The sequence below is a fragment of the Phocaeicola sp. GP0067 genome, from assembly GCF_031119655.1.
Lineage (GTDB): Bacteria > Bacteroidota > Bacteroidia > Bacteroidales > Bacteroidaceae > Phocaeicola > Phocaeicola vulgatus.
This window is the reverse complement of the sequence record NZ_JAVHZY010000035.1, coordinates 1-42,206: the sequence shown is the minus strand read 5'-3', so window position 1 is coordinate 42,206 and position 42,206 is coordinate 1. Positions and strand designations below refer to the sequence as shown.

Below are 42,206 nucleotides of genomic sequence, written 5' to 3'. Positions count from 1 at the left end.
AAGAAGCAGATTGCCGGAGATGGTATGGTCACCGGTTACGGAAAGATAGACGGCCGTCCGGTGTTTGTCTATGCATATGATTTTACCGCACATGGCGGCTCGCTGAGCGAGACCAATGCTGCCAAGATTGTAAAGGTTCAGCAACTGGCTTTGAAGACGGGAGCTCCCGTTATCGCCCTGAACGACTCGGGAGGCGCACGCATCCAAGAAGGGGTGAACAGCCTTGCCGGATATGCCTCTATTTTCTATCAGAACACTATCGCCTCAGGTGTTATCCCGCAGATTTCCGCCATCTTGGGTCCTTGTGCCGGAGGAGCCTGCTACTCACCAGCACTAACCGATTTTATCTTTATGGTAAAAGAGAAGAGCCACATGTTCATCACCGGCCCGGATGTGGTGAAGACTGTGACTAACGAGGAGGTGGGCAAGGAGGAACTGGGCGGTGCCTATACCCACAGCAGCAAAAGCGGTGTGACCCATTTTATGTGCGACAATGAGGAGGAAACGCTGATGAGTATCCGCGAATTGCTGAGTTTCCTGCCTTCCAACAATATGGAGGATGCGCCGTTGGTTCCCTGCAACGATGACATCCATCGTCAGGTGGAGGCGTTGCAGACTGTCATTCCCGAAGATCCGAATATGCCTTATGATATAAAGGATATCATCGAACCGGTGCTGGATAACCAGTATTTCTTCGAGGTGATGCCTCACTTTGCTAAAAATGTGGTGGTGGGGTTTGGTCGCCTGGGAGGTCGTTCCGTAGGTATTGTTGCCAATCAGCCCGCCTGGCTGGCCGGCGTCCTTGACATTGACGCCAGTGACAAGGCTGCCCGTTTTATCCGTTTCTGCGACTGCTTTAACATTCCTCTGATCACTTTCGAGGATGTTCCCGGCTTCCTGCCCGGAACAATACAGGAACACAACGGCATCATCCGCCACGGTGCGAAGATAGTTTATGCATACGCCGAAGCTACAGTGCCCAAGGTAACTTTAATTACCCGTAAAGCTTACGGAGGTGCCTACATTGTCATGTCCAGCAAACCGACGGGAGCCGATGTGAACCTGGCTTATCCACAGGCGGAAATAGCCGTTATGGGAGCTGCGGGAGCTGTAAATATCCTCTATCGGAAATCCACTCCTGAAGAAAAACAAGAAATAATCAAAGATTACGAAGATAAATTCTCTAACCCTTATTGTGCGGCAGAACGCGGCTTGATTGATGAAGTGATTATGCCCCGTGACACCCGCTATAAACTCATTCAGGCTTTGGAAATGTGTCACAACAAAAACCAAAGCAATCCGCCTAAAAAGCACGGCAATATGCCGTTGTAATTGTTCAATGTGTGTGTATCCCCGCAGAAGTGATTTTTCCGGGGATACTTTTACCAACCCACATGATGGGAAATTTTAAATATAAAATGATGACTTAGTTAAAAATAAATATATTTCTTAATACTATGGAACTTCTTAAAAACCTCTTTGAAGGATATCCCAATCTTTGGGGCGGAGGTGTAGCACACTCCGTACTCATTCTGTCACTAGTTATCGCCTTTGGAATTATGCTGGGTAAAATAAAAATATCCGGCATCTCACTTGGTGTCACATGGATTCTTTTTGTCGGTATCGTATTCGGCCATTTCAATCTGAATCTGAATGAACACCTGCTACATTTTCTAAAAGAATTCGGTCTTATTTTGTTCGTCTATTCCATTGGTTTGCAGGTGGGTCCCGGTTTCTTCTCAGCCTTTAAGAAAGGAGGATTTACGCTGAACATGTTGGCTATGGGGGCTATTTTTATCAGTGTAGTCATTACTATCATTTTACATTTTACTACCGGAACTCCCATAACCACCATGGTCGGCATTCTCTCTGGTGCTGTTACCAATACTCCCGGCCTTGGTGCCGCCCAACAGGCAAATAGTGATTTAAATGGCATAGATGCACCGGAGATTGCGATGGGATATGCTGTTGCCTATCCCTTGGGGGTGGTTGGTGCCATTCTCTCATTGCTTGCACTGAAATACATTCTTAATATCAAAACATCACAAGAAGAAGCCGATGCCGAAAAAGGATTGGGACATTTACAGGAACTGACCGTACGCCCCGTTACATTAGAGATAAAAAATGAAGCAATACATGGGAAGACCATTAAGGAAATACGTCCTTTGGTAAACCGCAACTTCGTCATTTCGCGCATACGCCATCATGACGGACAGCAGGAAGTGGAACTAGTAAATTCAGAAACGATATTACATATTGATGACAAGATTCTGGTTATCTCGAACCCTATTGACATTGAAGCGATTACAGTATTTTTTGGCAAACAGGTAGAAATGGAATGGGAACAGTTAAACAAGAAACTTATCTCACGCCGCATTTTGATAACAAAGCCTGAGTTAAATGGAAAAATGCTCTCACAACTTAAGATACGAAATAACTTCGGTGCGAGCATCACCCGTATCAACCGTTCAGGAGTAGACTTGGTAGCCTCCCCACATTTACAGTTGCAAATGGGCGACCGTGTAACTATAGTTGGTAGTGAACTTGCTGTCACTCATGCCGAAAAGGTTTTGGGAAACTCCATGAAGAGACTGAATCATCCCAATCTTATCCCCATTTTTTTCGGCATCGCATTAGGATGTATCTTGGGAAGTATTCCATTTATGTTTCCAGGTATTCCACAACCAGTAAAACTTGGTCTAGCAGGTGGACCGCTTATTGTATCCATTCTTATCAGTCGTTTCGGTCCTCAATATAAAATGATTACATACACCACGATGAGTGCTAACTTGATGATAAGAGAAATCGGGATTTCCTTATTCCTAGCTTGTGTAGGGTTGGGAGCCGGGAAAGATTTTATAGAGACAATTGTAAATGAAGGTGGATATATTTGGATTATGTATGGAGCTATTATTACGACCGTACCATTAATCATAACGGGGCTCATTGGGCGTTATGCCTGTAAATTAAACTATTATACCCTTATTGGTGTATTATCAGGAGCAAATACTAATCCGCCTGCCCTCGCCTATTCCAATGATCTGACTTCATGTGACGCTCCGGCCGTGGGATATGCCACCGTATATCCGCTTGCTATGTTCCTACGCGTACTTACGGCTCAATTATTGATACTCTCATTAGGTTAAACTTTAAAATTCTTTAAATATGTACCAACAAGAAACGATTACCAAAGAACTACATTTACAGTTAAGTGATGAAGATTTGGCACAGTTCGAACTTGATGCCAAAGAAACGGAACGTCTCGGACACATCGGCACCCACATGGATTGCTATATGGAAGCTCCCCGCTATAAAGAATATGTAACAGATGCCGTCGTGGTAGATTGTCGGAACGGACTACCAGCCGACGAATACTTTAATAACTTGGACATAGAAGGTAAAGCATTGGTTTTATATACCGGCAATATGGCAACCAACGACTATGCAACCAAAGACTTCTTTATGTTTGACATGAAGCTTAATTGGGACTCTCTGGCTGCATTACTTTATAACCATCCAAAGTTTATTCTTATTGACTCACATGGGTTAGGCATGTTTTCACAACACCGGTTATTCGATATGGAATGTGAGAAAAACGGTTGTTTTCTTATTATGTGCCTGATGCTTGAAGGAGAAGAAATATTGAATATAAAAAAATTAAAGATTGAAATTGACAAGGAAATGCCTTCCACTGGAAAGCCATGTCGTGTCTATGGATTCTAAAAAAAGAAAAACATAACTTCATTTAAATGGATAAGACAGCCGAAACTTTGATAGATGTCAGTGGATTTATTTCTGAATATTCCGCTCACATGATGGGATGTGGTGTACATACTTCACGAGTGATACGCAGTGCCAATCGCATTGGGGAATCATTCGGTTATATGGTAAAAATCAGTGTCATTCAGAAAAAGAAAAGACGAGATCGAAAAGCAAGTATATCAATTGGTTACTCATAACAATAGTAGCTGTGCTGCTTGGAAGCATGGTAGTAGAACTTGTCCAAAATGTTTAATACCATCCAACTTTTATAAATCATTTCTGATTTTTAAACTAACTCAATGCTGTAATAATTCCAATTTCCATTATCTTTGTTCCCGAATCGGTTCCGAATAGATGTCCTCTATCCGGATTAAAAGGGAATCGGGTGTAAATCCCGGACAGTCCCGCTGCTGTGAAACTCCGATAAAATTTCCGATACGTACCTATTGCCACTGCCTGACTCCACATAACGAGAACGCGGGAAGGCATCGGAAATGAGGAGCCAGTCAGAAGACCTGCCATTCATCAAAGGCCGTTTCTACTCGTGGGGTTAGGGAAGCGGTACGAAAATATACAATAATTCATACCAACAGCATCTCATGCAAATAATTAAAAGGAATGGGACAACAGAATCCTACGACAGGGAAAAAATAGCCGTTGCCATACGGAAAAGTTTTATCAGTACCCAAAAAGAAATAACAGATGAAGCTGTCTACACCATAGTAGATGAAGTGGAACAATTTCTGCATCAAAACGAAGCAAATCGTAGTGTAGAACGCATTCAGGACGAAGTGGAACGTAGCTTGATGGAACATGGCTTTTACGCAGAAGCCAAAAACTATATACTTTACCGTTGGCAGCGCACAGAAAGAAGAAAAGTCCTCAGTCAAATCATTACCGGAACCGGTGATGATACTATAGCAAATATACTGAAAGAGATACAAAAAGACTTCTCCGGGAAGGAATATAGTCTAACCTTTCTCGCAGAGAAATTCACAAGTTTCTGTAAACCGGATATGACATCCGGGGAACGGTTGGCGGCACTTGTCAAAGCGGCTGTAGAACTGACAACACAAGAAACTCCCGACTGGGAATTCATTGCAGCGCGTCTGCTGAATTTCCGATTGACAAAGAAACTGACCGAACAGGCGGAAGCTGCCGGCATCTTTTCATTTTATGATAAATTACGCTACCTCACCGACGAGGGCTTGTATGGTAATTATATCTTGGCCTCCTATACTCCACAGGAGATAGAAACGGCAGCCGGCTTCATGTGTCCCGAACGTGACAAGCTTTTCAATTATTCAGGACTGGATCTGCTTGCCAAACGTTATCTGATCCGTACCCGTTCACACGAACCTATAGAGTCTGTGCAGGAAATGTATTTAGGGATTGCCCTTCATCTCGCTATGCCCGAAAAACAGAACAGACTGCAATGGGTAAAAAAGTTCTATGATATATTAAGTCGTCTGGAAGTCACAATGGCCACTCCTACCCTGGCAAATGCCCGAAAACCTTATCACCAGTTATCCAGTTGCTTCATTGATACAGTGCCCGATAGTCTGGAAGGCATTTACCGCAGCTTAGACAATTTTGCGATGGTAAGCAAATTTGGAGGAGGAATGGGAATGTACTTTGGCAAAGTTCGTGCCGCAGGTGGAAACATACGCGGATTCAAAGGTGTGGCCGGAGGTGTAATCCGATGGATGAAACTGGTGAATGACACTGCTGTAGCCGTTGACCAGTTAGGTATGCGTCAGGGAGCCGTAGCCGTCTATCTGGATGTATGGCACAAAGACTTGCCTGAGTTTCTGCAACTCCGGACCAATAATGGAGATGACCGGATGAAAGCGCACGACATCTTCCCCGCCGTATGCTATCCGGACTTATTCTGGCGTATGGCGAAACGGGATTTAAACCAGCAATGGCATTTATTCTGCCCCAATGAAATAATGACCGTCAAAGGATACTGTCTGGAAGACTACTACGGAGAGGAATGGGAACAAAGATACATGGATTGCGTAAATGACTCCCGACTCTCCAAGCGCAGCATGAGCATCAAAGATATCGTCAGACTGATACTGCGTTCGGCTGTAGAAACAGGTACTCCCTTTACATTCAATCGTGACACCGTGAACCGTGCCAATCCCAATGCGCACCGGGGAATCATTTATTGCTCCAATCTTTGCACGGAAATAGCACAAAACATGTCCTCCATTGAAACAGTTTCTACAGAGATATGTACGGAAGATGGTGATACAGTGGTAGTCAAAACAATCCGGCCCGGAGACTTTGTGGTATGTAATCTTGCCAGCCTTTCATTAGGACATTTGCCCTTGGAGGATGAAAAACAAATGAAAGAAAAGGTGGCAACTGTAGTACGGGCATTGGATAATGTGATTGAACTGAACTTTTATCCGATTCCTTTTGCTCAGATTACCAATCATCGCTACCGCAGTATCGGCTTGGGAGTCAGCGGCTATCATCATGCTCTTGCTGTTCGCGGCATTCGTTGGGAAAGCGAGGAACATCTCAGTTTTATGGATAAAGTTTTCGAACGTATCAACTATGCTGCCATAGCAGCAAGTAGCGAACTGGCAAAAGAAAAAGGGGCCTATCATTATTTTGAAGGCAGCGACTGGCAGACCGGAGCTTATTTTATAAAACGGGGTTACAATTCGCCAGAATGGAAAGCATTGGCTGTAAAGGTTTCCACACAAGGAATGAGAAATGCCTATCTTCTTGCCATTGCCCCCACCAGCAGCACCAGTATCATTGCCGGAACCACTGCCGGAACAGATCCGGTAATGAAACGTTTCTTCTTGGAAGAAAAGAAAGGAGCCATGCTGCCACGTGTTGCACCGGCATTGTCCGATAAGACCTATTGGATATATAAAAGTGCTTATCTGACAGATCAGACATGGAGTATCCGTGCCGCAGGGATCCGGCAGTTACATATAGACCAGGCGCAAAGTCTGAATCTATACATTACCAATGAATTTACCCTGAGACAAGTATTAAACCTGTATTTGCTGGCATGGGAATGTGGCGTAAAAACAGTATATTATGTCCGCAGCAAATCATTGGAAGTAGAAGAATGTGAAAGCTGTGCTTCCTGATCTTTTCGTAAACACTCCAGTACTGAATTGTCATGCTAAAACATTTCTTGTAGGGGCACCATGCTTGCGCCCCTACAAGAAATGAATAACAAATTTATTTTTAATATACAGCCTTGAGTTAGCAGTAAAACAAGAAGACAGAATATAAAACAACAATAAATCATGAATACAATAAAATTAAAAAAGAATGCCCTTTTCAATCCTGAGGGAGATACCGACCTCCGTCACAGAAGAATGATTGGAGGAAACACCACCAATTTGAATGATTTCAATAATATGCGCTACAAATGGGTTAGTGACTGGTATCGTCAGGCCATGAATAATTTTTGGATTCCCGAAGAAATCAATCTCACCCAAGACACCAAGGATTATCCTCACCTGGACCAGGCAGAACGCACCGCCTATGATAAAATCCTGAGTTTTTTAGTGTTCCTTGATTCTTTACAAAGCAATAATCTGCCCACCATCAGCGAATACATCACAGCCAATGAAGTTAATCTATGCCTCCATATCCAAGCCTTTCAGGAATGTGTACACAGCCAAAGCTACAGTTACATGCTGGATTCTATCTGTAGCCCCGAAAAGCGTAACGAGATCCTTTACCAATGGAAGACAGACGGACACCTGCTGAAAAGAAATACCTTTATAGGCAATTGCTATAACGAATTCCAGGAAAGTCAGGATGGATTCACATTGATGAAAACCCTTATCGCCAACTATATATTGGAAGGAATCTATTTCTATAGCGGATTCATGTTTTTCTATAACTTGAGCCGTAATGGAAAAATGTCAGGTTCCGCACAAGAAATCCGATATATCAATCGAGATGAAAACACGCATCTGTGGTTATTCCGCAACATTATTCTGGAATTAAAGAAAGAGAAACCGGATTTATTCACTCCCGATAAAGTAAAAATATATGAATACATGATGCGTGAGGGGGTCAAGCAGGAAATAGAATGGGGACAATATGTAATAGGAGACAATATACAGGGACTCAACCGGAAAATGATAGAAGATTATATTCAATATTTAGGCAATCTCCGTTGGAGTAGTTTAGGTTTTGGCCCTCTGTACGAAGAAAACCATAAAGAGCCGGAAAGCATGCACTGGGTATCTCAATATTCCAATGCCAATATGGTAAAGACTGATTTTTTTGAAGCAAAGAGTACGGCTTATGCCAAAAGCACAGCTTTGGAAGATGACTTATAACCCATTTACAAAATAATTTTGCTCCGCATCTTAAACCGTTAAGATACGGAGCAATAAATGACCTGACAGAAACATTTCCATTAAAGACTATCAATAAACAGCTGTCGCCACCTCTTTCACATTATCCACCGCACCCACTGTATAAAAATGTATCCCCGGAACCCCATATGCTATCAGCTCCCGGCATTGATTGATACACCACTCTATGCCTAATGCACGCGCTTCTTTATCATCCTTGCATTTCATTGCTTCCACAACCAATTCCTGTGGTAAATCCACATTGAATGTTTTAGGAATAACACTGAGTTGTGATAGCTTGGAAAAAGGTTTGATGCCCGGTACGATAGGAACATTAATCCCCTCTTTTCTTGCACGCTCCACAAAGTCAACGTATTTTCGGTTATCATAAAACATTTGTGTCACTACATAATCGGCTCCGGCTTCCACTTTCTTTTTTAACCAATATAAATCTTGTTCCATGTTGGGAGATTCCTCATGCTTCTCCGGATAGCCTGCCACCCCATAACGAAAAGGAGTTAAAGGAGCCTGAATCGGCGTTCCATCAATAAATTTGCCTTCATTAAAAGCATTGATCTGCTCTTCCAACTCCAAAGCATGGGCATAACCATCTTTCTCGGGAACAAAAGAAGATTCATCTTTTGCCTTGTCACCCCGGAGTACCAACAGATTAGTAATACCTAAGAATTGCAAATCAAGCAATATATATTCCGTATCTTCACGCGAGAAACCACTGCACAAAATATGCGGTACAACAGTAATATCATATTTATTATGTATAGCCGCAGCCACCGCTACCGTACCCGGACGCCGCCGATAACGATTACGTTCATATAAACCACCCCCCAACTCGCGATACACATATTCGCTGCGATGAGTGGTAATATTGACATAAAGAGGATCAAACTCCCGTAATGTATCTATTGTAGCATATAGTTTTTCAATTCCAGTACCTTTCAACGGTGGAAGAACCTCGAAAGAAAATGCTGTTTTCTTTTCCTTATTTATCAACTCAGCAATACCCATCTTTTTTGACCTTTTTACTTATTAATTCCGATAAATCCATATAACAGACAGCTATATAGAAGATTTATCTTTATATTAATCACATTTCAGATTTATTTCTTCACAAAGATAGGAATAGCAGATTTTACATCCAATAAATCATTTTATTTTAGATAATTATTCTAAATAAAGAGTATCAAAAGAATTATTATCTAAAATAACCTGTTCGAAAGTCCTATAACAGGTTATTTATTCTATGACGCAAATTGCCGGGAGAGGGCGGACAGCGCTCCTCTCCCGGCAATAATATATACAAATTAAAAACTCAATTTCACTCCGGCAAAGTAAGAACGCGGCATACCCGGTCCATAAATGTAACCGGAATCACGTTTTGCCCCCCGGTCAAAGTCACTTTGATACGCATTAAAGATATTATGTACTCCAGCATTGACCTGCATGGTTATGCCTTTATACAAATTGAAATCATAACCGGCTTTCAGATTCAATTCAAAGAAATCAGGTGTATTCACAGCAATGTCCTTATCAATAAAACCTGCTTTATGTTCTACCATCATACTACCGGTATAAGTACCGGATAATGCAATAGTCATCGGTACGAAAGGGTTGTATGACAAAGTGAAATATCCATAAGTATTCGGAGTACGGAACATTTTTTTCTCCATCGGAACCGTTTCATCATCACTCCATGCACGTGCCTGCTTGTATTCGGCCTTCTGCATGGTAACGCCGGCCTGCAATTGAAGTAAGGAACGGTAAGCAATCTTTCCTTCCAAAGTCAAACCATATACCTTAGCTCCTTTCTCGTTATACCGTTCATTGATAATAATACCGTCACGCTCTCCTTTCTGACGTAAGGCAAATACGTCTGAAAGCGAAGTATAAAAACCTTCTATAAGCAAGTTTCCCTGAAAATCTCCCCAACGATGATACAAATCTCCCGATATACTCAGACTTTGTGATTTTTCTTCTGTCAAGTCTTTTGCCAGTTCAATCATAGACACAGTTCCACCTACATTTTCTATATGCAAATCTTCATCAAAGGCCTGAGGTGCACGGAATCCGAAAGAATAGCTGGCACGCAGGTTCATATTTTCGGTCGGATTGTAACGAAGATTAGCACGCGGACTGAAGATTACATGATCCACCATATTATGTTTATCCAAACGCCCTCCAAGTAAAAAGCTCCACTGCTTGTTCTTCCATTCATTCTGGAAAAATGCACTGGCTATACGGACTTCTTGTTTGGTATAACGGTTATACCCCCACATATCATCCGTCAAGTTATCCTGATTATATTCCAGTCCTCCGGTAAAATCGGCAGGCATAAAGAAACATTTATCAAAACTATAGATATACTGCGATCCTGTGACCCAGGTAAAATCCGTGGTCGCGCCATACGCATTCACATCTTGTCCTCCACCATAATAACTGTCGCGTCCTGTATGCTGTGCAGAAGCATATACACTCAGCCGCTGTTTCTCATCCGGAGAGAAATAATCAAATTTTGCTCCCCCGCTATTGATAGTATGCTGCAATTGTTCGGCTATATCCGCTTCATGGGGAGGTCGGTTCAGTTTATTCCCGCCACGACGGAACTCACTGAGATGATGATATTCAAAAGTCAGTTTTGAATATGTACTTGTTTTGATAAAAGAACGAAAACCGACTGTCTGATTTTTCAGTTTTGGCAATTCGGTGTAGCCATCGCCATCATTGTCATAACCGCTTCTTTCTCTGTTCTGTCCAAAAATATACAATCCTGCCTTATGATTATCAGTCACTAACGAAGCATTCAGTGTCGTATTATTATCCCAAGAAGAAGTACCGCCTATGCCTGTCAGAGTATGTGTCAACTGCCCTGAGTTCCGTACAGGCTCCTTGGTGATTATATTAATGGTTCCCGCAATGGCTGAAGAACCGAACAAAGCCGAACCTCCTCCGCGCATCACCTCTACACGCTCAATCATATTGGCAGGTATCTGTTCCAATCCATATACACCGGCCAAGGCACTGAATATAGGACGCGAGTCAATCAATATCTGCGTATAAGGGCCATCCAACCCATTGATACGTACTTGCTGGAAACCACAGTTCTGACAATTATTCTCGACCCGCACTCCGGGCTGAAAATTCAGTCCTTGCGACAAGGTGGAGGAATTAGTGTTCTCAAACACTTTCACATCCATCACATTAACCAACGTAGGTGCCATGCGGCGGGTGGTCTCACTACGATTGGCAGACACCACCACTCCGTCCAATGCTATCAAATCCTCTTCTATCTCGAAGTTCTCCTCCAAAGTTTTCCCTTTTCTTAAAGTTACTTTCCGGCTGACCGTCTTGTAACCGACAGCACTTACCTCCATGGTAAATTCTCCTTCAGGCAGATTTTTAAGGAAATAGTGTCCACTGGCGTCAGTCATAGTTCCTATGGTAGTTCCTTTCAGCGATACGCTGATAAAAGAAAGATGCTCTTCCGTATTCTTATCCAATACATGACCTATGATATTGGCATCGGACTTATTCAATTCATTGGCGTGCACAGCCGATGATGAGAGTAGAAAACACACTGCTCCCATCAAGAAAAATATATATTTCTTCATGTGTTGTTATTCTGTTTATTAATAAATAAAAGGATAGCAGTCAGAAGAATGAATCCGCAAACAGATAATGTAACGGAAAATCACTCCACCAACATAAAAATATACTATTTAACAAACAGCGGGAGGCGCACGCAAATACATGCCACAACCGGTTCGTATCAGTTTGATGCGTTCTACAGCCGGCACAGCCAGCAAACACAGCAATGCCCAAAAGACCGTTGTGGAAGACGGAGTGAACAAACTACCGGAAGCAGCAAAAGAAGAAAGGAAAAAGATAGTTTCCAATTCCACTTCCGTATGTTGATGCTCCCCTTTAAACGGATGCGAGTGTACGATAATCACCCCATTTACCACATGCGAGTGAGTAAAAAGGGTAATACCTCCCAAATAGGCAATAAATATCAGTGGAAGGAAAAGCTTTAGAATATGAATCAAATGCTTCTTCATCGTAACGGGAGCAAAGATAGAACTATTTCCAATAGCAGTCAATACCTATTAATAGTAGTTATGGATTTAAAACCGGAAACAAGCCTCTCATCCTGCCAAAGAAAATGCCCATTCGTCCTTAGTTGTCCCTTCCTTATATATTAAGAAGCCTATAAATCAGTATCAAACATCACAAAATGTTTCTTTTATTTTCAGAATCCCAAAAGATTTTAAAATAAAACCCTACCTTTGCATCAGATTTGGTGATGTAAGTACTTTCCGTATTTGCATAAAAGGGAATTCGGTCATAGAATCCGAAGCAGTGCCCGCTACTGTGAAACCCGTCAATGAAAAGCAACTCTCGCCATGCCACTGTTTCCTTTGTAAGAAATGGGAAGGCGCTTTTCAGGGTGAAGCCAGGAAACCTGCCAGGTCTGAACATAGATAATTCACGCTTTCCCGGGGCCAGGAAAGCTAATTATTAATTCTTAAATTATTTCGATGAAAAAGAAATGTTTACTGACAGCCTTATTCGGCTGCATGGTGGTGTGTGCGTCCGCCCAGATATCGTTAAGTGGAAAAGTAGTGGATGCCCGTACAGGAAAGCCGGTGGAAGGCGCTAACGTACGTTTGGAACAAACTACAATAGGATGTGCTACCAATCCTAAAGGAGAATTTTTGTTGAAAGACATCAAAGAGGGAACGTATACCCTGCGTACCAGTTGCCTGAATTATGCTCCTGTCACTCAGAAAGTCAGTCAAAGTCAAAAAGAAATGGTGATAAGGCTGAAAAGTACCACTTTCAACATGGATCAGGTAGTGGTAACCGGAACCGGAACTCACCACAAGCTGAAAGACAGCCCTGTACCCGTAGAGGTCATTTCCCAACGTGATCTGCAAAATGCCAATCCATCCAGTTTCCAAGATGCCTTGGTGAAACTGGTTCCCTCTATCTCGGTGCAAACCACCGCTATGGGAACAACCCTATACGTAAACGGACTGCCTGATAAATACCTCCTCGTATTAATTAACGGTAAAAAAGTAGCCGGAGATATTTCGGGATCTATAGATTACGACCGGATCAATATGGATGTCGTAAAACGTATTGAAGTATTGAAAGGAGCATCTTCCGCCCTTTATGGCAGTGACGCCATCGCAGGAGTAATCAATATCATTACCGATGATCCTAAATCTGCATTGAATGTATCTTCCAATACCCGTGTAAGTTCTCACGGACGAATTTCAGAATCAGTCAACGCAGACGCCAATGATGGAAAATTATCCGCACACTTGAACTATAATTACCGCACTTCGGATGGATGGCAACTGAATCCGTATGAGGAAAGCAAGGGAGAACTGGTGGAAACCACAAAGAAACCGGTCTATAAGAATCATTCGCATAATGTGAGCCAAACCTTGAGCTACGCAGCCACAGAGCGTTTAAGCCTTCATTTGAACGGTAATCTTTTTATCAGCGAGAACGACCGTACCGGAGCCTACGATTACAACAACCGGCATCAGTCCTATACAGTGGGTGGAACAGCCAAATATCTGTTGGCTAAGCGGGCTTCATATATAGAAGGGAATATAAGCACCACCAATTTCCGTTCTTTTTATGACTATATAAATGATGCAAAAACGCATAAAACCGGTGACGAAGTCCTCAGTAAAGACCAGACTTACACCAATGCCAATCTAAAAGGTGTATTCAAGACTCACGAGAACAATACACTTTTTACCGGACTGGACTATGTATTCGAAGGCTTGGAGCCGACTGAAACCAGCAAGATGCTGAATAATGAATACCAAAGTGTTTATACACTGGCAGCATACGTACAGGACGAAGTAAAACTACTGGATGCAATCAGCGTAGTGGCAGGTATACGGTATGCCTATAATGAAAAGTTTAAAAGCCAGTTCACGCCCAAACTATCCTTGATGTACCAATATTCAGGACTGAATGTACGTGCATCCTACGCTGCCGGATTCCGTTCACCTACCTTGCAACAAATGTATGCCGTTTCTGAAAGCCGTGGACAAATCACGGTCGGAGACCCTGACCTGGACCCGGAAAAGAGCAATTTCTATAATTTGAATATAGAATACAATCATCGTTTGTTCTCCATTGCCGCGTCCATTTATCAGAATGACCTGAAAGACAAGATCGAAGCGGAAGATATAGGAACAACGCCCGAAGATATTGAAAACGGCATCACTCGCAGACGCCAGTACCGCAATATAGAAAAGGCACGTGTGAAAGGCTTTGACATAGGTTTTTCAGTCCGTCCCTTCACAGGCTTCATGTTCGGAGCAAACTATATTTACACGGACGGGCGCAACCGTACGGAAGACATCCGTTTGGAAAGAACAGTACATCACTCGGGTAATTTCAATGCCAGCTGGCGAAAAACATGGAATGATTATACATTCAATATTGCAATCAACGGACGCTATCAAGGTACACGCTGGTCTAAAACTTACGGTGACGCCCCCGCCCACCAGCTTTGGGATATCAACACACGCCATTCATTCAATTTAAAATCTGTTGCTCTGGAACCCGCCGTCGGAGTTGAAAACATTTTCAATTACACAGATGACCGTCCTTATAACAGTAATTATGCAACTCTGACACCGGGACGCTCTTTCTATGTCAGTCTGCTGGTTCGTTTCAAGCAATAAAACTATTTTTAGCATGACCTCTAAAACCAGACTTGTCTATCTGCTCATAACAACTTTCTGCCTGGCAGGTTGCGGCTATAAAAGCCGCAACCCGGTGAGTGAAAACGGGCTACCTTCCGCAGATACCATACAAACAGCCCTGGCCCCCCGTTATGCCAAAGGCTTCAAAATAACTGTTCGTCCGGATGGAGTAAAGCTTCTGTCCATCTCGGAGCCGAACAATAACCATGCAATACCCGAACTTTTCGCCTTAGTTCCTAAAGGAACAAAAGCCGAGATACCCGATGGCTATACCGTTATTCCGACTCCGACAGACAGAGTGATCTGCATGACCACGCCGCAACTGGCAGGTTTTACCGGTCTGAACGCTTATGACAAAGTGGTAGCGACAAGTACCACCCGCCGGATGCAGAATAAGGAATGGCTTGCCCGATTAAAAGACGGACGGGTGAAAAAGATAGGAATGGAAGGAAACTTTGATACGGAAATTATCATTGCATCCCAACCCGATATCATTTTCGTATCTCCCAACCGCCGGGGAGGGTATGAAGTGATGAAAGAGCTGAACATCCCTCTGGTTCCCTATTGGGCTTTCAAGGAAACATCACCATTGGGGCTGTCCGAATGGATCAAGGTAGCAGGTATGTTTATCGGTAAAGAGGAAGAGGCATGCCAATTATTTGCACAAATGGAACAACGCTATAACCTGTTGAAAGCCAAAGTTTCCAATGTAAAACAGCGTCCCAGTGTATTCAGTGGAGAAATGAGAAGAGATACCTGGTATGTACCCGGAGGACAAAGTTTCTATGCCCGCTTGTTCGCCGACGCAGGGGCCGATTACTTTATGAAGGATAATAGTGAAACAGGAGGTGTACTCATGGATTTTGAAACCGTATACGCCAAAGGATATAATGCCGGCTACTGGAGAGTGATGAATGGTTATAAAGGAGAATTCTCTTATGAAGCATTAAAAGCTTCCAATCCACAATATGCTGATTTCCGGGCTTTTAAAGAAAAGAAGGTTATTTATTGCAATCTGGAATGGATACCTTTGTATGAGAATCTTCCCCTCTCACCCGATGTTCTTCTGAGTGACATGATAAAAGCTTTTCACCCGGAACTACTTCCCGATTATCATCCTGTGTTTTATTCGCTTCTGGAAAAAGAATAAGTATTCCAGTTCTCATGCTTATGGTAACAAACAGTTTTAATCCGGTTTATCTATTTCACTATTACAAAAATGGCTGAAGTCTCGGACTTCAGCCATTCCGTAAAAGGTTATTCCAATATACCGGCAATATCCTCCGCCATCTGCTTGTCAGTCAACCGGTTGGCTTTCATCAGCTCATCCAGATTATAGCGGTCTGCAAATTCTTTACGAAGTCCGTAATTCAGCACCCGCATTTCAGAATTACCATAATAACGCGCTATCTTCTCGCCGAATCCTCCATCCAGCACCCCGTCTTCCAACGTTACGACAATACGATGCCCCACTTTCAACTCTTCCAGCATCAGTTCGTCAAGCCCTGTTATGTAACGGGGATTAATCAAAGTAGCCTCAACACCCGACTCTTCCCGAAGCTTATTCTTCAAAGCCTGTCCCAAATCATAGAAAGAACCCAATGCAAGAATAGCAACAGTTTCTCCCCTGGCTGTCATTTTGTAGCGGTTTAACTCGCTATAATCCGTGTCAAACTCTTCCTTACGATGCACCACTGCCACTCCCGGCACACGGATGGCAACGGGATATTCCGTCTGGCGGACAGCCCATTCCAACATAGCAAAATACTCTTCGGAACACGTAGGAGCCAGATAAACCATATTCGGGATATTGCTGATAAGCGGAATATCGAAGAAACCCAGATGAGTCACATCGTTCATTCCGGCTACTGTCCCCATAAACACAGTGATCACCGCCGGATTTCCATTGATACACAAATCCTGAGACAACTGGTCATAGCAACGCTGGATAAAAGTACTGTAAACCCCGTACACCGGACGTCCGCCACCGGCAGCGATACCCGATGCCAATGCCACGGCATGTTCCTCGGCAATACCTACATCCACAAACTGACGCCCTGCCTGTTTCCGGCGTTCAGGAGTAAAACCTATCACAGTAGGAGTACCCGAACTGATGGCAACAACCGTGTGGTCCTCCTTCATCTTCTCCAACAAAAACTTCCCGGTCAGGCTATGGTAATCCTCCATACCGCTGCAATCCACCTTCGGCTTACCCGTTTCCAGATCGAAAGGCATCTCCCAATGAAATTCCTCCCGGTCGGCTTCTGCCGGAGCGTATCCCTTTCCTTTCTGTGTGTGAATATGAACCACTGTGGGACGTGATGTATCTTTCACCTTGGCAAAAGCCGCAACCAAAGACGGAATATCATTCCCCTCTCCCACATAAAGATAATCCAACCCCAGAGAACGGAAGAAATTACAGGACGACCGTCCCTCCGTGTCGCGCAGTTCTTTCAGGTTCTGATAGAGCCCGCCGTGGTTTTCGGCAATGGACATTTCATTATCATTAACCACTATAATAAGGTTGGTTCCCATTTCTCCCGCATTGCTCAGACCTTCATAAGCTTCTCCGCCGCTGAGCGAGCCATCTCCTATCACGGCTATGATATTCTCGTGTCCGCCTTTCAGATCTCTGGCTTTGGCAAGACCGCAAGCCAGACTGACAGAGGTGGAAGTATGGCCGATAGTGAAAAAATCGTGCCCGCTTTCCCAGGGATTGGTGTATCCGGACACCACATCATAATCCTCCGGATTCAGGAAAGCATCCTTACGCCCGGTCAGCATCTTATGTGTATAACTTTGATGGGATACATCATATACCATCTTATCCGTCGGTGAATTGAATACATAGTGCAATGCTATTGTAGCCTCCACCATTCCCAGATTAGGTCCCACATGTCCTCCGTGGGCACTTAACTTGGTCAATAATGCATTGCGGATTTCACCTGCCAACTGTCTTAACTGTTCCGCAGAAAACTGTTTTATGTCTTGCGGAGAATTTACTTGTTCAATATACATCGTTCTACCTGTTTAAATGATTTCATCTGTTGTCTTGCTTCATTCCGATGCGGACAAAGCCGCTTTCATTTCACAATGCAAAGATAAGCCAGGCCCCATTCATTCTTTGTAGATAAATTACAGATAGAATTACCATTTTTACAGAAGGGAACTGTATCACAAAAACATGGTACTGCAACCCGGTTATCAATTCTGCGAGAGCCGGTAATCACTGGGGGCGACACCTGTTATTTTCTTGAAAAGCACACTGAAGCACTGCACATTAGGATAGCCTAACTTCCGTGCCACAGCAGCAGGCGTATGACCGTCCTGCAACAACATGTGCCTGGCTATATCCAGCCGCTTCAGTTGCAAATATTCCTCCAAAGTCTTGCCGGTTTCAAATTTCAGCAGATCATTGAAGTAAGCGACAGACAAATCAAGCTCTCCCGCCATATAGCCGGATGTGGGCAACTTGCCGCCTTGCAACCTTCCGGATGCGATATATTCCACAAACAAACGTTCCATGTTTTCCAAAAGAGCCTTGTTCTTATTCTCACGGGTAATAAACTGGCGCTCGTAATACCGGGTGCAATAATCCAACAGAAGTTCTATATGCCGGGAAAGAATAATACTGCTATGAGTATCAATGGGATGATGCAACTCATCCTCTATATTCGAGAGGCAACACGTCACTTTCTCTGTCTCACGCCGCGAAAGATGCAGCGCTTCTTCCTTGCGATAATGGAAAAAGGTATAATTTTTAATATGATTCTTCAGTGAGGTGCGGAACAACAGGTCAGGATGAAATGCCAAAAGATATCCTTTATCCGGCAACGTATTCTCCTTACTCATACGAAAGATCTCGCCGGGAGTGAGAAACACCATGGTAGCATTGGAGTAATCATAGTATTTCCGTCCGCAGCAGCAACAACCGCCCGGACAATCCTCAATCAGCAAGACAGCATAGAATTCAAACTTCACCGCATCCTCTTCCAATGAAGGATTCTCCAGATTGATGATGCCCACCTGCGGATGCAATGTCTTGCAACCCAGACAGCGGTTACATTCATATACAGTCCTCAAGTCCAACATAGTCTCTTGCATTGCTTGTTACGACAGAATACTATAAAAGAAGGTTTTGTGCCCGATATTCATTCGGTGTACAGCCCACACGCTTCTTGAACAACCGGCAGAAATGCTGCGGATATTGAAATCCCAGTGAATAGGCTACCCTGCTGACGGTTTCTCTCCTGTCGGACATCCGTTCCTTTGCCAGTTCTATCACTTTTTCCTGAATATATTCCTGTGGAGTCTTGCCGGTTTCCTTCTTGAACATATCCCCGAAGTAGTTGGATGAAAGGCACAGTTTGTCAGCAAAGTATTTCACGGTAGGCAATCCGTCACGCTCGGCAAGTTCGCCCTCAAAATAATCGTCAAGCAACCCTTCAAAGCGTGTCAACACATCACGGTTCGAATGACTGCGGGTGGCGAACTGACGTTCATAAAAACGCATACAGTAATTAAGAAGCAGTTCTATATAGTTTACCAGCAAGGTCTTACTGTGCTTGTCCACTCCCCGTTCCAGTTCCATACGGATAATCTTCAGGCAATCTGTCATAATATTGCACTCATCTTCCGAAAGGTGCAGCGCCTCGCTCACTTCATACGAAAAGAAGGTATATTTTTTTATTGTTTTTCCAAGCGTGGTCCCCCGTAACAAATCCGGATGAAAAAGAATGCCAAGCACATTCAACTGCACACGGTCGGTGGTCAATGTGGTTTCCGTTGTTTGTCCCGGAGCAAAACATACCACGGTTCCCTCCTGATAGTCATAACTCCGACGCCCGTATTTGATATCACAAGCTTTCTCCAATTTCAGATAAAGTGCATAAACGCCATAGTTCCAGTGCACATAGTCCATCTGCCGGGTAGCCTTGTTCAAATCAATGACACTGACCAACGGATTCAGCGTTTCAAGTCCGTATAGACTGTTATATTGGTCCACACTGTCTAAATTTAATATCTTATCCATCATTCTAACTTGTTTAATGTCTGCTAAAATACAGCTTTTTCAGTTATTTGAAATATTCCGGTCACAAAAATAAGAAGTTATCCGGACAAGGTTATAACCTCAATTACGGATTATCTTACCTTAGTTACCGAATCTTATCCCATCCGGGAATAAAAAGAAGAGCCGGAATGTTCCTGCCGGGCTACCCACTCCATATATATGGCAGCACATTCATACACTTGTTGAGCTAAAAGGACATTGCTTTTTCGATGACGATGTGGCAGGAACAAATTGATGCTAATCATCAATCAAAAAAATGTATCCGATTGGTTCAGGGAGCTGTTTAGCAAACTCTATCAAAGGATACAACTGAAAGAGGTGCAGAAAAGGAGCAAAGGTTTTAGCCTGTAAAGAAAGGTATTTTGCTGAAATACAGTAAAAAGTGCAATTCACAATGAATGATATACTGTACCTTTTGCTATATTTGCATATAATCCATTTAATATTAAAAGAATGAATGCGGATTTTGATTATTTAGAAATAAACCGGGGAACAACAGGGTAGATATCCATCTGAAATCTGACTTTTAAATATAGGATAAAACATTAAAGTAATCATATTCCGATGGTCTATTCCATAATAGCTACAAAATAAGAAAGACTGAAAAGAATTTACCATAAATATAATAGATATGAAAACAGACTTTACAATCAGGGAAGCTCAACAGACGGATACTATTGCGCTAAAAGAATTATTTCAAAACACTGTTCTTGCGGTAAATAGCAAGGATTATTCGCAGGCAGAAGTTGAGGATTGGGCATCCTGCGGAGATGACCTTTCTAACATTGAAGAGATGATAAAGACCCACTATTTTATTGTAGCTGTTAATCAACAGTCACAAATCGTTGGTTTTTCATCTATTACGTCTCAAGGCTATTTACATTCTATGTTTGTTCACAAGGACTTTCAAGGTAAAGGTATTGCTACGATGCTTTTGGAAGAAATAGAACGATATGCAATTACAGCCGGAATTATGCGGATTACATCCGAAGTGAGCTTGACTGCTCGCCCTTTCTTTGAAAAAAAAGGTTATATAGTAAAGGAAGAACAAAAGCGCAAAGCGAATCAGCTTTCTCTCACTAACTTTTGGATGGCAAGGGAAATGGCTAAAATCAAGCCTTATAATGGTCGTATTCCTGCTTGTGGTGTCTTTTGTGGGGGATGCCCCATATATACGAGAGAAAAAAGAGCTTGCAGAGGAGCCGAGTTAAATCATTCTCGTTGTGAAAAATGCAAAACATTTCATTTATGTTGTTTTGGGAAAAAGATAACACATTGTTTCCAATGCAGCAACTTCCCATGTACCAGATTTAAAGGATTTGCCAAACGTTGGCAAAAGCATGGACAGGATTTTATTGAAAATCAAAAACTGTTAAGTGAGATAGGTGAAGTGGCGTTTTTGGAGTATTATAATAAAAAGGTTACAGATTAAGTCAAGTTCGTTTTGGATATATAGACAAAGGAACAAACTAAACTTATTTATACTGACAGCAAAATATGTGCTGGCGAAAAGAAAACAAAGTTTTGTCGTTTCGCCAGCATTATTTTTGTACTTTTGTCACATATAACAAAATACAAATGGATATAAATCAGAATTATAGAGAAGCTGTAAAGAGCATAAAAGAAGCTATCCTACGCAGCCAGTACCGTGCAGCCGCATCGGTGAACAAGGAACAGCTATCTCTTTATTACGGCATCGGACGTTATGTGTCGGAAAATTCCCGTACTGGCTTTTGGGGAAAAGGTGCAATTGAACAGATATCTTCCCTATTGCAAAAAGAATTGCCGGGGCTAAGGGGATTTTCAGCTTCGAATATAAAGAACATGCGAATATTTTATGAAGCATGGGAATCTGTTTTAAATCGCCAGCCACTGGCTGACGATTTAGTATTGGATGAAAAATTACTTCTTGTAGAAATTCGCCAGCCACTGGCTGATGAATTTAACTGGTCAGACTTCCTTTCAATCGGCTTTAGTCATCATACTGAAATAATATCCAAAGCTAAGACTTTGGAAGCAAGGCTGTTCTATATACATGAGTGCGCCACTCGCTATTGGAGTAAATACACTTTAAGGGATTACTTAAAAACAGACCTGTACAGCCATCGGGGCACTTTTCCTAACAATTTCGCACAAGCATTGCCTGATACCAAGCAAGCTCTAAAAGCTGTTTGCTCATTCAAAGATGAATACTTGCTTGATTTCATTAATGTGGAGGAACTGAATGAACAGGAGGAGGATTTAGACGAAAAGATAGTAGAAAAGGCGATTGTTGCCAATGTGAAGAAGTTTATCATGACCTTCGGACAAGATTTCAGTTTTATAGGCAATCAGTATCGTATGGAGGTTGCAGGAGAAGAAATGTTTATTGATTTGCTCTTTTTCAATCGGGAGCTTAATTCCTTGGTCGCAGTCGAACTGAAATCCGGAAAATTCCGCACATCTTATTTGGGACAACTGAATACTTATCTATCTGCTTTAGACACATATATCCGGAAGCCGCATGAAAACCCTTCTATCGGAATAATCCTTTGCAGGGAAATGAATCAAACCTTTGTAGAGTTTGCCGTTCGTGATTATAACAAGCCGATGGGGGTTGCTACTTACCATGCATCTAAAGACATGCCGGAACGGCTTCGTAACGCTTTGCCGGATATTGAGGATTTGAGAAAGCTATTGTAAAGCAAAAGCCTTATTTCTTTTTCGGACAGGTAATCGCCTTTTATTACCTTTACATAAGAAACCCGCCACCAAGCGAATTTCTTCGTTTTTTGTTACTATTTTGTTACCTGCCGTTAGTAATAGGCTGATTTCTTCTTTGATAATCAGTTTGATATGCTGATCCATATATTATATATGGCAGAATCTGTAATTAAGGTCAGGATACCCGTAATTTATCTACAAAGAACCCAAGCAAATATACCTAAATTTGCAACATCATAAAATATTAAAACGTATATTTGAACCAAATAACATAAATCGTATGAAAAGACTCGGATTATTTATGACGGTAATCATGATACTGTGTATTACCGTAAACGCACAGAAACAGAGCAACAGAACATTAGTAGCTTACTTCTCGGCGACAGGTACAACAGAGAAAGCCGCCAAACAGATAGCGGAGGTGACAGGCGGAGCCCTCTACGAAATACAACCTGCAAAGAAATATACCTCCGCCGACCTGGACTGGCACGACAAATCCTCGCGCAACAGTGTGGAAATGGCAGATGCCTCGTCACGTCCCGCATTGCGTTCCCAGCCCCAAAACTTGGCAGCCTATGATACCATCTATATCGGTTTCCCCATTTGGTGGAACCTGGCTCCAAGAATCATCAACAGTTTTATAGAAAAAGGTGATTTCACAGGCAATATCCTCATTCCATTCGCTACCTCGGGTGGAAGCCGCATTTCTAACGCCGAACAAGAATTAAAGAAAGCCTACCCCAGCCTGAACTGGCAGAAAGGCAGGCTGATGAACGGTGCTACCAAAGAAGAGATTAAACAATGGACTAAAAAATAAATAGTATGAGAAAGAATTTAGGAGCAAAACCTTTTACCTATCCGCAACCGGTATTTATCATCGCCGCATACGATGAAAACGGTCTTCCCAATGCCATGAATGCGGCTTGGGGCGGTATCAGTGAAATGAATGAAATCAGTATTTGTATCAGCGAAGGTCACAAGACAACGGCCAACATCCTGAAACGCAAAGCATTCACAGTGAGCATGGCAGAAGCCGGGCAAATCATCGCTTGCGATTATGTAGGCATTGTTTCGGGCAACAAGGTTCCGGACAAATTCGCCCGTGCGGGATTCCATGCCACCCGGTCGGAATTTGTGGATGCCCCGCTGATTGATGAGTTATCCGTAGCTGTGGAATGCAAGCTGAAGGATTACAATCCCGAAACCTGTATCCTGCGCGGCGAAATAGTCAATGTAAGTGTAGATGAACGTGTACTGGATCAGAATGGAAAAGTGGATGCCTCCAAAGTTATTCCCGTCATCTTCGACCCGTTCAATAATGATTATCTGAAAGTAGGAGAAAAAGTGGGTAATGCTTTCTCGGATGGCAAGGCCTTAAAATAACGGAATCCGATATGATACAAACAGCGGAGGCAGCTTCTTCCATACAGAACAAACTCCGGCAAGCCGATTCCTAAGCTCTCACATCCTTGTGACTAAGCCTTTTTGAACGAATGATTTCTATCTCCCAAGCTTGCGGAGTTAAATCCATAGCCTTTGGAGTTAACTCCAAAGGCTATGGAGATAGAAATCATAGGTTTAAAAAGGGTTAAGTGCAGGAATAAAAAGGCTTAACCATCCCCATAGTGCCCCCCAATGATTCCGCCAACATTTTTTCTTCAAACTTATCTATCAGCAAATCGCTATAATTCTTAGTTCCTTTTTTAATTCTCACCGGCAATATCCTCTGCTTTGCCGACTTCCCGACTACGGCACATTCTGAATGATGCCTTATTCATTATTAAGCCTGATAAAAAAAGATTTCCATAATTTATAGAAAGAAAAGACTTGTTTCTCCCGCTCAAATAAGTAACTTTGTACGGTTAAGTTTGGCTCCTCATGCCAGCCACCACTTTCAGTCCGTCTATGTAAAAGCCTGAAAGCAAGATGAAGGAACTACTGTCAGGACAGCGCATTGTCATTCAGAGGATTATATTGGCTGAAAGCACTGAAGGAAACTTTTAAATCAGATTCCGGAAAGGAATAATTATATAATAAAAAATGAAAAAGGCCCAATTAATCGTAGCCGGCATTGGTCCCGGCTCACCCGAAGATATAACCCCCGCTGTAATACAAGCAGTCAAGAACAGCGATGTAGTAATCGGCTATAAATACTATTTCCAGTTTATCGAACCCTATCTGGAACCGGGCACCGAATGTATAGACACCGGAATGAAACGTGAAAAAGCACGTGCCGAACAGGCTTTCGAGCTGGCGGAACAAGGAAAGACTGTATGCGTTATCAGCTCGGGAGATGCCGGAATTTATGGCATGGCTCCGCTGGTTTACGAAATGAAATGCGAGCGTGGCAGCCGGGTGGAAATAGAAGTATTGCCGGGTATCAGTGCTTTTCAGAAAGCGGCTTCCCTGTTGGGAGCACCCATCGGTCACGATTTCTGTGTGATTTCCCTCTCCGACCTCATGACACCATGGGACCGGATTGAAAAACGCATCCATGCAGCCGCAACGGCAGATTTTGTAACGGCGGTCTATAATCCCAAAAGCGAAGGGCGGTATTGGCAACTCTACAGATTAAAAGAAATTTTTCTGAAAGAGCGTGCCCCCGAAACCCCGGTAGGCTTTGTGCGTCAGGCCGGACGTAAGGAAGAAACCGTGACAATCACCACTTTGCAAGAATTCGATCCCGAACAGGTGGATATGTTTACAGTGGTATTGATTGGCAACTCCCAGTCTTATTATCGGGAAGGGAAATTAATCACTCCGCGTGGTTATTACCGGGAAAAGACCACCGATGCGACAGGAATCGGTCAGGAGATTATGATAAACAGTTTCCGTACTATTGAGAAAGAATTGAAAAATAAAAATATTCCTTCGGATCACAAATGGGCATTACTGCATGCCATCCATACCACAGCCGATTTCGAGATGGAAAACATATTGCATATAGATCCTCTTGCCGTAGAATGTCTGTATAAAATATTGAATGAAGGAAAAGTACGTACAATTATTACGGATGTGACGATGGCTGCCGCGGGCATCCGTAAAGGTGCTTTGGAACGGATGGGCATCGGGGTGAAATGCTATCTGGGTGACGAACGCGCGGCAGCATTGGCAAAAGAAAAAGGAATCACCCGTACACAGGCCGGTATACGTATGGCAGCAGAGGAACATCCGGAAGCTTTATATGTATTCGGTAATGCCCCTACAGCATTGATGGAACTGTGTGACCTGATACGGAAAGAAAAAGCGCATCCATGCGGCATCATCGCTGCTCCGGTGGGCTTTGTGCACGTTTGCGAAAGCAAACACATGGTGAAACCTTTCAGCCATATCCCCAAACTGATAGTAGAAGGACGCAAAGGGGGAAGCAATCTGGCAGCGACTCTGGTAAATGCCATCCTTACTTTTGATGATGCGGAACAACTGAAACCGGGAAGAGATGTATAAGTCCATGCAAACATTCTATATAATAGGTATAAGCGATAACCGGAATCAATTTCTTTCTCCTGAAATCCGGAACTTGGTTTCTCAAGGGAAAGTCTTCTCGGGAGGAAAACGTCATCATGAATTGGTACACGCTTATTTGCCGGAAGATGCCGTATGGATAGACATCACCGTCCCGCTGGATGCGGTATTCTGCCGTTACGAGGAACATCCCGAAATAATCGTTTTCGCTTCGGGCGACCCGTTGTTTTTCGGCTTCGCCAATACCGTCATGAGAAAACTCCCGTCGGCAAAGATTATCTTATTCCCCACCTTCAACTCGCTGCAAATGCTGGCACACCGTATATTGCTCCCCTATCAGGAGATGCAGACCTTGTCGCTGACCGGACGTCCTTGGGATGCATTCGACTCTGCTTTAATCAGAGGAGATAAACTGATAGGCGTGTTGACCGACCGGGAAAAGACACCTGCCACCATTGCCGCCCGGATGCTGGAGTATGGATATGACAACTACCGCATGACCGTGGGGGAAGCATTAGGCAATGGCGAGGAAGAATCTGTACGTACATTCTCTTTAGAGGAAGCCTCCCAATCTGCTTTCCGCTTTCCCAATTGCCTGATACTGCAAAGAAACAAAGTGCATCCCCGTCCGTTCGGAATTCCCGAAAGTGAATTTCATCTGTTGAACGGACGCAACAGAATGATTACCAAAATGCCTGTCCGCTTGCTTACTCTCAGTATGCTGACATTAAGGGAAAAGAAATCATTCTGGGACATCGGTTTCTGCACCGGCTCTGTTTCCATAGAAGCCAAGCTCCAATTTCCGGAACTGAAAGTGACAGCATTCGAACAGCGTCCGGAAGGTAAAGAGCTAATGGAACGCAACAGTCGTAAATTCGGCACGCCCGGCATTACAACCGTCATGGGTGATTTTCTGGAAACGGAACTCGGCGGGCTTCCCGCCCCCGATGCCGTATTTATAGGTGGTCATGGAGGAAAAATGATAGAGATTCTACAAAAAATCAAAGAAGTGCTGTTGCCTGACGGAGTCATTGTATTCAATTCGGTTTCGGAAGAGAGCAAGGCCCTGTTCACAAAAGGTATAACGCAAATCAACAAGAAGGTAACACAGTGTACCCGTATTGCTGTGGATGCCTTTAATCCGATAGAGATAATGAGAGCGGAATAAATGATTTAAAACAGATAACAAATGAAAGCAATCATACTGATATCAGAAGCCAGCCTGCCGTTGGCAAAAACACTACAAAGAGAGTTGCCGGATACCCTTATTTATACCAAAAACGAATGCGAAGGCTGTATTTCCATCACATCCTGCCATCGGTTCATAGAGGAGCATTTCAATGACTTCGACAGCATCATCTTTATCGGTGCCATGGGAATCTGTGTACGCAGCATTGCAGGATGCATAAAAAACAAATATAAAGATCCGGCAGTGGTCTGTGTGGACAGTACGGGGCGCTTTGTCATTTCAGTACTTTCCGGGCATGTGGGGGGAGCCAATGAACTGACCCGCCATATTGCCGCCATTACAGGAGGAGAAGCTGTGATTACCACCCAAAGTGACAATGCCGGGTTATGGGCGCTGGACACGCTGGCTGGAAAATATGGCTGGAAAATAACTGTTCCTCATGCAAAAATGAACAGACTGGTCACACTTTTTGTCAACCGGGAACCAACGGCGCTGCTGCTCGATATAAAGGATAAAGGTACGGAGTATCTGGAACGCACGCTTCCCGCACACGTAAAAGTGTTCTATCATTTCGAAGACATGCCCCAATCGGAATTCAAGTTGATTATTGCTGTTACACCTTATATATATAGTGCGGAGATTCCCATGCTCTGTTTCCATCCCGCCGTCCTCCACTTGGGAATAGGTTGCCGGAAACAATGCGATCCTTCGGGCATTGCGGAATACATAGAAGCCGTGATGCACAGACATGGTTTGTGTCCGTTCTCTCTCGCCTCCCTCAATACCATCGAACTGAAAAAAGACGAGCCTCTGCTGGAAATCCTCCACCGGCGATGGGCCGATACGGAAACCCATATTTATCCTGCGGAAGAACTGAAAGATATCACAGTTCCCCATCCGTCTGAAAAGGCATTCGAAGTGACAGGCGTCTATGGAGTGGCCGAAAGCACAGCCTTGAAAAGCAGCGGTGAAGGAACACTTGTATTGGAAAAGCAAAAGGGCATGCTGACAGAAGGAAACCACTTCACTTTTGCCATAGCCGTCAGTGCGACAGCCATGCGTGGCGGACATATAGAGATAGTGGGTGCAGGTCCCGGTGATCCCGAACTGATTTCGGTACGCGGAAAACGAATGTTGGAGAAAGCGGATCTTGTTCTGTATGCCGGAAGTCTTGTTCCCCGCGAACTGACCTTTTATGCTAAAGAAGGAGCGACCGTACGCAGTTCCGCCGGTATGGATTTGGAGGAACAGTTCGCCTTGATGAAAGAGTTTTATGATAAAGGATTGTTTATTGTACGCTTGCACACGGGAGACCCTTGCATTTATGGAGCCATCCAGGAACAAATGGCTTTCTTCGACCGCTACAAGATGAGTTATCATATCACTCCGGGGATCTCCTCGTTCCAGGCGGCTGCGGCAGCATTAAGGTCACAGTTCACCATCCCCGAAAAAGTACAAAGCATAATCCTCACCCGTGGGGAAGGCCGTACTCCGATGCCCGAAAAAGAACAATTACATAAATTGGCGCAATCGCAAAGTACAATGTGCATTTATTTAAGTGCGGGCATTGTGGAACAGGTACAGGAAGAGCTGATGCAGGCATACCCTCCCGAAACTCCGGTTGCCGCCTGTTATAAGCTGACTTGGAAAGAAGAAAAGATTTATCGCGGAGAGTTGAAGGATTTGGCTAAGATAGTACGTGACAATAACCTGACGCTGACTACCTTATTGGTAGTAGGCGAAGCGATAGACAACCGGAAAGGTCTGTCCCGACTCTATGCGCACGAGTTCAAACACTTGTTCAGAAAGTAAAAAAAGAATCATTCACATCCAGCCTATGATACTGATTTTAGGAGGAACTACCGAAGGACGCACCGCCGTGAAAGTTGCCGATGAAGCCGGAAAGCCCTACTTCTACTCTACCAAAGGAGAATGGCAGGAGATACAATGCAAGCACGGCATCCGTATCACCGGAGGAATGGACACGGAGAAAATGGAAAGTTTCTGCCGCCAAAACAACATCCGTTTGTTGGTGGATGCTGCCCACCCGTTTGCCTCCCAACTCCACCGGACTGTGGATGAAACAAGCCGGACGCTACATCTTCCTGTCATACGTTTTGAAAGGAAGTATCCTCCACGCACCGAAAACATCATCTGGTGTGAAGACTATGCAGATGCCATTTACCGGTTAGAGAAAGCAGGAACCGATCGTCTGCTGGCACTGACCGGAGTACAGACCATCGGGAAGTTACGCCCTTATTGGGAGAAACATACCTGTTGGTTCCGCGTACTGGAACGGGAAACTTCCATCACATTAGCCCAAGAACAAGGCTTCCCGAAAGGAAATCTGGTATTCTATCATGCCGGAGAATCCGAAGCTCTTTTATTAGAGACACTACATCCACAGGCCATTCTGACCAAGGAAAGCGGAGAATCCGGAGGATTTTCGGAGAAAGTGAAAGCGGCACAGGCTGCAAAAATCCCGGTCTTTGCTATAAAACGCCCTCCCCTTCCCAGGCATTTCATGATCGTTACCGGTGAATATGGATTGAGAAAACAGATAGAAAAGAACATCCCTGCTTTTTACCCGTTGAGAAGCGGCTACACCACAGGGGCCTGCGCTACTGCAGCTGCAAAAGCAGCATTGACGGCTCTGATTTTAGGGGAAGAACAGAAAATGATATCCTTCCGCCTTCCCGATGACGAGGAAATGACCTTACCGGTAGCCCATACAGAAATAGAAAAGAACAGTGCCACCTGCACCGTTGTTAAAGATGCGGGAGATGATCCGGATGTCACTCACGGCGCATCCATTGTGGTAACGGTAAGTTTTAGCAATCACCCGGACATCCGTTTCCTGCAAGGTGAAGGAGTGGGACGAGTCACCCTTCCGGGGCTGGGATTGGAAATCGGGGAACCCGCCATCAATCGCATCCCCCGGCAAATGATAATGAAAGAATTATCGGCGCTTTATGACAAAGGGCTGGATGTTACCATTTCCGTTCCCGGAGGAAAAGAGTTGGCACAACGTACTTTCAATCCTAAACTAGGAATTGTGGACGGCATTTCCATCATTGGAACTTCGGGCATAGTCCGTCCTTTTTCTTCAGAAGCTTTTGTCGAGGCTATCCGCAGGGAAGTGGAGGTTTGTGTGGCTGTGGGCTCATCCAGACTCATCATTAATTCGGGAGCAAAAAGCGAACGTTTTGTGAAGAAGGAGTATCCGGGATTACCTGCTCAGGCTTTTGTACATTATGGAAATTTTATAGGGGAGACACTCAAGATAGCTGCCAAGCTTAAGGTTCCATTGGTTACTTTAGGCATTATGATAGGCAAGGCGGTGAAACTGGCCGAAGGAAATTTGGACACACACAGTAAGAAAGTGGTGATGAATAAAGAATTCCTAAGGCAGGTGGCAATGGAAGCCGGATGCTCTCCGGATGTTGAAAGCATGATAGAAAAGTTGACATTAGCCCGTGAATTATGGACCTTGCTGTCTGAAGAAGACAGCGGAAAGTTCTTTCCGTGTTTGTTGGAACATTGTTTTGCACATTGCGTCCCCTTATTGCCCGAAGGAAAATTGACAATCCTCTTGATTGATGAAGAAGGGAATATTCCTTTCAGGATACAATAACTGATTATTTAGACGCTGCTGCTAAACGGAAGCTAATATAGCAGTGACTTGTTCTAACAATTCCTCTATGGTATCTACCTTTATCGTCCTCCCGGCTACCGGGTGGATAATATATCCACTGGTAGTCATATCTCCCGTTTCAATATAAAAATCGGACTCAACACGCCGGCTTGCCAGAATACCATTCCGCTGCAAGGCTTTCCGTACCATCGCATACTTATTCCCATGTCCCACCAGACGGACTTCTTTTTCAAACTCATTGTCAATGCGGAACAGTCCGGTTTCCATATCAAAAACAATTCCCTTACGGGAGAAAAAATTACTCAGGCATCCGTCTATGGAAAGATCTTCAGGAGTTCCTATAGTCACTCCATTGGCTTTATCCATCAGCCAAATCTTATCAGCAATCTGCAAAGCTAACTCTAAATCATGGGTGGAAAGAAAAATCGTCTTGTTGGTAGAACGTGACAAATGATGAAGCAGTTGCATAATCTCCACTTTACTGGGGAAATCAAGAAAAGCAGTCGGCTCATCCAGAAAAATCACCGGGGTTTCCTGTGCCAACGCCTTTGCTATCATTACTTTCTGACGCTCACCGTCACTCAAAGTATGTACCATCCGGTATTTCAAATCCTCAATCCTTACCAGCGCAATGGCATCGTTTACTGTATTCTTGTCCTCCTTGCTTAAATTTCCCCAGAAACCGGTATAAGGACTGCGCCCCATACCCACCAGTTCTTCCACGGTCATGTTCCGCAGACTGCATTTTTCGGTCAATACCACTCCGATAACTGTCGCCAACTGTTTATCGGTGTAATCCGTCAGTTTCTTTCCCATTATTTCTATCTCTCCTCCTACAGGCGGCTGAAAGGCAGACAAAGTACGCAATAAAGTAGATTTCCCTACTCCATTCGCCCCCAAAAGACAAGTCAGTTCCCCACTGCGGATAGTAGCATCAATGTCCTTCGCTACAATCTTGGTTCCCCCCTTACCGGGATAACCGGTAGTCAGTTTCCGAATATGTATAGTTTCTTGATTCATCATTACTCATTCATTTCATTGCGACGTTTATTGAATAAAACCGACATCACTACCGGAGCACCTACCAAAGCCGTCACCGAATTTACCGGCAATGCACCTTCGAAACCGGGCATACGGGCAATCAGATTACATACCAATGCCAATGACGCACCTGCCAGTAAAGAAGCAGGCATCAGAATACGATGATCGGATGTGCGGAACATTCCCCTGCAAAGATGCGGAACGGCCAGCCCCAGAAAAATAATCGGACCGCAATATGCGGTAACAATAGCTACCAATACTCCCGAACAAGTAATGACAAGCAGACGGGCACGTTTTATATTCAATCCGAGATTCCGTGCGTATGCATCTCCCAGCAGCAAAAGATTCAATGTTTTGACAAGCAGGAAGGAAAGTGGCAACAATACCACCATGATACATATAAATAAAGTCATCTGATCTCCCGATACACGGGCAAAACTTCCCAACCCCCAAATGACATATGCACGAATATCCTCCTCCACACTGAAAAATTTCAGCACACCTATCACCGCATTGGCTATGTAACCAATCATCACACCGATAATCAGCAAAGTAACATTGCCCCTTACTTTTTGGGAAACGAAAACAATAAGTGCCATAATGGAAAGTGAACCTGCAATAGCTGCTATGGTAAGGGCTATTTCCCCCATAAAGCCTAGCTTGCTCAAAGCAACACCACCCAAACTGCCCGAAAGAAGCACCACAAAAGCAACTCCCATACTGGCTCCCGAACTGATGCCCAGTACCGACGGACCGGCCAAAGGATTGCGGAAAACAGTTTGCATCTGTAAACCGCTGACAGAGAGCCCCGCCCCCGCCACCAATGCGGTAAGCGCCTGTGGTACCCGTGATTTCCAAATAATATTTTGCCAGATAACAGACTCATTCCCTGTTCCCCAAAGGATATTCCACACAGCACGAAGCGGTATGGAAACAGAACCTAATACCAGATTCAGGAAGAAAAACAGAAAAATAGAAGCCATAATTAGCAGCATATAAAATGCAACAGGTCGTTTCATATACTATTTTCCTATTTAAGCAATTCATAATATCCCGGTTGGTGACCGGACAAAAGCTGCGGATGAAAGATTTGAATCAAATCTGCCAGAACAACTTCCGGTTCTGTAGGCATACTCTCATAAAAAGGTTTTTCACGCATGTTACAATAAATCACCCCTTTCTCTTTGTATGCTTTGAAATCAACATAACGGGCATCTTCCTCTTTCAACGTGTTATAAGAAAATTCTCCTTGATAGCTATTCACAATACGCCAATAATCGGCACCTGCCGCTTGGCTGTAAACTGTTTCAAAATCGAGGGTGACTCCTCCAGACTGTTCATCGTCTTTCAAAAAATAATCGGCACCGGCATCTTTAAACAATTGTGCGAGAAAACTCCTCCCTCCTACAGCATACCAATTGCCGCCCCGCAATTCTCCACTGAATACCACCGGGCGTTTTGTCACCCGACCGGTCAGTTCCTTCAGCTCGTTATATCTTTTCTTAATAGCGGCAAACTGCTCATTAGCTTTTTCTTCTTTTCCCAATAACAAGCCCACAAACTTTATCCATTCAGCCTGTCCCAAAGGAGTCATTTCCTTATATCCCAAATGCGGCATCAAAGGAATGCCTACCTCTTTCAAAGCATCGTACCCCCCTCGTTTAAAAGGAGAGATCAAAATCAAATCCGGGTTTACACTCATAATCACCTCATTATCGAAATTCCCTTCAATACCTATCTTATGAATGCTTCCATCTTTCAAACGATCATTTATTTTCTTGTTAAACAAATGACGTGTACTGGTGATACCCACCACTGCATCCAGCTCTTCCAACTTGATAAAATTGGAAAGTTGCAGGGAAGTCATGCAGATAACGCTTCGTATGGGAGTTTCAATAACCGTATAATCCGCAGGTATGTTTTCCGCTTCCACACCTCTTGGCACCAAAGCATAATGAAAAGACTGACTTTCTTTATTCTGAGGGTCCTGAATGTCAAGCAGACAAGCCTGATCCGTATAGGTTATTTTAAACCCTTGGGCATATTCCGGAATAATCTTCACAATAGAAGAATCTGTCAATGTCTTATGTTCCAGATTCCCGGAGCCCTGTTTGTGCTTATTTTGGCAGGCTGTAACAGTCAATAATAACAAAAGGCCCGAAGCCCATATTAGTTTTTTCATGTTCTTTTCTGTTTTTCAGCCAACAAAGGTAATCAATTCTCTTGCTTTATACGGAATTTTTCAGCACTTTTGCGTGCTTAAAAACTGTAAATACCTACAAAAGATGAGTCGTCCGATCTATTTTGTTTCTTTAGGACCCGGTGATGCCGAACTGATTACATTGAAATCATTGCATGCTTTACAGCAAGCAGACATAATATATTGTCCATCAACGGTTCGGGAGCCAGACAAAATCTTGTCACGTGCCGCCACCCTGTTACATAAGCTAGGCATCAAAGGAGATATACACCTATTCTCGCTCCCGATGAGCAAAGACAGAACAAAAGCAATCAAAGTCTATCGGCAACTTTTCGAAGAAATGAGGCTGGAACAAAAAGCAGGAAAACGGTTGGCGGTAGCAGTAGAAGGCGATGCGGGAATTTACGCCTCCGTTCACTATGTACTGGATCTCCTCGAAGAAAATGGAATCCCCGTAGAGCAACTTCCCGGTATTCCTTCATTCATCGCTGCGGAAGCGGCCGCAAAACTACATCTCATCAGCCAAAAAGAAAGACTGGTCATTATTCCGGGCAATATTACTTCGGACGAACTGGACATGTATCTGAGCCATCATCATGTGCCGGTTATCATGAAATTATCTCAATGTGCAGACATAGTACAGGATTACATGGAGTCCCACCCCCAATACAGTTATCATTATTTTGAAAATATATCGACAGCCGAAGAATATCATTCTTCCCATCAGGCGGAACTGAAAAGAAGAGTATTTCCTTATTTTTCCTTAATGATCATCTTTAACGAACAGACACGGAAGGATGATAGTGCAAAATAGCGTTCAGAATACCTTCAATATTTACATCATCTTTCTTGATAACTAAAAAATTGTGGTACATTCCTTCTTTCCGGTAACGGATCACAATCGACTTGAGTTTACCAGACTTTGTGTACTCCTTTTCTATCTCTGTGATGTTTTGCAAAGGAAAAACATGCCGAGGCTTCATCCCTCTTATAGCTAAGGTAAAAGAATCAGGAGTAATAGTATAAACAGACAATAACCTTACCCCCGTTATCAACAGAGGAGGAGTCAAGACCAGCAAAGATGCATATCTTCCATGCGCTATAAAAAGGCATGTACACGCCACCAACATAATAGCAATAACTGCCCAAATCCATAAAGGATAACCGGGTCTGAATTCTTGTTTTTCCATATGCCACATCTATCTTGTATAGATACAAAAATAGGGAGACTCAGTTTTATAACCAAATCTCCCTCAAGGAATTTATAAACTATTTCTAACAATTAATCTGATTAGAGAATACCCTTTACTGTTTCCAGCATACCCTTTTCTTGAATAGAGTCAAGATCAGCTTTTACTGCGGCGGTCAAACCCGGAATGTTGTTCAAGTTCTCACCCCAAATAGATTCTGCTGCCAACACGCCTTCCGCCACTTTCTGAGTGCAGCCTGTAGCCCAAAGTTCTTTCAGCAGATTCATGATTTCAGGAGCATCGTTCGGAACAATCTCAGCACCGTCAGCACGAACACCACCTTTATAATAAGTGATGATAGCCGCCAGTCCCAATACCAAGCCTTTAGGCAACTCACCCTTACGCTCCAGATAAACTTTCAAGCCCGGGAGGTCGCGAGTTTCATATTTAGGGAATGAATTCAGCATGATAGAAGTCACCTGGTGATCAACAAACGGATTGTTGAAACGCTCCAAAACATCTTCCGCAAACTTCTTCAATTCTTCTTTCGGCAGGTTCAGGGTTTCCATCAACTCATCGAACATAACTTTATGAATGTATTTACCTACCACTTCATGCTCGCAAGCCTCGCGCACAATGTTGATTCCAGACAGATAAGCTACCGGAGACAGCACTGTGTGAGGACCGTTCAGCAAAGTAACTTTTCTTTCGTGATAAGGAGCTTCAGACGGAACGAACAATACATTCAAACCGGCTTTGTCGGCAGGGAATTCCTTGGCGACTTCCTGCGGAGCTTCAATTACCCACAAATGGAAGATTTCTGCCTGTACCACCAGATTGTCATCATACTGCAATTTTTCTTTAATAGCAGCGATATCTTTGCGGGGGAATCCCGGCACAATACGGTCTACCAAAGTAGCATAGACACCACAAGCTTCCTCAAACCATTGCTTGAAGTCTTCACCCAAGTTCCACAAATCAATATATTGATAGATGGTTTCTTTCAGTTTATGGCCGTTCAGGAAAATCAATTCGCAAGGGAAAATTATCAAACCTTTGCTCTTGTCACCATTGAACGTTTTATAACGGTGATACAGCAACTGGGTCAGTTTGCCCGGATAAGATGAAGCAGGGGCATCATCCAGCTTGCAGGCAGGATCAAAAGCGATACCGGCCTCTGTCGTATTAGAGATAACGAAACGCATTTCCGGCTGTTCCGCCAATTTCATAAATTCATCATTCTGAGAATAAGGATTCAAGGCACGACTGATCACATCAATTTTTGTCAGGCTGTTTACCACCTGTCCTTTATCCAAACCCTGCAAGTTTACATGATACAGACAATCTTGTGCGTTCAACATGTCAACCATACCTTTTTCAATAGGTTGAACCACCACCACACTGCTGTTGAAATCAGTTTTTTCGTTCATGTTGTAGATAATCCAATCCACAAACGCACGCAGGAAGTTACCCTCACCAAATTGAATGATTCTTTCGGGACGTTGAGTCTTTGCTGCTGTCTCCTTGTTTAATGCTTTCATATTTTTAATTATATTATGTGTTTATCCATACCTGTACTTATTGAAGACGAATCAGATTTTATTGTGTACTCATAGTATTCATGCTTTCTTTTAAATGGTAATATATATTTAAGTTTTTATATATCATCATTGAACCAAGCATTTAAAATCTTTAAATCTTCGCCGCAAAGATACAAATAATTTTGTTATTCCAAATAAAATTTCTACTTTCGTGTTCGATAACGGTTAATAAATCTAAAGAGATGCTCTTTGACATCTTTTTTAGAATGAGTTTTTACTGAAAGTCAAAATAAACAACAATTATATAGATATAAAAAGACTACTTATGAAAAACTTTATGGATGAAAACTTCCTGCTTCAGACAGAAACTGCGCAGAAGTTGTATCATGAACATGCGGCTAAAATGCCTATTATCGATTACCACTGCCACCTGATTCCCCAGATGGTTGCTGATGACTATCAGTTTAAGTCACTGACAGAAATCTGGTTGGGTGGAGACCACTATAAATGGCGTGCCATGCGTACCAACGGTGTGGACGAACGTTATTGTACCGGTAAAGACACCACGGACTGGGAAAAATTTGAAAAATGGGCGGAAACAGTTCCTTATACCTTCCGCAACCCATTATACCATTGGACTCATTTGGAATTGAAAACCGCATTTGGAATCAATAAAGTATTGAATCCGAAAACTGCCCGCGAGATTTTTGATGAATGTAATGAAAAGCTTGCCAAACCGGAATACTCCGCACGAGGCATGATGCGTCGTTATCATGTGGAAACCGTTTGTACAACCGATGATCCGGTAGATTCATTGGAATATCACATCAAAACCCGTGAAAGCGGATTCGAAATTAAAATGCTTCCCACTTGGCGTCCGGACAAGGCGATGGCAGTAGAAGTTCCCGCTGATTTCCGTGCTTATATGGAAAAATTGTCTGCTGTAAGCGGTGTCACGATATCTTCTTTCGATGACATGGTGGCTGCTTTGCGGAAACGTCATGACTTCTTTGCTGAACAAGGTTGTAAATTGTCTGACCACGGAATTGAAGAGTTTTATGCTGAAGACTATACTGATGCTGAAATCAATGCTATATTTAATAAGGTATATGGTGGTACAGAACTGACCAAGGAAGAAATTCTGAAATTCAAATCAGCCATGCTGATCGTATTTGGGGAAATGGATTGGGAAAAAGGCTGGACCCAGCAGTTCCACTATGGAGCAATCCGCAACAACAACACCAAGATGTTCAAACTTCTGGGACCTGATACCGGTTTCGATTCAATCGGTGAGTTTACCACCGCCAAAGCGATGGCTAAATTCCTTGACCGCCTGAATACAGAAGGAAAACTGACCAAAACTATCCTTTACAACTTGAATCCTTGCGCCAATGAAGTAATTGCCACCATGTTAGGCAACTTCCAGGATGGCACAATTCCAGGCAAGATTCAATTCGGTTCCGGATGGTGGTTCCTCGATCAGAAAGACGGTATGGAAAAGCAGATGAATGCACTGTCATTGTTAGGCTTGTTGAGCCGCTTCGTAGGTATGCTGACAGACTCTCGTTCATTCCTGTCTTATCCGCGTCACGAATATTTCCGCCGTACTTTGTGCAACTTGCTGGGTAATGATGTGGAAAACGGCGAAATCCCTGCTTGCGAAATAGAACGCGTCAATCAGATGGTGGAAGATATCTGCTATAATAATGCCAAGAAGTTCTTCCAATTCTGACAACCGTCAGAATGCTGAATATAAATAAATGAGGATGGAACAAATGTGTCTGCAAAAGTTTTCACTTTTTGTTCCATCCTCATTCCAGTCATAGCAATTCTTCTATAGCCTCCGTTATTTCCTTGTCGGTTTTTCCCATGCCATATCCTCGGATGACTTTCCGTATAATCCGTTCTTTATCCAAAATAAAAAAGTACGGAGCCGCCCCACCCGTCCGGTAATCTTCTATCACTTTATCATCTCCATCCAAAAACATATAATTCAATTCCTTTCTCTTTGCATAATTCTGAAGTGAATGCATCCGGCTCCAACTTTCAATGGCTACCAATTCAAAATCTTCTTCTTGGTACTTTCTTTTCAGTTCTTTCAGAAAAGGGATAGAAGCCTGGCAAGCTCCACAGCCTATTCCTGTTATATTTACCAAGATGACCTTACTTTTCAAATCACTCAATGACACGGGACGCTCCTTTATATCATTCAATGTCCATTCTGGTGCTTTCTTACCCGTCAGATTAGCGGCCATATTCCTGGAAGGAGCGCCATAATCATATTTTTTTGTTTCATAACCTTGCGGAACATAATCGAAAACATCAAACCTGTCAATTGTTTCTTTGTTTATTTCCACATTACAGCAAGTTTCCACCGATATATTATGGGACATCGCTCTCCGTTTCTTATAAGGCAAACCATTCGACTTGTGAATCCACAGTTCATAAATAGAGGTCGGCTCTACATAAAAAGGAGGTGGAGGCATGTGATAAGCTTTACCAAAGAACTCCACTTGTGTATCTTCGTTTATGACAAGTTTAAAATGAAAATAATCCCCACAATCTTCCAATGTGGTAACTATGCTGTCTTCTGTTTCCAAAGCATACCTGACAATATTCTTGCAATAATTAAAGAAAGGTGGGGTCAACGGTCTGAAAGGTAACGGTCTGGTGGTAAAATTATCGATTTTTATTTCCTTGACAGCATGATTCACCAACACACGTACTTCACCATTATAACCGAATTGGAACTCTTTACCATCATCTGTTCCCAAATTCACAAAACTTGCCCCTATCGTAGAATCAGCCGGATCATCGAACTCTTTCACTATATATTTTCTAATACTGGAAGGAATTGTATCACCAGGATTCCAGACTTCGCTCTCTACTTTATACGTTGCTGACTTAATCTGCTCTAAATTATCCAACACCTTTTTCAAATACTCTCTCTTGTCATCTTGGCCATTCACCACATACACCGGCAATAACAAGAGAAAAAAATAAAACAGCTTTTGTTCTCATACGTTTCTTGCTTTTATTGATTCGCAAAATATTTTGCTGACGCAAAGAAGAAGAAAAGCCTGTATCTCTGCAAAATATTTATCTGAACTCTTTCTGAATTTTCTCCTTTTTCAGAAAAAGATCAGATAAAACACCTGTTTTTTCCTTAACGTTATTTACTTTTGCATTCAAAATTCATACGATGAAAAGGGCAAAAACACACATTATCTTATTTATGGCAGTCACCATCACCGTTCTATATACTGTTTATATCGCTTTTCATAATAGTGCCGAACGAGTGAATACCCAAATAGACCACGCTTTCAAATCCGCCATTACGGAAGATTACAATGAAAGACTTGCCTACATCAGAGCTATTATCATCCCGAACCTACAAACTGGGATATAAAAATGTATACTATCGCTCCCAGCCTACACCAAAAAGTAAAAAGCTACACCATAAGAACCAGACAAGGAAAAACAATCTATACTTTTAAAGACAGTCTGGACGAGCAGACCGCCAAACGTATGCTGAACCAATACATTCTATCCCAACTAAAACCCATAAAGCCCGATGAGTTAAATGCAACCTTTAGAAAAATATTATCCGATCATGGCATAACCGGCAGGACCGGAACTATTTATTATAACAAATCCATTTCCCAACACAGCGACCAAAGTTCTGCAATTCCCCGAACGGCATACAATACTCCCCGATACATAGTAGATATCACCCAGAACATCAAGGTACAAGCATGGGTAAACTATGACTTCAAAACTATTTTACGACACATAGACAACACACTCTTTTGGCTCATCGGACAATTGATGATTCTTATTTTCATACTCATTTTTCTTAAAAAGGAAAAGGATACTCAAACACTCCTTACCCGTATGAACATAGACATGGAGAAACAAGAGTTGTATATAGGAAACAAAAAGTGCAACATTCAGAAATTAGACCTCACCTTACTAAATATGCTTTATGAAAAAGCAGGAACTTGCGTAAGCCGTGAAGAAATAAAAAAGAGTTTCTGGCCTACGGATGATAATGCCAATGAAAAAATAGATGCACACATCAAATCAATCCGGAAAGTTTTAAAAGAATTCCAAGAATATAAATTAATAACAGTCAGAGGAAAGGGTTATTATCTACGTATTCCATAATCCAGATTCCAGGCATTCTTTTAAAACAATATCCGCTAAATCATCTTTCCGAAAAAGCCTGTTTCTATTTTATTTCCTCCTTTTTTTATGTATATTTGCGGCTCTTTTAACACAAAAAACGTGGGGATTCACTAGAATTGGGAGAGCAACAAAATGAAAATCAAATTTATAAGTCTCGCAAGCGGAAGTAGCGGCAACTGCTATTTTCTCGGAACAGACAGATATGGCATATTGGTGGATGCAGGCATTGGCATCCGTACAATAAAAAAAACATTAAAAGAACTTGGAATCGGACTGGATATCATCCGGGCAGTATTCATAACACACGATCATGCCGACCACATCAAAGCAGTAGGGCATTTAGGAGAGAAATTTGGAATTCCTGTTTACTCCACTCCGGAAGTACATGCAGGAATCAACAAAAGTTATTGCATGACCGAGAAATTATCGACCTGCGTACACTATCTGCACAAAGGTGAGACAATGGAATTGGAAGATTTCGCAATTACTGCCTTTGAAGTGCCTCACGACGGAACTGACAATGTAGGCTATTGCATGAATATAGACGGTAAAATATTTTCTTTCCTTACTGACTTGGGGCATATCACCCCCACTGCCGCCGAATATATATGTAAAGCAAACTATTTGGTATTGGAAGCAAATTACGATGAAGAGATGTTGAAAATGGGACCTTATCCCCAATATTTAAAAGAACGTATTGCCGGGCCTAATGGACATATGAGTAACCGCGAAACCGCCGATTTTTTGGCAGAAAATATCAATGAAAGTCTTAAATACATTTGGCTTTGTCATCTTAGCAAAGACAATAACCACCCCGAACTGGCATACAAGACAGTAGAACTCTCACTACGAAACAAAGGGGTTATCGTCGGCAAAGATGTGCAAGTCATTGCTTTAAAGCGGAATACACCTTCAGATGTTTATGAGTTTGAATAAATTTCGATGAAAAGGTAAAAAAATGGTGCAAAATGTTGGATGTTTAAAAGAAAACACCTACCTTTGCAACCGCAAATCAGAAATGAATGCACTCTTAGCTCAGTTGGTAGAGCAACTGACTCTTAATCAGTGGGTCCAGGGTTCGAATCCCTGAGGGTGTACAA

General features: G+C 43.0%; 34 protein-coding genes, 1 tRNA gene and 2 riboswitches. Of the genes, 22 read left to right on the top strand and 13 right to left on the bottom strand.

Translation table 11 applies throughout. The features are described from left to right. From RE317_RS18855 to RE317_RS18830, 6 genes are all read left to right on the top strand, one after another. Window positions 1-1,332: acyl-CoA carboxylase subunit beta (locus RE317_RS18855; protein ID WP_130085422.1), on the top strand; the 1,332-nt coding region annotated here is incomplete at its 5' end. A gap of 125 nt (window positions 1,333-1,457) precedes the next feature. Next, complete coding sequence (locus RE317_RS18850; protein WP_005846503.1) at window positions 1,458-3,146, top strand: putative transporter; 1,689 nt, start codon at window positions 1,458-1,460, stop codon at window positions 3,144-3,146. Window positions 3,147-3,165: 19 nt separating this feature from the next. Next, window positions 3,166-3,723 carry a hypothetical protein gene (locus tag RE317_RS18845; protein WP_005846505.1) on the top strand — a complete coding sequence of 186 codons (558 nt, stop codon included), beginning with the start codon at window positions 3,166-3,168 and terminating at the stop codon, window positions 3,721-3,723. A 26-nt stretch (window positions 3,724-3,749) separates the two neighbouring features. Next, the gene (locus RE317_RS18840; RefSeq protein ID WP_005846507.1) at window positions 3,750-3,959 is read left to right on the top strand and encodes a hypothetical protein; all 210 of its coding nucleotides are present in this window, start codon (window positions 3,750-3,752) and stop codon (window positions 3,957-3,959) included. 127 nt (window positions 3,960-4,086) lie between these two features. Continuing rightward, a riboswitch (cobalamin riboswitch) is annotated at window positions 4,087-4,300 on the top strand. A 61-nt stretch (window positions 4,301-4,361) separates the two neighbouring features. Then, window positions 4,362-6,881: a ribonucleoside-diphosphate reductase subunit alpha gene (locus RE317_RS18835; RefSeq protein WP_005846509.1), complete on the top strand. Its 2,520-nt coding sequence runs from the start codon at window positions 4,362-4,364 to the stop codon at window positions 6,879-6,881. A 162-nt stretch (window positions 6,882-7,043) separates the two neighbouring features. Continuing rightward, window positions 7,044-8,093: a ribonucleotide-diphosphate reductase subunit beta gene (locus RE317_RS18830; protein WP_016271293.1), complete on the top strand. Its 1,050-nt coding sequence runs from the start codon at window positions 7,044-7,046 to the stop codon at window positions 8,091-8,093. A gap of 90 nt (window positions 8,094-8,183) precedes the next feature. On the opposite strand, the gene metF is transcribed toward RE317_RS18830, so the two are convergent. The 3 genes from metF to RE317_RS18815 form a co-directional block, all read right to left on the bottom strand. Next, entirely contained in the window at window positions 8,184-9,137 is a 954-nt protein-coding gene (gene metF, locus RE317_RS18825; protein WP_005846514.1) for a methylenetetrahydrofolate reductase [NAD(P)H], read from the bottom strand. Between the two features lie 296 nt (window positions 9,138-9,433). Further along, window positions 9,434-11,737 (bottom strand): TonB-dependent receptor, encoded by a 2,304-nt coding sequence (locus RE317_RS18820; RefSeq protein ID WP_005846516.1) that lies wholly within the window; start codon window positions 11,735-11,737, stop codon window positions 9,434-9,436. A gap of 108 nt (window positions 11,738-11,845) precedes the next feature. Then, window positions 11,846-12,226, bottom strand: a complete 381-nt coding sequence (locus tag RE317_RS18815) for a hypothetical protein (RefSeq protein WP_008668708.1) — start codon at window positions 12,224-12,226, stop codon at window positions 11,846-11,848. 181 nt (window positions 12,227-12,407) lie between these two features. Beyond that, a riboswitch (cobalamin riboswitch) is annotated at window positions 12,408-12,611 on the top strand. A 53-nt stretch (window positions 12,612-12,664) separates the two neighbouring features. On the opposite strand from RE317_RS18815, the gene RE317_RS18810 reads away from it, so the two are divergent. Then, entirely contained in the window at window positions 12,665-14,842 is a 2,178-nt protein-coding gene (locus RE317_RS18810) for a TonB-dependent receptor (RefSeq protein WP_008668706.1), read from the top strand. Between the two features lie 13 nt (window positions 14,843-14,855). Then, window positions 14,856-16,013 (top strand): ABC transporter substrate-binding protein, encoded by a 1,158-nt coding sequence (locus tag RE317_RS18805; RefSeq protein ID WP_005853296.1) that lies wholly within the window; start codon window positions 14,856-14,858, stop codon window positions 16,011-16,013. A gap of 107 nt (window positions 16,014-16,120) precedes the next feature. Here the strand turns inward: RE317_RS18805 and RE317_RS18800 are convergent, their stop codons facing one another. The 3 genes from RE317_RS18800 to RE317_RS18790 form a co-directional block, all read right to left on the bottom strand. Further along, a complete protein-coding gene (locus RE317_RS18800; protein WP_008668704.1) occupies window positions 16,121-17,881 on the bottom strand; it encodes a 1-deoxy-D-xylulose-5-phosphate synthase in 1,761 nt (586 codons plus the stop codon). A gap of 186 nt (window positions 17,882-18,067) precedes the next feature. Further along, on the bottom strand, window positions 18,068-18,955 hold the full coding sequence (locus tag RE317_RS18795) for an AraC family transcriptional regulator (RefSeq protein WP_008781516.1): 888 nt from the start codon (window positions 18,953-18,955) through the stop codon (window positions 18,068-18,070). 31 nt (window positions 18,956-18,986) lie between these two features. Beyond that, the gene (locus RE317_RS18790) at window positions 18,987-19,895 is read right to left on the bottom strand and encodes an AraC family transcriptional regulator (protein WP_008668699.1); all 909 of its coding nucleotides are present in this window, start codon (window positions 19,893-19,895) and stop codon (window positions 18,987-18,989) included. A 670-nt stretch (window positions 19,896-20,565) separates the two neighbouring features. Here RE317_RS18790 and RE317_RS18785 point away from each other — a divergent pair. Beyond that, a complete protein-coding gene (locus tag RE317_RS18785) occupies window positions 20,566-21,366 on the top strand; it encodes a GNAT family N-acetyltransferase (RefSeq protein ID WP_008668696.1) in 801 nt (266 codons plus the stop codon). 146 nt (window positions 21,367-21,512) lie between these two features. Then, entirely contained in the window at window positions 21,513-22,616 is a 1,104-nt protein-coding gene (locus RE317_RS18780) for a YhcG family protein (protein WP_008668694.1), read from the top strand. On the opposite strand, the gene RE317_RS18775 is transcribed toward RE317_RS18780, so the two are convergent. Beyond that, window positions 22,608-22,781, bottom strand: a complete 174-nt coding sequence (locus tag RE317_RS18775) for a hypothetical protein (RefSeq protein WP_008668692.1) — start codon at window positions 22,779-22,781, stop codon at window positions 22,608-22,610. The genes RE317_RS18780 and RE317_RS18775 overlap by 9 nt on opposite strands. A 136-nt stretch (window positions 22,782-22,917) precedes the next feature. Here RE317_RS18775 and RE317_RS18770 point away from each other — a divergent pair, with 136 nt between their 5' ends. From RE317_RS18770 to cbiD, 6 genes are all read left to right on the top strand, one after another. Continuing rightward, window positions 22,918-23,454 (top strand): flavodoxin, encoded by a 537-nt coding sequence (locus RE317_RS18770; protein WP_008668690.1) that lies wholly within the window; start codon window positions 22,918-22,920, stop codon window positions 23,452-23,454. Window positions 23,455-23,459: 5 nt separating this feature from the next. Next, complete coding sequence (locus tag RE317_RS18765; protein ID WP_005853288.1) at window positions 23,460-24,020, top strand: flavin reductase family protein; 561 nt, start codon at window positions 23,460-23,462, stop codon at window positions 24,018-24,020. 657 nt (window positions 24,021-24,677) lie between these two features. Next, window positions 24,678-26,084, top strand: a complete 1,407-nt coding sequence (gene cobJ / locus RE317_RS18760; RefSeq protein ID WP_016270484.1) for a precorrin-3B C(17)-methyltransferase — start codon at window positions 24,678-24,680, stop codon at window positions 26,082-26,084. 4 nt (window positions 26,085-26,088) lie between these two features. Continuing rightward, window positions 26,089-27,270: a bifunctional cobalt-precorrin-7 (C(5))-methyltransferase/cobalt-precorrin-6B (C(15))-methyltransferase gene (locus tag RE317_RS18755; protein WP_016270483.1), complete on the top strand. Its 1,182-nt coding sequence runs from the start codon at window positions 26,089-26,091 to the stop codon at window positions 27,268-27,270. A gap of 21 nt (window positions 27,271-27,291) precedes the next feature. After that, complete coding sequence (gene cobM / locus RE317_RS18750; RefSeq protein ID WP_005846545.1) at window positions 27,292-29,103, top strand: precorrin-4 C(11)-methyltransferase; 1,812 nt, start codon at window positions 27,292-27,294, stop codon at window positions 29,101-29,103. Between the two features lie 25 nt (window positions 29,104-29,128). Next, window positions 29,129-30,925 (top strand): cobalt-precorrin-5B (C(1))-methyltransferase CbiD, encoded by a 1,797-nt coding sequence (gene cbiD, locus RE317_RS18745; RefSeq protein WP_005846547.1) that lies wholly within the window; start codon window positions 29,129-29,131, stop codon window positions 30,923-30,925. A gap of 21 nt (window positions 30,926-30,946) precedes the next feature. Here cbiD and RE317_RS18740 read toward each other — a convergent pair whose 3' ends face one another. Genes RE317_RS18740 through RE317_RS18730 form a run of 3 tightly spaced genes read right to left on the bottom strand, consistent with a single transcriptional unit; the run spans window position 30,947 to window position 34,169 of the window. Then, on the bottom strand, window positions 30,947-31,966 hold the full coding sequence (locus RE317_RS18740; protein WP_032934764.1) for an ABC transporter ATP-binding protein: 1,020 nt from the start codon (window positions 31,964-31,966) through the stop codon (window positions 30,947-30,949). 2 nt (window positions 31,967-31,968) lie between these two features. Further along, a complete protein-coding gene (locus RE317_RS18735) occupies window positions 31,969-33,006 on the bottom strand; it encodes an iron ABC transporter permease (protein WP_005853279.1) in 1,038 nt (345 codons plus the stop codon). Window positions 33,007-33,017: 11 nt separating this feature from the next. Then, window positions 33,018-34,169: an ABC transporter substrate-binding protein gene (locus tag RE317_RS18730; RefSeq protein ID WP_032944271.1), complete on the bottom strand. Its 1,152-nt coding sequence runs from the start codon at window positions 34,167-34,169 to the stop codon at window positions 33,018-33,020. 103 nt (window positions 34,170-34,272) lie between these two features. On the opposite strand from RE317_RS18730, the gene RE317_RS18725 reads away from it, so the two are divergent. Next, window positions 34,273-35,001: a precorrin-2 C(20)-methyltransferase gene (locus tag RE317_RS18725; RefSeq protein ID WP_008668678.1), complete on the top strand. Its 729-nt coding sequence runs from the start codon at window positions 34,273-34,275 to the stop codon at window positions 34,999-35,001. Here RE317_RS18725 and RE317_RS18720 read toward each other — a convergent pair. Together RE317_RS18720 and RE317_RS18715 are read right to left on the bottom strand one after the other, a co-directional pair. Further along, entirely contained in the window at window positions 34,964-35,377 is a 414-nt protein-coding gene (locus tag RE317_RS18720; protein WP_016270479.1) for a hypothetical protein, read from the bottom strand. The two genes, RE317_RS18725 and RE317_RS18720, sit on opposite strands and share 38 nt — an antisense overlap. Before the next feature lie 101 nt (window positions 35,378-35,478). Next, a complete protein-coding gene (locus RE317_RS18715; protein ID WP_005846561.1) occupies window positions 35,479-36,918 on the bottom strand; it encodes a tagaturonate reductase in 1,440 nt (479 codons plus the stop codon). A gap of 325 nt (window positions 36,919-37,243) precedes the next feature. Between RE317_RS18715 and uxaC the strand changes: the two genes are divergently transcribed. Beyond that, the gene (gene uxaC / locus RE317_RS18710) at window positions 37,244-38,650 is read left to right on the top strand and encodes a glucuronate isomerase (RefSeq protein WP_005846562.1); all 1,407 of its coding nucleotides are present in this window, start codon (window positions 37,244-37,246) and stop codon (window positions 38,648-38,650) included. An 88-nt stretch (window positions 38,651-38,738) separates the two neighbouring features. On the opposite strand, the gene RE317_RS18705 is transcribed toward uxaC, so the two are convergent. Further along, a complete protein-coding gene (locus RE317_RS18705; protein WP_227224120.1) occupies window positions 38,739-39,887 on the bottom strand; it encodes a peroxiredoxin in 1,149 nt (382 codons plus the stop codon). A gap of 233 nt (window positions 39,888-40,120) precedes the next feature. Between RE317_RS18705 and RE317_RS18700 the strand changes: the two genes are divergently transcribed. The 4 genes from RE317_RS18700 to RE317_RS18685 all read left to right on the top strand — a co-directional run bounded on the left by RE317_RS18700 (window position 40,121) and on the right by RE317_RS18685 (window position 42,203). Beyond that, a complete protein-coding gene (locus tag RE317_RS18700) occupies window positions 40,121-40,327 on the top strand; it encodes a hypothetical protein (protein WP_227194181.1) in 207 nt (68 codons plus the stop codon). 2 nt (window positions 40,328-40,329) lie between these two features. Beyond that, window positions 40,330-41,085 carry a winged helix-turn-helix domain-containing protein gene (locus RE317_RS18695; protein WP_227194183.1) on the top strand — a complete coding sequence of 252 codons (756 nt, stop codon included), beginning with the start codon at window positions 40,330-40,332 and terminating at the stop codon, window positions 41,083-41,085. Between the two features lie 153 nt (window positions 41,086-41,238). Further along, window positions 41,239-42,042: an MBL fold metallo-hydrolase gene (locus RE317_RS18690; RefSeq protein ID WP_057280365.1), complete on the top strand. Its 804-nt coding sequence runs from the start codon at window positions 41,239-41,241 to the stop codon at window positions 42,040-42,042. Window positions 42,043-42,130: 88 nt separating this feature from the next. Further along, a tRNA-Lys gene (locus RE317_RS18685) sits at window positions 42,131-42,203 on the top strand. The last annotated feature ends 3 nt before the right edge of the window (window positions 42,204-42,206 follow it).

Coding starts and splice junctions, on each gene's coding strand:
- RE317_RS18850 (WP_005846503.1), top strand. CDS start 1,458: ATGGAACTTCTTAAAAACCTCTTTGAAGGATATCCCAATCTTTGGGGC.
- RE317_RS18845 (WP_005846505.1), top strand. CDS start 3,166: ATGTACCAACAAGAAACGATTACCAAAGAACTACATTTACAGTTAAGT.
- RE317_RS18840 (WP_005846507.1), top strand. CDS start 3,750: ATGGATAAGACAGCCGAAACTTTGATAGATGTCAGTGGATTTATTTCT.
- RE317_RS18835 (WP_005846509.1), top strand. CDS start 4,362: ATGCAAATAATTAAAAGGAATGGGACAACAGAATCCTACGACAGGGAA.
- RE317_RS18830 (WP_016271293.1), top strand. CDS start 7,044: ATGAATACAATAAAATTAAAAAAGAATGCCCTTTTCAATCCTGAGGGA.
- metF (WP_005846514.1), bottom strand. CDS start 9,137: ATGGGTATTGCTGAGTTGATAAATAAGGAAAAGAAAACAGCATTTTCT.
- RE317_RS18820 (WP_005846516.1), bottom strand. CDS start 11,737: ATGAAGAAATATATATTTTTCTTGATGGGAGCAGTGTGTTTTCTACTC.
- RE317_RS18810 (WP_008668706.1), top strand. CDS start 12,665: ATGAAAAAGAAATGTTTACTGACAGCCTTATTCGGCTGCATGGTGGTG.
- RE317_RS18805 (WP_005853296.1), top strand. CDS start 14,856: ATGACCTCTAAAACCAGACTTGTCTATCTGCTCATAACAACTTTCTGC.
- RE317_RS18800 (WP_008668704.1), bottom strand. CDS start 17,881: ATGTATATTGAACAAGTAAATTCTCCGCAAGACATAAAACAGTTTTCT.
- RE317_RS18795 (WP_008781516.1), bottom strand. CDS start 18,955: ATGTTGGACTTGAGGACTGTATATGAATGTAACCGCTGTCTGGGTTGC.
- RE317_RS18790 (WP_008668699.1), bottom strand. CDS start 19,895: ATGGATAAGATATTAAATTTAGACAGTGTGGACCAATATAACAGTCTA.
- RE317_RS18785 (WP_008668696.1), top strand. CDS start 20,566: ATGAAAACAGACTTTACAATCAGGGAAGCTCAACAGACGGATACTATT.
- RE317_RS18780 (WP_008668694.1), top strand. CDS start 21,513: ATGGATATAAATCAGAATTATAGAGAAGCTGTAAAGAGCATAAAAGAA.
- RE317_RS18775 (WP_008668692.1), bottom strand. CDS start 22,781: ATGGATCAGCATATCAAACTGATTATCAAAGAAGAAATCAGCCTATTA.
- RE317_RS18770 (WP_008668690.1), top strand. CDS start 22,918: ATGAAAAGACTCGGATTATTTATGACGGTAATCATGATACTGTGTATT.
- RE317_RS18765 (WP_005853288.1), top strand. CDS start 23,460: ATGAGAAAGAATTTAGGAGCAAAACCTTTTACCTATCCGCAACCGGTA.
- cobJ (WP_016270484.1), top strand. CDS start 24,678: ATGAAAAAGGCCCAATTAATCGTAGCCGGCATTGGTCCCGGCTCACCC.
- RE317_RS18755 (WP_016270483.1), top strand. CDS start 26,089: ATGCAAACATTCTATATAATAGGTATAAGCGATAACCGGAATCAATTT.
- cobM (WP_005846545.1), top strand. CDS start 27,292: ATGAAAGCAATCATACTGATATCAGAAGCCAGCCTGCCGTTGGCAAAA.
- cbiD (WP_005846547.1), top strand. CDS start 29,129: ATGATACTGATTTTAGGAGGAACTACCGAAGGACGCACCGCCGTGAAA.
- RE317_RS18740 (WP_032934764.1), bottom strand. CDS start 31,966: ATGAATCAAGAAACTATACATATTCGGAAACTGACTACCGGTTATCCC.
- RE317_RS18735 (WP_005853279.1), bottom strand. CDS start 33,006: ATGAAACGACCTGTTGCATTTTATATGCTGCTAATTATGGCTTCTATT.
- RE317_RS18730 (WP_032944271.1), bottom strand. CDS start 34,169: ATGAAAAAACTAATATGGGCTTCGGGCCTTTTGTTATTATTGACTGTT.
- RE317_RS18725 (WP_008668678.1), top strand. CDS start 34,273: ATGAGTCGTCCGATCTATTTTGTTTCTTTAGGACCCGGTGATGCCGAA.
- RE317_RS18720 (WP_016270479.1), bottom strand. CDS start 35,377: ATGGAAAAACAAGAATTCAGACCCGGTTATCCTTTATGGATTTGGGCA.
- RE317_RS18715 (WP_005846561.1), bottom strand. CDS start 36,918: ATGAAAGCATTAAACAAGGAGACAGCAGCAAAGACTCAACGTCCCGAA.
- uxaC (WP_005846562.1), top strand. CDS start 37,244: ATGAAAAACTTTATGGATGAAAACTTCCTGCTTCAGACAGAAACTGCG.
- RE317_RS18700 (WP_227194181.1), top strand. CDS start 40,121: ATGAAAAGGGCAAAAACACACATTATCTTATTTATGGCAGTCACCATC.
- RE317_RS18695 (WP_227194183.1), top strand. CDS start 40,330: ATGTATACTATCGCTCCCAGCCTACACCAAAAAGTAAAAAGCTACACC.
- RE317_RS18690 (WP_057280365.1), top strand. CDS start 41,239: ATGAAAATCAAATTTATAAGTCTCGCAAGCGGAAGTAGCGGCAACTGC.